50 protein-coding genes, 9 pseudogenes and 2 riboswitches (2 of these 61 only partly in view) are annotated in these 57171 nt (G+C 58.3%); of the genes and pseudogenes, 37 read left to right on the top strand and 22 right to left on the bottom strand.

Annotated elements, in window-relative coordinates:
* Both RZS32_RS05230 and RZS32_RS05235 read left to right on the top strand, forming a co-directional pair.
* Window positions 1-301: the 3' portion of an ATP-binding protein gene (locus tag RZS32_RS05230; RefSeq protein WP_317055972.1), read on the top strand. The gene continues 161 nt to the left of window position 1, outside the view; the window shows 301 of its 462 coding nt (coding positions 162-462); the start codon falls outside the window, past its left edge; it ends in the stop codon at window positions 299-301.
* Window positions 302-525: 224 nt separating this feature from the next.
* A complete protein-coding gene (locus tag RZS32_RS05235) occupies window positions 526-2103 on the top strand; it encodes a gamma-glutamyltransferase family protein (protein ID WP_317057846.1) in 1578 nt (525 codons plus the stop codon).
* Window positions 2104-2109: 6 nt separating this feature from the next.
* Here RZS32_RS05235 and hspQ read toward each other — a convergent pair whose 3' ends face one another.
* Entirely contained in the window at window positions 2110-2436 is a 327-nt protein-coding gene (gene hspQ / locus RZS32_RS05240) for a heat shock protein HspQ (RefSeq protein ID WP_317055973.1), read from the bottom strand.
* Window positions 2437-2626: 190 nt separating this feature from the next.
* On the opposite strand from hspQ, the gene RZS32_RS05245 reads away from it, so the two are divergent.
* Window positions 2627-3220 carry a transglycosylase SLT domain-containing protein gene (locus RZS32_RS05245; protein WP_317055974.1) on the top strand — a complete coding sequence of 198 codons (594 nt, stop codon included), beginning with the start codon at window positions 2627-2629 and terminating at the stop codon, window positions 3218-3220.
* A 12-nt stretch (window positions 3221-3232) separates the two neighbouring features.
* Here the strand turns inward: RZS32_RS05245 and RZS32_RS05250 are convergent, their stop codons facing one another.
* The 5 genes and pseudogenes from RZS32_RS05250 to RZS32_RS05270 all read right to left on the bottom strand — a co-directional run bounded on the left by RZS32_RS05250 (window position 3233) and on the right by RZS32_RS05270 (window position 11042).
* The gene (locus RZS32_RS05250; protein ID WP_317055975.1) at window positions 3233-3829 is read right to left on the bottom strand and encodes a LolA family protein; all 597 of its coding nucleotides are present in this window, start codon (window positions 3827-3829) and stop codon (window positions 3233-3235) included.
* A gap of 185 nt (window positions 3830-4014) precedes the next feature.
* Window positions 4015-6893 (bottom strand): annotated as a pseudogene (locus tag RZS32_RS05255) (DNA translocase FtsK 4TM domain-containing protein).
* Between the two features lie 16 nt (window positions 6894-6909).
* Window positions 6910-8088 carry an aminotransferase class I/II-fold pyridoxal phosphate-dependent enzyme gene (locus RZS32_RS05260; RefSeq protein WP_317055976.1) on the bottom strand — a complete coding sequence of 393 codons (1179 nt, stop codon included), beginning with the start codon at window positions 8086-8088 and terminating at the stop codon, window positions 6910-6912.
* A 120-nt stretch (window positions 8089-8208) separates the two neighbouring features.
* Complete coding sequence (locus RZS32_RS05265) at window positions 8209-9711, bottom strand: HAL/PAL/TAL family ammonia-lyase (protein WP_317055977.1); 1503 nt, start codon at window positions 9709-9711, stop codon at window positions 8209-8211.
* A gap of 3 nt (window positions 9712-9714) precedes the next feature.
* Window positions 9715-11042: pseudogene (locus tag RZS32_RS05270) on the bottom strand (amidase).
* A gap of 95 nt (window positions 11043-11137) precedes the next feature.
* Between RZS32_RS05270 and RZS32_RS05275 the strand changes: the two are divergent.
* Window positions 11138-12364, top strand: a complete 1227-nt coding sequence (locus tag RZS32_RS05275; protein ID WP_317057847.1) for an FAD-dependent monooxygenase — start codon at window positions 11138-11140, stop codon at window positions 12362-12364.
* Between the two features lie 110 nt (window positions 12365-12474).
* On the opposite strand, the pseudogene rsmD reads toward RZS32_RS05275, so the two are convergent.
* Together rsmD and RZS32_RS05285 are read right to left on the bottom strand one after the other, a co-directional pair.
* Window positions 12475-13028 (bottom strand): annotated as a pseudogene (gene rsmD / locus RZS32_RS05280) (16S rRNA (guanine(966)-N(2))-methyltransferase RsmD).
* Complete coding sequence (locus tag RZS32_RS05285; RefSeq protein ID WP_317055979.1) at window positions 13025-14230, bottom strand: NAD(P)/FAD-dependent oxidoreductase; 1206 nt, start codon at window positions 14228-14230, stop codon at window positions 13025-13027. Before RZS32_RS05285 ends, rsmD begins: the two are co-directional and overlap by 4 nt.
* Window positions 14231-14316: 86 nt before the next feature.
* Between RZS32_RS05285 and RZS32_RS05290 the strand changes: the two genes are divergently transcribed.
* Complete coding sequence (locus RZS32_RS05290) at window positions 14317-14805, top strand: peroxiredoxin (RefSeq protein ID WP_317055980.1); 489 nt, start codon at window positions 14317-14319, stop codon at window positions 14803-14805.
* Between the two features lie 36 nt (window positions 14806-14841).
* Here RZS32_RS05290 and RZS32_RS05295 read toward each other — a convergent pair whose 3' ends face one another.
* The 6 genes from RZS32_RS05295 to RZS32_RS05320 form a co-directional block, all read right to left on the bottom strand.
* Complete coding sequence (locus RZS32_RS05295; RefSeq protein WP_317055981.1) at window positions 14842-15141, bottom strand: 4a-hydroxytetrahydrobiopterin dehydratase; 300 nt, start codon at window positions 15139-15141, stop codon at window positions 14842-14844.
* The gene (locus tag RZS32_RS05300) at window positions 15138-16322 is read right to left on the bottom strand and encodes a GNAT family N-acetyltransferase (RefSeq protein WP_339106830.1); all 1185 of its coding nucleotides are present in this window, start codon (window positions 16320-16322) and stop codon (window positions 15138-15140) included. Before RZS32_RS05300 ends, RZS32_RS05295 begins: the two co-directional genes overlap by 4 nt.
* A gap of 50 nt (window positions 16323-16372) precedes the next feature.
* Window positions 16373-17140: a glycerophosphodiester phosphodiesterase family protein gene (locus RZS32_RS05305; RefSeq protein WP_317055982.1), complete on the bottom strand. Its 768-nt coding sequence runs from the start codon at window positions 17138-17140 to the stop codon at window positions 16373-16375.
* A complete protein-coding gene (locus tag RZS32_RS05310) occupies window positions 17137-17598 on the bottom strand; it encodes a RidA family protein (protein WP_317055983.1) in 462 nt (153 codons plus the stop codon). The genes RZS32_RS05305 and RZS32_RS05310 overlap by 4 nt, the downstream gene beginning before the upstream one ends.
* A 120-nt stretch (window positions 17599-17718) precedes the next feature.
* Window positions 17719-19026 carry an HlyD family type I secretion periplasmic adaptor subunit gene (locus RZS32_RS05315; RefSeq protein ID WP_317055984.1) on the bottom strand — a complete coding sequence of 436 codons (1308 nt, stop codon included), beginning with the start codon at window positions 19024-19026 and terminating at the stop codon, window positions 17719-17721.
* A complete protein-coding gene (locus RZS32_RS05320; RefSeq protein ID WP_317055985.1) occupies window positions 19023-20762 on the bottom strand; it encodes a type I secretion system permease/ATPase in 1740 nt (579 codons plus the stop codon). The genes RZS32_RS05315 and RZS32_RS05320 overlap by 4 nt, the downstream gene beginning before the upstream one ends.
* 211 nt (window positions 20763-20973) lie before the next feature.
* Between RZS32_RS05320 and RZS32_RS05325 the strand changes: the two genes are divergently transcribed.
* Entirely contained in the window at window positions 20974-21726 is a 753-nt protein-coding gene (locus tag RZS32_RS05325; protein WP_317055986.1) for an MlaA family lipoprotein, read from the top strand.
* Window positions 21716-22321, top strand: coding sequence for an MlaC/ttg2D family ABC transporter substrate-binding protein (locus RZS32_RS05330; protein ID WP_317055987.1), 606 nt, complete (start codon window positions 21716-21718; stop codon window positions 22319-22321). The genes RZS32_RS05325 and RZS32_RS05330 overlap by 11 nt, the downstream gene beginning before the upstream one ends.
* Before the next feature lie 36 nt (window positions 22322-22357).
* Here the strand turns inward: RZS32_RS05330 and RZS32_RS05335 are convergent, their stop codons facing one another.
* Entirely contained in the window at window positions 22358-24499 is a 2142-nt protein-coding gene (locus RZS32_RS05335; RefSeq protein ID WP_317055988.1) for a transglycosylase domain-containing protein, read from the bottom strand.
* A 252-nt stretch (window positions 24500-24751) separates the two neighbouring features.
* Between RZS32_RS05335 and RZS32_RS05340 the strand changes: the two genes are divergently transcribed.
* The 5 genes from RZS32_RS05340 (at window position 24752) to RZS32_RS05360 (ending at window position 29792) form a co-directional block, all read left to right on the top strand.
* Window positions 24752-25090: a P-II family nitrogen regulator gene (locus tag RZS32_RS05340; protein ID WP_317055989.1), complete on the top strand. Its 339-nt coding sequence runs from the start codon at window positions 24752-24754 to the stop codon at window positions 25088-25090.
* Between the two features lie 19 nt (window positions 25091-25109).
* Entirely contained in the window at window positions 25110-26435 is a 1326-nt protein-coding gene (locus RZS32_RS05345) for an ammonium transporter (RefSeq protein WP_317055990.1), read from the top strand.
* A gap of 168 nt (window positions 26436-26603) precedes the next feature.
* Window positions 26604-27500 (top strand): CPBP family intramembrane glutamic endopeptidase, encoded by an 897-nt coding sequence (locus tag RZS32_RS05350; protein WP_317055991.1) that lies wholly within the window; start codon window positions 26604-26606, stop codon window positions 27498-27500.
* 64 nt (window positions 27501-27564) lie between these two features.
* Entirely contained in the window at window positions 27565-28521 is a 957-nt protein-coding gene (gene accD / locus RZS32_RS05355; RefSeq protein WP_317055992.1) for an acetyl-CoA carboxylase, carboxyltransferase subunit beta, read from the top strand.
* Window positions 28518-29792, top strand: coding sequence for a bifunctional folylpolyglutamate synthase/dihydrofolate synthase (locus tag RZS32_RS05360; protein WP_317055993.1), 1275 nt, complete (start codon window positions 28518-28520; stop codon window positions 29790-29792). The genes accD and RZS32_RS05360 overlap by 4 nt, the downstream gene beginning before the upstream one ends.
* 26 nt (window positions 29793-29818) lie before the next feature.
* Here RZS32_RS05360 and RZS32_RS05365 read toward each other — a convergent pair whose 3' ends face one another.
* The gene (locus RZS32_RS05365; RefSeq protein ID WP_317055994.1) at window positions 29819-30490 is read right to left on the bottom strand and encodes a GntR family transcriptional regulator; all 672 of its coding nucleotides are present in this window, start codon (window positions 30488-30490) and stop codon (window positions 29819-29821) included.
* Between the two features lie 62 nt (window positions 30491-30552).
* Between RZS32_RS05365 and RZS32_RS05370 the strand changes: the two genes are divergently transcribed.
* From RZS32_RS05370 to RZS32_RS05440, 15 genes and pseudogenes are all read left to right on the top strand, one after another.
* On the top strand, window positions 30553-31812 hold the full coding sequence (locus RZS32_RS05370) for a hypothetical protein (RefSeq protein ID WP_339106831.1): 1260 nt from the start codon (window positions 30553-30555) through the stop codon (window positions 31810-31812).
* A 9-nt stretch (window positions 31813-31821) separates the two neighbouring features.
* Window positions 31822-32358 (top strand): hypothetical protein, encoded by a 537-nt coding sequence (locus RZS32_RS05375; protein WP_317055998.1) that lies wholly within the window; start codon window positions 31822-31824, stop codon window positions 32356-32358.
* 212 nt (window positions 32359-32570) lie between these two features.
* Window positions 32571-34084: pseudogene (ffh, locus tag RZS32_RS05380) on the top strand (signal recognition particle protein).
* A gap of 45 nt (window positions 34085-34129) precedes the next feature.
* Window positions 34130-34699 carry a GNAT family N-acetyltransferase gene (locus RZS32_RS05385; RefSeq protein ID WP_317055999.1) on the top strand — a complete coding sequence of 190 codons (570 nt, stop codon included), beginning with the start codon at window positions 34130-34132 and terminating at the stop codon, window positions 34697-34699.
* Window positions 34696-35283, top strand: coding sequence for a GNAT family N-acetyltransferase (locus RZS32_RS05390; protein WP_317056000.1), 588 nt, complete (start codon window positions 34696-34698; stop codon window positions 35281-35283). The genes RZS32_RS05385 and RZS32_RS05390 overlap by 4 nt, the downstream gene beginning before the upstream one ends.
* Window position 35284: 1 nt before the next feature.
* A complete protein-coding gene (locus RZS32_RS05395; protein ID WP_317056001.1) occupies window positions 35285-35890 on the top strand; it encodes a GNAT family N-acetyltransferase in 606 nt (201 codons plus the stop codon).
* Complete coding sequence (locus RZS32_RS05400) at window positions 35883-36179, top strand: chorismate mutase (RefSeq protein WP_317056002.1); 297 nt, start codon at window positions 35883-35885, stop codon at window positions 36177-36179. Before RZS32_RS05395 ends, RZS32_RS05400 begins: the two co-directional genes overlap by 8 nt.
* A 48-nt stretch (window positions 36180-36227) precedes the next feature.
* Window positions 36228-36620 (top strand): annotated as a pseudogene (rpsP, locus tag RZS32_RS05405) (30S ribosomal protein S16); the annotation flags it as partial.
* A 107-nt stretch (window positions 36621-36727) separates the two neighbouring features.
* Window positions 36728-37357, top strand: coding sequence for a 5,6-dimethylbenzimidazole synthase (gene bluB / locus RZS32_RS05410; protein WP_317056004.1), 630 nt, complete (start codon window positions 36728-36730; stop codon window positions 37355-37357).
* A 3-nt stretch (window positions 37358-37360) separates the two neighbouring features.
* A complete protein-coding gene (locus tag RZS32_RS05415; RefSeq protein ID WP_317056005.1) occupies window positions 37361-37510 on the top strand; it encodes a hypothetical protein in 150 nt (49 codons plus the stop codon).
* The gene (locus tag RZS32_RS05420; RefSeq protein ID WP_317056006.1) at window positions 37507-37770 is read left to right on the top strand and encodes a hypothetical protein; all 264 of its coding nucleotides are present in this window, start codon (window positions 37507-37509) and stop codon (window positions 37768-37770) included. The genes RZS32_RS05415 and RZS32_RS05420 overlap by 4 nt, the downstream gene beginning before the upstream one ends.
* Window positions 37767-38273: a ribosome maturation factor RimM gene (gene rimM, locus RZS32_RS05425; protein ID WP_317056007.1), complete on the top strand. Its 507-nt coding sequence runs from the start codon at window positions 37767-37769 to the stop codon at window positions 38271-38273. Before RZS32_RS05420 ends, rimM begins: the two co-directional genes overlap by 4 nt.
* A 3-nt stretch (window positions 38274-38276) precedes the next feature.
* Window positions 38277-39089, top strand: coding sequence for a hypothetical protein (locus RZS32_RS05430; protein WP_317056008.1), 813 nt, complete (start codon window positions 38277-38279; stop codon window positions 39087-39089).
* Complete coding sequence (trmD, locus tag RZS32_RS05435; RefSeq protein WP_317056009.1) at window positions 39086-39874, top strand: tRNA (guanosine(37)-N1)-methyltransferase TrmD; 789 nt, start codon at window positions 39086-39088, stop codon at window positions 39872-39874. Before RZS32_RS05430 ends, trmD begins: the two co-directional genes overlap by 4 nt.
* 189 nt (window positions 39875-40063) lie before the next feature.
* Window positions 40064-41674 (top strand): P-loop ATPase, Sll1717 family, encoded by a 1611-nt coding sequence (locus tag RZS32_RS05440; RefSeq protein ID WP_317056010.1) that lies wholly within the window; start codon window positions 40064-40066, stop codon window positions 41672-41674.
* Window positions 41675-42031: 357 nt separating this feature from the next.
* Here the strand turns inward: RZS32_RS05440 and RZS32_RS05445 are convergent, their stop codons facing one another.
* Together RZS32_RS05445 and RZS32_RS05450 are read right to left on the bottom strand one after the other, a co-directional pair.
* Entirely contained in the window at window positions 42032-43240 is a 1209-nt protein-coding gene (locus tag RZS32_RS05445; RefSeq protein ID WP_317056011.1) for an acyl-CoA dehydrogenase family protein, read from the bottom strand.
* 185 nt (window positions 43241-43425) lie between these two features.
* Window positions 43426-44454, bottom strand: a complete 1029-nt coding sequence (locus RZS32_RS05450) for a helix-turn-helix domain-containing protein (protein ID WP_422395957.1) — start codon at window positions 44452-44454, stop codon at window positions 43426-43428.
* A 308-nt stretch (window positions 44455-44762) separates the two neighbouring features.
* Here RZS32_RS05450 and rplS point away from each other — a divergent pair, with 308 nt between their 5' ends.
* From rplS to RZS32_RS05485, 7 genes and pseudogenes are all read left to right on the top strand, one after another.
* On the top strand, window positions 44763-45146 hold the full coding sequence (gene rplS / locus RZS32_RS05455) for a 50S ribosomal protein L19 (protein ID WP_317056013.1): 384 nt from the start codon (window positions 44763-44765) through the stop codon (window positions 45144-45146).
* A 12-nt stretch (window positions 45147-45158) separates the two neighbouring features.
* Window positions 45159-45380 (top strand): 50S ribosomal protein L31, encoded by a 222-nt coding sequence (gene rpmE / locus RZS32_RS05460; protein WP_317056014.1) that lies wholly within the window; start codon window positions 45159-45161, stop codon window positions 45378-45380.
* Window positions 45381-45543: 163 nt separating this feature from the next.
* The gene (locus RZS32_RS05465; protein ID WP_317056015.1) at window positions 45544-46308 is read left to right on the top strand and encodes an SDR family NAD(P)-dependent oxidoreductase; all 765 of its coding nucleotides are present in this window, start codon (window positions 45544-45546) and stop codon (window positions 46306-46308) included.
* A gap of 201 nt (window positions 46309-46509) precedes the next feature.
* A pseudogene (locus RZS32_RS05470) lies at window positions 46510-47320 on the top strand (division plane positioning ATPase MipZ).
* A gap of 128 nt (window positions 47321-47448) precedes the next feature.
* Window positions 47449-47557: riboswitch (TPP riboswitch) on the top strand.
* Window positions 47558-47591: 34 nt separating this feature from the next.
* Window positions 47592-48571, top strand: a pseudogene (gene thiB / locus RZS32_RS05475) (thiamine ABC transporter substrate binding subunit).
* A complete protein-coding gene (locus RZS32_RS05480) occupies window positions 48547-50103 on the top strand; it encodes a thiamine/thiamine pyrophosphate ABC transporter permease ThiP (protein WP_317056018.1) in 1557 nt (518 codons plus the stop codon). The pseudogene thiB and the gene RZS32_RS05480 overlap by 25 nt, the downstream one beginning before the upstream one ends.
* On the top strand, window positions 50090-50782 hold the full coding sequence (locus RZS32_RS05485; protein WP_317056019.1) for an ATP-binding cassette domain-containing protein: 693 nt from the start codon (window positions 50090-50092) through the stop codon (window positions 50780-50782). Before RZS32_RS05480 ends, RZS32_RS05485 begins: the two co-directional genes overlap by 14 nt.
* 329 nt (window positions 50783-51111) lie before the next feature.
* Here RZS32_RS05485 and RZS32_RS05490 read toward each other — a convergent pair whose 3' ends face one another.
* From RZS32_RS05490 to RZS32_RS05500, 3 genes are all read right to left on the bottom strand, one after another.
* Window positions 51112-51549, bottom strand: coding sequence for a 6,7-dimethyl-8-ribityllumazine synthase (locus RZS32_RS05490; RefSeq protein ID WP_317056020.1), 438 nt, complete (start codon window positions 51547-51549; stop codon window positions 51112-51114).
* Window positions 51550-51627: 78 nt separating this feature from the next.
* A riboswitch (FMN riboswitch) is annotated at window positions 51628-51782 on the bottom strand.
* Window positions 51783-51956: 174 nt separating this feature from the next.
* Window positions 51957-52184 (bottom strand): EF-hand domain-containing protein, encoded by a 228-nt coding sequence (locus RZS32_RS05495; RefSeq protein WP_317056021.1) that lies wholly within the window; start codon window positions 52182-52184, stop codon window positions 51957-51959.
* Window positions 52185-52460: 276 nt separating this feature from the next.
* Window positions 52461-53459: an asparaginase gene (locus RZS32_RS05500; RefSeq protein WP_317056022.1), complete on the bottom strand. Its 999-nt coding sequence runs from the start codon at window positions 53457-53459 to the stop codon at window positions 52461-52463.
* A 203-nt stretch (window positions 53460-53662) separates the two neighbouring features.
* Here RZS32_RS05500 and RZS32_RS05505 point away from each other — a divergent pair, with 203 nt between their 5' ends.
* Window positions 53663-54166 (top strand): invasion associated locus B family protein, encoded by a 504-nt coding sequence (locus RZS32_RS05505; protein ID WP_339106904.1) that lies wholly within the window; start codon window positions 53663-53665, stop codon window positions 54164-54166.
* A 27-nt stretch (window positions 54167-54193) separates the two neighbouring features.
* On the opposite strand, the pseudogene RZS32_RS05510 reads toward RZS32_RS05505, so the two are convergent.
* A pseudogene (locus tag RZS32_RS05510) lies at window positions 54194-55143 on the bottom strand (L-threonylcarbamoyladenylate synthase).
* A 135-nt stretch (window positions 55144-55278) separates the two neighbouring features.
* On the opposite strand from RZS32_RS05510, the pseudogene RZS32_RS05515 reads away from it, so the two are divergent.
* Together RZS32_RS05515 and RZS32_RS05520 are read left to right on the top strand one after the other, a co-directional pair.
* Window positions 55279-56995, top strand: a pseudogene (locus RZS32_RS05515) (acyl-CoA dehydrogenase).
* Window positions 56995-57171 carry the 5' portion of an MBL fold metallo-hydrolase gene (locus tag RZS32_RS05520; RefSeq protein WP_317056025.1) on the top strand. Its footprint extends 867 nt past the window's final position, so 177 of the gene's 1044 nt are visible here — the first part of the coding sequence; the start codon lies at window positions 56995-56997; its stop codon lies off the right edge, out of view. The pseudogene RZS32_RS05515 and the gene RZS32_RS05520 overlap by 1 nt, the downstream one beginning before the upstream one ends.

Raw genomic sequence — 57171 nt, forward strand, 5'->3', positions numbered from 1 at the left:
TGCACTGGCTGAGGTATTGAACAACATCACCGAACATGGCCATGCGGAAGCCGGTATCGACACCGTGAGCCTGTCCGCACGCATTTCCGATCAGGACATAAGTGTTGATATTCGCGACAGCGGCGCAGTCGTGCCAGAGGCCTGTCTGGACTCCGCTCATCTGCCGGATAGCTCCGGACCACTTCACAGCTTACCGGAAGGGGGATTCGGCTGGTTTTTGATCCACAGCATGGTGGATGACCTGCGTTACTCCAAGAAAGACGGCGAAAACCAACTAGAATTGGTGTTTCATCGGTCGTGAGACACCAGACCATGGAAATGGCCACAAATTCGCCTCACTCGCAGCGAAAAACCGCCGAAATGAGTCGCGAAAACTGCTCCTGTAGCTGCATATAGCTTCCCTCGGCGCCGCGTTTTTACAGCCCCCACCCAGTGCGCGGCGTCGAGGACTTACCTTCCCAATGAATTGGCATTTCCGCACAACGGCTCTACTGTCCTTTCGACACTGAAATGACAGGACTACTGATGCGCGACTTCCACCTTCCCGGACGATCGGCCACCTATGCCACCAATGGTATGTGCGCCACCTCACATCCTTTGGCGGCGCGGACAGCCATCGACATTCTGTCGCGTGGCGGCAATGCAATGGACGCGGCCATCGCAGGCGCTGTGCTGCTGGGCATTTGTGAGCCGCAGATGACTGGCATCGGTGGGGACTGTTTTGCGCTTTACACACGCCCAGGCAGCAACGAGATCCATGCGCTTAACGGCTCCGGACGCGCACCAGCCGCCGCAAACGCGGATACCCTTCGCGCAGCGGGCCACAAAGACGTGCCGCTATACAGCGCGCAGGCCGTCACGATACCCGGTGCGGTGGATGCGTTTTGCCATCTGTCCGAAACCGAGGGCAAACTGGGCCTTGATACCTTGCTGGCTCCCAGCATTCACTATGCCGAAACCGGCGTGCCCATTGCGCCACGCGTGGCCGATGATCTGCCTGAGGCAACGACATGCCTTCAGGGCCACGGCATCACGCATTTTTCCAATAACGGGAAACCCTTTGGCATTGGCGATATGTTCCATGCACCCGGGCAAGCCGAGGTTCTGCGCCGCATCGCAAAGGATGGGCGTGATGCGTTCTACACCGGTGAGATCGCCGACGACATGTTGCGCACGCTGACCGAAATGGGCGGTGCGCACAGCGCCGAGGATTTTGCCGCGACCACTTGCATGCCCACCAACCCGATCAACGGTCATTACAAAGGCGTTGACCTCTACGAGCACCCCCCCAACGGTCAGGGCGCAACCGCGATCTTGCTTCTCAATATCCTGTCAAATTTCGATATTGCCGGAATGGACCCTCAGGGCGCGGAACGCGTGCATATCGAAGCAGAGGCAACAAAGCTGGCCTATGACGCGCGCAACCGCTTCATGGCAGACCCGGATCACACCGCGCGTCTGGCGCATATGGTTTCCCCTGAAACAGCGGCCAAATTGGCCGCGTTGATCAATCCCAAGCGTGCCATGCAAAGCGCCACTCAGGTTTCTGAGGCGGTGCATCGCGACACGATTTACATCACCGTGGTGGACAAAGATCACATGGCGGTCTCGCTCATCTATTCGATCTTCCATGGCTTTGGATCCGGCATTGCCTCGGAAAAGTTTGGAATTCTCTTTCAGAACCGCGGCGCCGGCTTCACGCTCGAAGAAGGCCACGCCAACGAATTTGGTGGCGGCAAGCGCCCGATGCATACGATCATCCCTGGCATGCTGGCCGAACATGGTCGCGTGACCCTGCCGTTCGGTGTGATGGGAGGGGCGTATCAGTCCACCGGCCATGCACGGTTTGTCTCAAACCTGCGCGACTTTGACATGGACCTGCAGGTCGCCCTGGATGCGCCCCGCGCCTTTGCGGATGCGGATGAGTTGAAAGTCGAACGCGGCTATGCGCCTGAGGTACACCAAGCTTTGGCGGATATGGGCCACAACGTGATCATTCCTGATACGGCTATCGGCGGCGCTCAAGCGATACGAATCCGCGATGACGGCGTGCTTGAAGGCGCGTCTGATCCGAGAAAAGACGGCTGCGCGCTTGGGTACTAAAGCGTCTTAGTTCAATTGGAAGTGTAGAGGATAGTGACCGTCCTCGAACGGACCAAACATATCCGGAATGTCAGGATGATCGACCGGTTCGCCTGAATAGTCAGCGATCAGGTTCTGCTCGCTGACATAGGCCACGTAATAGGTCTGATCATTCTCTGCCAACAAATGGTAAAACGGCTGATCCTTGACCGGGCGACTTTCCTCCGGAATTGAGTCATACCATTCTTCTGTGTTGGAAAACTCTGGATCCACGTCAAAGACCACGCCACGGAAAGGATGCTTTCTGTGGCGGACGACTTGACCCAGGTAATATTTTGCACGTGTCTTTAACATTTCTACTAGCCCCTACGCCGCTACACTACTTCGTTCAACACCTATTTGTCCAACCCCTGAGGCCTCAAATCCGGGAAACAGTGTGTGAACAGCCGCACCACAATATGACGCATCAAAAACGTATTTTCGGGATTCCCCAGCGAGCTATTTTAGGCTAAAATAAACTAAAAAAATAATGAGGTTGAGGCAGATGAAGCGGTCATTGCAGTCCTTAATGCTATTGGTGTCTTTGGGTATTCTGGTCTCCTGCGGGAGTCGGAGCAGCGGACCACCTCCCAGAAACCTGGACAATGCGTGCACGATTGTTGCGCAGAAGCCGCAATATCTTCGGGCGTTCCGCGCGGCCGAGCGACGTTGGGGCGTCCCGGTGCATGTGCAGATGGCCACGATCTATCAGGAAAGCAAGTTTGTCTCTGATGCGCGCACGCCGTTCCAATGGAGCCTCGGTGTGATCCCGATGGGGCGTCAAAGCTCGGCCTTTGGCTACAGTCAGGCGCTGGATGGCACATGGGAAGAATACCAAAAAGAGACACGCAGCTTTCGTGCGCGTCGCGACGACATTCAGGATGCCGCCGATTTCATGGGCTGGTACATGTCGCAATCCAATCAGCGACTGGGCATCGGTCTGGAAGATACGCGCAACCAGTATCTTGCCTATCACGAAGGGCGCACCGGGTTTAAGCGCGGCTCATACAATGGCAAACCCTGGCTCTTGCGCATTGCCGATGATGTCGCCGTGCGGTCTCAGACCTATCGCGCGCAGCTTAATTCCTGCGGTGCGTGATAGGGCGCAGGCTTACTGACGATCCTGATTGTTCACGCCCTTGCCCGGAATGACAAAGCGCTCGTTGTCGAGTGACACGCCCTTGTTGAGATCACCGAGAACAACGGTGGTGCGGCTTCCCGCGCCATCATTGATCACCCACTGACGCAGTTCAACGGGGCTGGCTGTAAACACAAGCTCAATGCTTCCGTATTCAGGATTGTCAGGGTCCTGTGCGCGCACCGTTGTCGTCTTGCCATCGCTGACATGGCCAGTGACCATTCTGGCCCGGCTTAAATCAACATTCCGCGCCAGAATGATCTTGAGCGGTGTGCGATGCAGCGGATAAGCCTCGGGGCTGGTGTTGGACTTGCCATCGACCACGCCAACGGTGTCGCCATCCGCCACGACAAGGATTTGCTCTGGAGGATTATACTCAAAGCGCACGCGTCCTGGGCGTTTGATGTAGATCTGACCAGTGGAAATGGTGCCGTCATCATTAATTTGAGTGAATTCGCCAGAGGCCGTCTTGAACCCGTTCAGATACTGGGAAATCTCATTCAATGACAGTTTTTCCGCTACGGCGGGCGTGGCCAGCATCAGGCCAAATGCAAAGGCAACAAATCGCATGAAAGCGGACCTCATTTGTAACTGCTCTGTGCAAAGATAAGGATTGCTGCGCTGTTATACGATAGCAAAGCTGCAAGCGCAGGAAAATTTGCGCTTGGTATGCGGTGTTGAGAGCCGAAAAACTCCAGTTGCTCCAGAGCGTTTCTAAGAGAAACGCTCTGGTTTATGATGCCATTTTAAAAAAGTTACTGCGGCTCGGGCACCAGAATCTCGCGTTTGCCAACGTGATTGGCCGCGCTCACGATACCCTCGTCTTCCATCTGCTCAACGAGCCGCGCGGCCTTGTTGTAGCCGATGGCCAGCTTGCGCTGAATGTAGGAGGTCGAACATTTTCGATCCGTGATGGCAATCTGCACCGCAGTGTCATAGAGCGCGTCTTCGCCATCGGTGTTGCCACCCGTGAGGCCCAGAACCGCGTCGATATTGCTGGCCTTTTCCTCTTCCGGGCCATCCTGCACGCCACCTACATATTCTGGCGGGCCGTAGGCCTTGAGGTGGTTCACAACTTCTTCGACCTCTTCGTCACTCACGAACGGCCCATGACAGCGGGTGATCTTTCCGCCGCCCGCCATGTAGAGCATGTCACCCATGCCCAGAAGCTGCTCGGCTCCCATTTCGCCCAGAATGGTGCGGCTATCGACTTTCGACGTCACCTGGAAGCTGATCCGCGTTGGGAAGTTGGCCTTGATCGTGCCGGTGATGACGTCCACCGATGGGCGTTGCGTCGCCATGATCAAGTGAATGCCCGAGGCCCGAGCCATCTGTGCCAGACGCTGAATGCAAGCCTCGATCTCTTTGCCTGCGACCATCATCAGGTCGGCCATCTCGTCCACGATGACGACGATGTAAGGCATCTTTTCGGGGGCAAATTCTTCGGTCTCAAAGACTGGCTCGCCTGTCTCATCGTCAAAGCCGGTTTGCACCGTGCGGCTGAACATCTCGTTCTTGGCCAAGGCATCGGCAACCCGGCCATTGTAGCCGTCAATGTTGCGCACGCCCATCTTGGACATCTTGCGATAGCGATCTTCCATTTCCGCCACGACCCATTTGAGCGCCACAACCGCCTTTTTGGGATCGGTCACAACCGGGGACAGAAGATGCGGGATGCCGTCATAGACGGAAAGTTCCAGCATCTTGGGGTCGATCATGATCAACCGGCATTCATCGGGCGTGAGCTTGTAGAGCAGGCTCAGGATCATGGTGTTGATCGCCACGGATTTACCCGAACCGGTGGTCCCCGCAATCAGCAGGTGGGGCATCTTGGCGAGGTTTGAGACAATCGGATCACCGCCGATATCCTTGCCCAAGGCCAGCGGCAGTTTCTGATTGCCATCACCAAAATCGCGCGTTGAGAGGATCTCGCGGAGCACGACCATTTCGCGATTGTCATTGGGAAGCTCGATACCGATAACCGAGCGGCCCGGCACCGTGCTGACCCGTGCGCTGAGCGCAGACATCGACCGGGCGATGTCATCAGCGAGGCCAATCACACGGCTGGCTTTGAGGCCTGGGGCCGGTTCCAGCTCGTACATGGTCACGACAGGGCCGGGGCGCACACTTACGATATCCCCCTTCACACCATAGTCGTCGAGCACGCTTTCCAGCATGCGCGCGTTTTCTTCCAAGGCTTCATCGCTGAGGTGATGACGTTGAATCTGGCCTGGATTGGAGAGAAGGCCCAAGGGCGGAAGTTCGTATTGGACCTTGGGTTTTTCTTCCAGCTGCAGCGTTGGCTGTGCTTCGGCGCGGGCCTGGCTTGACTGCTGAGGTGCGCGGCGCGGGGGTGCTGCACGACTGTCTTGGGCTCGGCGGCTGGCATCGCTTGTGTTTGTGCCACGGCCGACGCAGGTTCGTAGGCTTGGCTGTAGAGATCCTCGGCCTCCATCTCGTAGTCAGGCATCTCTGGCGCTGTGGGGATCGTCGCGTGGGCTGCGGTGAGTGGAGGCTCCGCAGGAAAACCAGGCGAGCCACCTGAGTTGAGCACCAAGGGTTGTTCGGCTTGGTCAAGATCTTCGGGATATGTCGGTTGCCCCATACTTACGCGGCTCTTAATGACGTCCGTGATCTTGGCCTTGACCCGTTCTGTCGGCGCAATTGAGCCATCCACAATCGGGTCAAACTCTGGAAGCTCTTCGGCCATTTGCCGGTCACCACGGCGCATCAGCGAAGGCATGCGCGACAAGAGACCGCCAGTTTTTTCAGGCGCGGGCGCGGGCATAGGCACAATTTCGGCGCCATGCGTCATAGGCACTTCTGGTGCTGTCATCACAGGCGCACGGCGCACGCGTGGTTCAGGCACGGCCGCTTCCGCTTGACGCAGCTCTTCGGCCTCGGCCCGGTCGACCGCGCGACGCGCCCGCCAATCTGATGTCCTGGATTGCACAGATTTGGCAGCACGCGCGGACAACACAGCCCCACGGCCAAGACCCGCCATGATCATCGCGTAGGTCATGATCACACCGACCAGGAGGAAGCGCAGGATTGTCGTCAGCTCAAACCGTGTGAAGCCAAGCACAAACGCGCCAAGCACCAGCATTCCAGCGCCCAGAACAAGCGAGAGAACCTTGAGACCAAAGCTTGCGCCAACTGGCAAAACGCCCAGCACAGTTCCCAAAACCGTGTCACCAAAGAGACCGCCAAGCCCGAAACTATGCGTCGCGGCCCAAGTTCCGTTTGGAGTCAGAGATGATGCATAAAGCGCCAGAACGGCAATCCAGATCGGCGCAAAGATCAGGCGACCAATGGCGCGGTCTTCTCCACGGTGCAGGGCAAAGCGCGCGCCCCACACGCCAAGCACTATAGCGAGACCCCAGGCACCCCAGCCGACAATCATAAACAGAGGCGCGGCAATCGACGCCCCGATCCGGCCCAGCATGTTCTGCACTGGCGCATCCGTGGCCGACATCCAGCTTGGGTCATCGGGATGGTAAGACCCAATCAACATCGCTGCCATGACCCCAAGACCCAACAAGGCCAGCCCCAAAAGCTCTTTGCCTCGTTTTTCGATGGCTTCTGCCATCGTGCTGTCCAACAGGGGATCGCGTCCGCGTGTCTGAAATGCCATGTTTGCCTCGTCCTCGTTATCTGTAAAGGCAGTCGCGAAGCCGTGTCAGGCCGTGCGCCACCTCGTCTTTTGGGGCCACCATCGCGGCCCGGATATACTGTTTGCCCGGATTGCCACCCGGTGCATCCTGGCTCAGATACGCGCCGGGAAGCACCCGAACGCCGGTTTCTGTCCAGAGTTTCAATGCGGCCTCTTCGCCGTCCTCAACAGGCAGCCAAAGGAAAAACCCTGCCTGCGGAGAGCGGTAGCCCGGAACATCGCCCAGGATGTCATCCGCAACGGTGTACTTCTCTTGGTAAAGCCTGCGGTTTTCCTCAACATGCGCCTCATCGGCCCAAACGCGTACTGCGGCGCGCTGTAGCGGGTTAGGCAGTGGCGCGCCTGCATATGAGCGCAAGAGCCGGATGCGTTTGGTGCTTTCCGGCCCAGTTGCCGCAAACCCGCAGCGCATTCCCGCCAGGTTGGAGCGTTTGGACAGGCTGTTGAAGACAACAACACGTTCAGGGTCCGCACCAGTCCGGTCCGCAACCTCAAGCGCGCCGGTGGGCGGTGTGTCGCGGTAGATTTCGGAATAACACTCATCCGCAAAAATCTTGAAGTCGTATTTTTCCGCCAAAGCCAGAAGGTTACGCCAGTAACCGGCACTGGCCACAGCGCCCTGCGGATTAGACGGCGAACACATATAGGCCACGGCCACACGGTTCAGAACATCTTCCGAAAGGCTGTCAAAATCCGGCAGAAAGCCTGTCTCAGTGGATGTCGGCAGAAACATCGGTTCTGCCCCCACGCTCAGCGCAGCCACCATATAGCATTGGTAAAACGGGTTCGGCAGCAGAATGATCGGCGTCTTGCCACCTTTGGTTTCAGGGCATAGCGCCATCATCGCGTTGTAGAGCCCTTCACGGGTTCCGTTCAGCGCCATGATGTTCTGATCAGGGTTCAGGGTCACGCCAAAACGCCGCGCAATCCAGTCGCACATGGCCCCATTCAACTCCGGCAGGCCCTCATTTTGCGGATATTTGCGAAATTCGCCCGCATGTTCCGCGATCGCGTCGCTGACCCAGTCCGGAAAAGCGTGCTGCGGCTCGCCGATGGTCATATGCACAGCTTCACCGCCTGCTGGATGCGCATCAAGCAAGCTCCGTAGACGCGGAAACGCATATTCCGGAAGGTTCGAAAACCGCTCGGGGAACATCAAGACTGCCTCAGTTTTACGGGATCATTGGCGTCCCGTTTGAGGTGAATCTACAAAAGCGCGTGGACTCCGTCCAGCAAAACTCCGGCTCTACGCGCAAAATTGTGGCATTTTTGGCAGTTACTTCGCTTCCGCGCACGCGAAAGCGTGCAAAGCTTCTGACAGAGTGTCGATCTCGCGCCCCATCGGACGGTCAGCATCAAGCGGTGCAACATGGTGGCGGACACGGGCATGCCAGTCTCGCATCGGACCCCCAAGTTCTTGGGAAGTTTCCCTTAAATCAACACCTTGCGCAGCGATCACCAGTTCAATCGCAGACAGTTTTGCGGCCATTTCAACACCCCGCGACAAGGCGTTGAGCGTGGCAGATCCCGCGCTGAGCGCATCTTCGACACCGCGCGCATTTATGCTGGGCCAAACTGGCACGGGCTGTGCGGCTTGTGTTATTTCTGCCGCCAATGCCTCGACCACTTTCAAGAGCGGCGCAAAACCATTTGACCCGCTGTCTGGCTTGGTAAGGAAAAGCGGCAAACCGGTGAGCTCTGGCTCCATCATGCGCGCGATGCGGGCGACCTGTCCCATGGCAACATGTTGCCAAGCACGGCTCACGCCCTCGACAGCAAGTGCAAGTTCGGTGGTGTGATAGCCCCCGCAGGACAGGATCTCTTCGTCTTCGGCGAGTGTAATGGGATTGTCGCTGGACCCGTTCAGCTCGATCTCGACGACCTGCCGCAGATGCGCCAAGGCTGTTTCCAGGCCGCCGTGAATTTGGGGAATGTTGCGAAAGGACAGCGGATCCTGAAGCCGCCGGGCCGCGCCCGATTGCCAAAGAGAACTGCCTTTCAACAACTCCCGCAGATGCGCCGCAGCCTTGTCCTGTCCTGGCAATGGCTTGACCGCAAGAACGCGTTCCTCAAACGGCCCAAGATTGGCGCGGAACGCTTCCAGCGATAGGGCCGCAGCGGCCTGCGTGGCACTGTATACGCGCGTGGCTTTAGCAAGGGTAATCGCCGCAAGTGCCGCAGAATACCCGCTGTGATTGGCAAGAGCCAAGCCATCGCGTGGCGCCGGATCAAGCGGTGTCAGACCAAAGTCGTTCAGGGCGTCGCGGGAAGGCCGAACACCCCCATTGCCTCGCATCTCACCGTCGCCTAGCAAGACCCGCCCCATCGCGGCATTGATCACCAGATCACCCGCACCAATGGATCCAAGCGACCCAACCTCCGGCGTTAGCCCTGCGTTGATCACCTGCGCCAGAAACTCCGCCACCTCCGGGCGCGCGCCGCTGTGACCCAGAAGCATGGTATTCAGTCGCACGATCAACGTGGCGCGCACTGTCTCGGGCGGCAGCGACGCGCCCATGTCCTGCGCCCTGCCCTCCAACGTCTGGCGCGAGAAGTTGGCCAATGTGCCTGCATCCAGTACTTCTGTGGCCCGCGCGCCCAAGCCGGTTGTCACGCCGTAAACAGGCGTGCCCTCGGCGACGGCGCGGTCCACCAAAACGCGCGCTTTGGCCATGCGCGCAAGGGCCTCATCGCTGATCTCTACTTTGCAAAGACCATGCGCCGCGATCTCTAGCGCCTCGGGCGACAAACCCCGACCAGAAAGACGCAGCGTTTGCATCCTTTAGCCCAGCGCCAGTTCTGTGGCCCGCGCCACGCGCAGCAGACGCTCTTCCTCAAACGGTTTGCCAAAGAGCATAAGCCCGCAGCTTGGTACATCAGTTGGCATGGACACAGCACAGAGCCCCATCAAATTGCCGATGCGTGTGTTGCGCAGGGACAGAAGGTTTTCGGTCACGTAATAGTCTTCATCCGTCATCAATCGCTCGACATTGGGCGGCAGGATCGGAGCGGTGGGCAGGAGGACCGCATCGAACCCTGCAACGCGGCTATTCCATGCATTGCGCAGTGCATCCAGCTTGCGCCAGGCCGCAACATAGTCGGCCGCACGAAACTCTTTGCCCGAGCGGAACCGCTCCAGGATCGGGGCAAACATCTTGTCGGGGGTGGCCTCGATCACATCACCCCAGGTGCCATAGGCCTCTGAGGTGAAGAGCACACCGGAAAGCGGCATGGCCTCCGCCACTTCAGGCGCTTCAATGGGTTCAACACTGGCCCCGGCCTTCCGAAGTCGGTCAACAGCCTCCTCGAACCCTTTAAGCGGAGCCTCGCGCACATCTTCCAACGCGACCGTCTGCAGGGTGGCAAACCGCATCCCTTGCAGGGAAGCTCCCCCAAATCCGCCGCCTTACCACCCTCAAGGGCTGCCAGCATCAGGGCACAATCCTCAACCGAGCGCGACAAAGGTCCAACCGTGTCAAAGCGTGCGCAGAGCGGCACCACACCATTGAGCGACACGCGCCCGGAGGTGGTCTTTAGCCCGACCAGATCATTCCAGGCCGAGGGGATGCGTACCGAGCCGCCCGTATCCGAGCCAATACCACAGACCGCAAGATCAAAGGCGACGCTCGACGCCGCCCCCGACGATGAGCCGCCCGGAACGGCCTCGGGATCATTGATGTTGGGTGACGTGGCCGTCATCGGATTCAAGCCCAGACCGGAAAACGCCAATTCGCTCATATGGGTTTTGCCAAGACACACCAGACCCGCAGCCGTGGCATTGCGCAAAACCTCTGCATCTTTGCCCGGCACGCGCCCTTCCAAAAGCTTGCTGCCCGCCTCTGTTGCCACGCCCGCTGAGTCAAAAAGGTCTTTCCAACTGATCGGCACCCCATCGAGAGGCCCCAGACGCAGCCCTGCCTTGGCACGGTCTTCGGCGGCCTTGGCTTCGGCGCGGGCGCGGTCATGGGTCACCACAGAATAGATGCGCTCACGCTCGGGATGCGCGTCAATCGCCGCCAGATACGTCTCGGTCAGAGCCACCGGGCCGATCTCACCAGCCTCAATCCCACGACCCAAATCCGCAGCGCTCATTTTCAGCCAGTCCTGCATGTTTTCTCCCCGAACCGGTTCAGCCCTAATCAACGCAGATGCGGCAGGTCAACGCAAGGGCGTGTCAACGCATAGACATTCGGTGAAAGGCGCGCATATTGAGGCACATGGCACAGCCGCAGGATATCGTGATTGTCGGAGGAGGTCTTACCGGCCCCGCACTGGCTTTGGCCTTGGCACAGGCCGGGCAAAGCGTGACGATCATAGACAGCCTGCCCCAAACCGTGCGCAAGAATGCCGGGTTCGATGGTCGCTCTTATGCTTTGGCACTGGCGTCTGTTCGGCTCTTGTCTGGCATAGGCATCTGGGACTCCGTGGCCGAAAACGCCCAACCGATGCTTGAAATCAAGGTCACAGATGGGCGCGCGGGCGAAGGGGCGGCACCGTTCTTCCTGCATTTCGATCATGCCGAGATCGAAGAAGGCCCGATGGGGCATATGCTGGAAGACCGCTATTTGCGGCGCGCGTTTCTGGACGCGATGAAGGTACACCCCGCGATCACGCAGGTCACCGACACAGTCGTGGCGCAAGAGGCGGATGCCAAGGGCGTGCGTTTGGCACTTGCCTCAGGCAAAACGCTGGATGCGCGTTTGCTGCTCGGGTCTGACGGGCGCACATCCGGCACGGCACAGCGCGCCGGCATTTCGCGCACCGGCTGGCAGTATGGCCAGACCGCCCTGGTCGCGGCCATCGAACATGAGTTGCCGCACCACGGCATTGCGCATCAGTTCTTCATGCCCCCCGGACCGCTGGCCATTCTGCCGCTTCCCGACAATGTCAGCTCGATTGTGTGGTCCGAAACAGCCGAAACAGCCGCGCGTTTCGCGGCCCTCTCCGATGCCGAATTTATGGAGGTCCTGCGCCCTCGCTTTGGGGATTTCCTCGGTGATATCTCACTGCGCGGCAAACGCTACACTTATCCCCTTGGCCTCAGCCTCGCCAACAGTTTTGTGGCCGAACGTGTGGCCCTCATTGGCGATGCGGCACATGGGTTGCACCCGATTGCCGGTCAGGGGCTGAATGCCGGACTGCGCGATGTGGGCGCCCTGGCGCAGGTTATTTCCGACGCCACCCAGCGTGGTGAGGATTTTGCAGCACCCAATGTTCTGGCCCGGTATCAGCAATGGCGGCGGTTTGACACCACGACGCTTGCGTTGACCACGGACCTGACCAATCGGCTGTTTTCCAACGATAATCCGTTTCTACGCTTTGCGCGTGATCTGGGCATGGGTGCCATCAACAAGGTGCCCACGTTGCGGCGTGGATTCATCCGAGAGGCGGCGGGACTGACCGGCGATCTGCCTGACCTGATGAAGGGCTAAAGCGTTCGGCCCAAAACCTGCATCACAGCTTTGGGTCGAATGCAGCGCAAGATAAGAGTGTTGCTCGCGCCCTGCCTTTATCTGATGTCTCAGGTTAAAGGCCGGACGCTTTAGCTGCGCTCCAGAATACGGATCACCGTGTCGCCATAGCTGCGCTGATCCAGTTGGGTCAAACCTTCGGGCACCACAACGGAACCACCTTCTTCCCAGACAACAAGCGCATCCTCTGACAGCCAACCGCCCGTGATCGCCGCTTTCATGGCCACCTCTCCCAGCCCCTTGCCATAAGGCGGGTCCAGAAAGATCAGGTCAAAGGCACGATCAGACGCACCAAGCTTGCGAGCATCACGCGAGATGAGTTTCGTATCTGCCTCAACCCCGCAGAGCGTGATGTTCTGACGCAAGATGCGTTGTGCCACACGACCGTTTTCGACAAAGGTCACGTTGGCCGCGCCCCGTGACAGCGCCTCCAGCCCCAGCGCCCCTGTCCCGGCAAAGATATCCAGCACCGCTACCCCCCGACCCGGTCCGAAAACCGGGACATCAGCACATTGAACAGACTTTCGCGAACGCGATCCGAGGTCGGGCGCAAACGGGCAACTTCATCCCCCTTGCCAACAGAGGCCAGTTTGCGGCCGCGAAATGCACCGCCAATGATCCTCACGCGCGCAACAGCGCCTTAAGGTCAGCATCGGGATCAGCCACCACATCCGCATCCGCCGTCTTGCCGCTGTCGATCAGACGCTTGCCTACCATATAGGCCCGCGCGTCGTTGGCCGCGTCCACGGCTAACAAAGTGTCCCCTTTGAAATACCAGAAAGACACGCCGTTCTCCGCTTGTCGGGTAATGACGCGATCATAGCCCGTGTTCAGCCCGGCAATCTGCAGTTTCACGTCATATTGATCCGACCAGAACCAGGGTTGCGGCACGTAGGCTTTGCCTGCGCCCAACAGGTTTTCGGCGACGCATTCGGCCATATCAATGGCATTGGGCACACTTTCCAACCGCAAGCGCTCCTGGCCATGCGGGAAAGACGCGCAATCTCCCGCCGCCCAGATGCCCTCAGCACTGGTTTGACCCAAGGCATCGACCTTGATCCCATTGTCAATCTCGACACCCGCCGCCTCAGCCAGTTTGGTGTCCGGGGTGATCCCCACGCCAACAATGACAAAATCGACGTCCAGTTGACGCCCATCGCTCAATCGTGCGCCGCTGACAAGGTCGTCGCCGAGCAGCGTCTCAAGACCGACACCTTCGACAATCTCAACCCCATGCCCCTGATGCAGCGCCCGAAAATAGTCGGATGTCTCAGGCGACGCCACGCGTTGCAAAATGCGATCGGCCATCTCAACCAGAACCACGTTGAGGCCTTTGCTTGCAGCCACAGCCGCCGCCTCAAGCCCGATATATCCGCCACCCACAATCAAAACCCGCGCCCCAGGTTTGAATTCAGGTGCCATGGCATCGACATCCTGCAAATCCCGCACAACGTAAACACCCCCCAGCGCGCCGCCGATGGAGGCTGGCAACCGGCGCGGTGCGGACCCGGTGGTCAGAACAAGCTGATCATAAACTAGCGTCTCGTTCCCCACTGAAATCGTCTTCGCGGCAGGATCTATGCCTGTCACTTCTTCGCCCAATCTCAGAGCGATATAATTCTCGTCATAAAAACTCTCTGGCCGCAGATAGAGCCGCTCTAACTCCATCTCCCCCAGCAGATACTTCTTGGACAAGGGCGGGCGTTGATAGGGCGGGGCAGGTTCGGCACCAATCAGTGTGACAGCACCCTCATGCCCAAGCGCGCGAAGTTTGGCGACAAGCGAACTTCCCGCCTGCCCCGCGCCGATGACAACGATTCCCGACATGCTATCCTCCGATTTAGATGGCCACGGCCAAAGCACAGCCTATAACTACGGTCAATCAACCCGCAAATGATAGACAGGATGCGACAATGACCCTTTCCACTGGCGACAAACTTCCCGAAGCTTCTTTACTGCAACTGGGCGCGGATGGCCCCGAAGCCGTCAGTCTTTCGGAGAAAACCAATGGCCGCAAGGTGGTGATCTTTGCGGTGCCCGGTGCGTATACGCCCACATGCCACTCCGCCCACGTGCCCAGCTTTATCCGCACCAAAGATGCGCTCGCAGCTAAAGGCGTGGATGAAATCATTTGCGTGTCGGTGAATGATCCGTTCACCATGAAAGCCTGGGGTGAGGCCACGGGGGCGACCAAGGCGGGCATCACCATGCTCAGCGATGCGGATTCCAGTTTCACCAAAGCCATTGGTATGAATTTCGACGCGCCCCCGGCTGGCCTATTTGGCCGGTCCTTGCGCTATGCGATGGTTGTTGAAGATGGCGCGGTGACCGTGCTCAACGCCGAAGAAAGTCCCGGTGTATGCGAGACATCCGCGGGCGAGACCATTCTCGACGCGCTTTGATTTGACATTCTTGGGCGGGCCGTAAAAGCGCCCGCCTTATCCTTGGGCCAGATCATCCATCTTACGGGCCAGTTTGATGTCCAAAGCGCTCAAACCGCCAACGTCATGCGTGCTCAATGTGACCTGCACGGTTTTGTAGACATTGAACCACTCCGGGTGGTGGTTCCATTTCTCGGCCCAAAGCGCGGCGCGGGTCATGAAGCCGAACGCATCCACGAAGTTCTTGAACTGAAACTCACGGTGGATCGCATCTCGCCCGTCCACCATAGCCCAGCCATTGGCCAATAGTGGCGATAACTCCGTGTCACGCTCTGCATCGCTCAGCTTCTCGGTCATTCCTGTTCCTCCACCTGTGCTTTCTTGAACGGACCATAGGCCGTTAGAATTTCGATATCCTCGGACACGGCCTGACGCTCAGCATCCAGATACCGCGCAACGGCATCCCCGAAAGACGGATCGCGAAACCAGTGCAAGGAGTGTGTCTCAACCGGAAGATATCCGCGCGCCAGCTTGTGCTCCCCTTGCGCGCCCGCTTCGACACGCTTGAGGCCGTTCGCAATCGCGTAGTCAATCGCCTGATAATAGCACAGCTCAAAATGCATCGCCGGATAGTGCGCCGTGCAGCCCCAGTAGCGTCCGAACAAGGCATCGCGCCCGATCATGTTCAAAGCCCCGGCGACTGGTTCACCGTCACGCAGCGCCAGCACCAACAGGATATCGTCGCGCAGCATGTCATGCGCCATGTCAAAGAACGCGCGCGTCAGATAGGGCATCCCCCATTTCCGCGCGCCGGTATCCTGATAAAAGGTCCAGATATACTCCCAATGCGCGGGCCTGATCTGATCCCCTGTCAACTGCACGATCTCAACGCCGCAGCCTTGGGCCTGCGCACGCTCCTTGCGGATATTCTTGCGCTTGCGCGAACTGAGCGAGCCCAGGAAATCATCAAAGCTTTCGTAGCCCTTGTTGAGCCAGTGAAACTGTTGCGTGGTGCGCGGCAGAAGACCCATTTGAGTGCCATTTTCCCGCTCACCTTCGGTGCAGAACGTGACATGCAAGGATGACAGGCTGTGCCGATCCGCCAACTGCACCGCCGCCTGCACCGACGCCTCTTGTCCAGCTCGCTCATACCCCGGACGCGTCAGGAACCGCCGTCCGGTGACTGGAGTGAACGGCACGGCCAGTTGTAGCTTTGGGAAATACCGCCCCCCGGCGCGCTCATAGGCATGCGCCCAGTTGTGGTCAAAAATGTATTCGCCCTGGCTGTGCGACTTGGCATAAAGCGGTGCGCAGGCGATCACCTGCCCGTCCATTTCCGCTGTCAGATACTGCGCCTGCCATCCGGTGCCGACGCCCACCGACCGGCTGTCTTCCAGGGCTTTGAGAAACCGGTAGGTCGTGAACGGGTCATCTGGCCGACCGGTTGTGGCCTCCGGACAGGCGCAGGTGTCCCAGTCCTCGGCCCGGATTTGGGCGAGGCTGTCGCAGACGCTGACGATGACTGATCCGCCGTCCATGCCAATCCTTTGATTACATGCTCTTCAATCTGGTCTGCGCGGGGCCCGCTTCAAGCAGGGATCTCGGCGAGATAGCCCTCAAAGGTCACATTGTCGGCAACTTGGCGCGCAAGCGCTTCTTGCTGCGCTGTGCGGATGGTCCAGCAAAAAACATCCGCGCCCTTGGTCTTCAATTCGGCCACGCGTGGCCTCAAAAGATCGTCCGCCTGATGGCTAATGAAACTGGCCCCCACTCGGTCAAAATCGGGGATATCGCGCAGCCTTTCGCGAACAGGCTCGTCAAGTTCCGGCCAGTTCTTTTCCCTGTAGGGGCTTGTGACCAGCCCTCGTGGAACATCCGGGACAAGCTCGGCCAAAAGGGCGACCATCTCGGGATTGAACGACATCAGACCCACCGCACCCTCGTAGCCCTGCAACGCACGGGCGGTGGCCTTTTCCAGACGCCCATCGGTCACCCCCATCTGGCCATGCTGATCCTTGAGCTCAATCAGCATCGGCGCACGGCCCGCGACCAGTGTCAGTATCTCTGACAGCGTCGGGATACCGTCTGATCCACCTTTCAGCGGGATCTGCGACAGCCCCGCTGCATCATGCTCCAGAACCAAACCGCATTTGGACGTGAGGCGATCCAGATCATAATCGTGAAACACCATCGCCTCACCATCACGGCTCAGCTGCAGGTCAATCTCAATCCCATAGCCGTGATCCAGCGCAGCCTGAACCGCCGCGCGTGAGTTTTCTGGCCGCCCGCCTGCCACATCGTGCAATGCGCGATGTGCCAGCGGCGCCTCGAAAAAGGACCGGTGCAGCCGGATCATTTGATCTGAAACACGCCTTCGATTTCGACCGCCACACCAAAGGGCAGCGCCGGAGACGACACTGCGGCGCGGGCATGTTTGCCGGTCTCGCCCAGCGCTTCGCCGATAAAGTCGGATGCGCCGTTGATGACTTGGGGCTGATCCTTGAAATCATCGGTAGAATTGACAAAGCCACCCAGTTTGACGACCCGTTGCAGCCGGTCAAGATCACCGCCGCAGGCCGCCTTCACCTGGGCCAGCAAATTGATGGCACAAACCCGCGCTGCCTTGGCGCCCGTGGCGACATCCATGTCATCCCCCAGCTTGCCAATCATGAGCGTGTCACCATCTTTTGGCAGCTGACCTGACACATAGAGCATGTCGCCTACCTGAACATAAGGCACATAATTGGCCGCCGGTGCAGGCGCATCAGGAAGTGTGACCCCCATCTCTGCCAGTTTGCTCTCAAATTTGCCCATCGGCCTCGTCTCCCGGATTCGTTTCGCCTGTGGACGCTAGCCGCAGTGCTCGGCAAAGAAAATCAGGAAAAACTGTTTTTGCAGCGATGATTTGTTCAGATCATATCGGTGCAGGCGGAGTTACTCGCGAAATGCTTTGGAGAAATAGTCGCTGAGCGGTTTGACCAGATAGGCCAGCGGCGTGCGGTCTTGCGTGCGGATAAACGCCTCGACCGGCATTCCGGGGATCAGGGTCACATCTTGCGGCAGACGTGCCTGTTCCCCTTCGCTGAGTTCAATTTCGGCGCGATAGTAGCTCCGATGTGTGCCTTCCTCTTCGAAGGCATCGGCCGAGATTTGCATCACCTGCCCGGTGAGTTCCGGCGTGCGTCTTTGGTCGAGCGCCGAAAAGCGCAGGATGACATCCTGGCCCAGGTAAATCTTGTCGATATGAATGGGCTCGACCCGCGCGTTGATTATGAGCGGGCGATCTTGCGGCACAATATAGAGGATAGGATCTGCAGGCCGAACGACCGACCGCAGGGCAAAAACCTGTAGGTCATACACAATACCGGACACTGGTGCACGGATATCCAGCCGAGAGAGTCTTTCCATAAGCGCGCGACGCTCTTCCAGAAGCTCCAATTCGCGGTACTGCTGATCGCGCAGGGTGGCGATGGCCTCTTCGCGTTGTTGCGTGCCGAGCTTGAGCACTTCAATGTCGATCTCCGTCATGCGCCCTTCGGCCTGTGCCACCTGCGCCGCCAAGTCGCCCATCTGTCCGGAAAGACGCGCTCTTTCGCGTTGCAGTGTCAAAACGCGTGTCGCTTGGGCCAGCCCCTGATCCAGCAGCGCCTGTTGGTTGGCCAATTCAACATCAATCAGCTCAAGCTGTTCTTGCAACGCAGTTGCCTGAGCTGTCAGGCCGGTGATCTGATCCACGATTTGCCGCCTTTGCTTTTCAAGCTGCGTGATCTCCTGTGCGGTCGTTTCCGCGCGCGCAGCCAGCAACCGCGCCTGGCCTTGCAAAAGCCCCGAGACATCCGAATTTGCCAAGGCGACTTGCTGGAGTAGCGGGTCAAAATTGATCCCGGGCGCTTCGTCGCGCTCGGCTTCCAGCCGCCCACGCCGCGCCATCAGCTCAAAAAGCTGGCTCTCGGTGATAGAAAGCTGCGACCGCAGCGCGGTTGGATCAAGCCGCAACAGCACATCACCTGCGACGACGAAATCTCCCTCATCGACCGCCAGTTCCGCCACCACGCCGCCATCAGGGTGCTGCACCACCTGCCGGTTTTGATCGACCTCGATCCGACCTTCCGCGACAATCGCTCCGGAAATCGTGGTGAGCGCCGCCCAGGTGCCAAAACCGCCCAAGAGAACAACCACACTGAAGATGCCGATATAGAGCGGACGTCGCACCGACCAGGCATTGCGCTTGGACACAGTCATTGCACCCCCCGAAGGCCATTGCCGCCAATCACATCGAGATGGTTTTTAACCACATTGCGCAGCACGTCATCTTTAGGGCCAAAGGCGCGCACGCGACCACCGTCCAACATCAGGAGTTTTTCGCATTCCTGAATCGCTGCAGGACGATGCGCCATGATCAAGACCGAACAGCCCTCGGCCTTAAAACTGCGGATGGCGGTGTTCACAGCCTCGCTGCCCTCATTGTCGAGGTTTGAATTGGGCTCATCAAGAACAAGAAGCACAGGATCGTCATACATCGCGCGCGCCAGGCCGATGCGCTGCATCTGTCCACCCGACAATCGCCCGCCACCCGGTGTAACCGGTGTATCGTAGCCGTCGGGCAGCTTGAGGATCATTTTGTGAGCATCCGCTTTTTTGGCAGCGGCAACGGTCTTGTCCGGATCGGGTGTGTCAGCCAAACGCGCGATATTCTCTGCAATTGTGCCTTCAAAAAGCTGCACGCGCTGCGGCAGATATCCGACCAGTCCACCCAGCGTACTTGCCTCGTATTGATCGAGCGTCGCCCCATCCAGCCGAACCTTACCTGCCGCCGGATACCACAAACCCGTCAGCGCACGCGCAAGCGAAGATTTCCCGGCGCCCGAGGGACCAATCACTCCAACGGCTTCTCCGGGGTGCACCACAAAACTGACATTGCGCAGTGCGGCCTGTTTTTCACCTGGCGGAAAAACTGTGAGTTGGCGCACATCCAGATGCGCGTTGGGGCGCGGCAGCGGTATACGTGCACGTTCTGGCGGCACGGTGCCGAGCAAATCGGCAAGCGACGCCCATCCACGAACCGCACGGTGGACGGCAGGCCACTGGCCAACCGCCAATTCCACGGGGGCCAGCGCTCGGCCCAATAGAATAGACCCGGCAATCATTGCCCCGGGGGTCAGGGATCCGGCCAAAACCAAATACGCCCCCAGCCCGAGCATTGCTGATTGTAAAAACAACCGGAACGTTTTTGTCGTCACACTGAACGTGCCCAAAAGATCCGATGACTGAATTTGGGTGCCAAGCGCCACATCTCGCGCCGCCTTCCAGCGATCAAATGTCGCGCTGCGCATACCCATGGCCTGTACCATCTCCGCCTCGTTCCGGATCTGGTTGGCAATCTTTTCCGCTGCCACAGACGCCGCGGTCGACCGCCCTGTGGGATAACGCGTAACACGCTGATTTATAAAGGCGATTGCAATCAACACACCCCCTCCGCCCAAGGCCAGTGACCCCAACCAGGGATGGAAAATCCAAATTCCCGCCAGAAAGAGCGGCGTCCAGGGAATGTCGAAGCCTGCCATCAAAACAGGCGACGCCATCAGCCGCTGAACCGACTCCAGATCACGCAGACCCGTTTCGGTGTTTTCATCGGGCTCCAAGGCCGCTTTGCGCACCACAGCATCAAACACCCGTCGATCCAGCCGGGATTGGAACCGGGCCGCAACCCGGCCCATGATTCGCCCTCTCGCGTAGTCTAGAAGACCCATCATCGCATAAAGAAAAAGAACCAGAGCCGACAAAGCGATCAGTGTTTCGACCGAACGGCTGCCCAGAACACGATCGTAGACCTGCAGCATGTAGATCGGCCCGGTCAGCATCAAAAGATTTACAAAAAAGCTGAAAACGCCAACGGTCCAATACAAAATACGGCTTTGTTGACGCGCCTCACGGAGCTCTTCCAGCCCCACGTCGTAATGTGACCTGCGTGATTGCATACTTTCTGAGCTGCCTGTTGCCTACTGCGCTTGAAATGGTCGGTGTGTCCGGCCTAGAGTGGTGTCACCGAACAGCCACATGGCGCGGGCGACGTGAAGGTTCGTCTGGGCACTGGTGCTCGATGGGTTATGTATGCGCTGAACTGATTTAAAGATTCCTTAAACCGTGAATTACTCTCGTCTCTGTCTACCTAGCCGCGCGTTGCGCTGTATGCTGCCTTTGCTCCTGATTGTGGGCCTTGCGGCCTGTGCAAAAGCACCTGCCGGATTGCCCTCGGATGCTGTTTTCGACCCTTACGAAGACCACAACCGCGAAGTCCACGAGTTCAATCGCTCACTTGACCGCTCAATCGTGCGCCCCGCTGGCGTGGGGTATTCGAACTTTGTGCCTGACGATATCGAAGACGCGATCAGTCGGTTTGCCTTTAACCTGTCGCTGCCTCGCTCAATTGTGAACAGCATTCTGCAAGGCAATATGCTGGCTGCAACAGAAGACAGCTATCGGTTCCTGGTCAACAGCACGATCGGCCTGGGTGGCGTCTTCGATGTTGCGACCGATTTGAACATGCCGGCGGCAAACGATGCCGACTTTGGCCAGACACTGCATGTCTGGGGCGTGCGGGAAGGCGCCTATGTGGAATTGCCTCTGCTCGGGCCTTCGACAGAGCGCGACACAGTCGGTCTTGTGGTCGATATTTTCACCAACCCGCTACTCTATATCCTTGAATCACCAGAAAATTACTACGGAACGGTAGCAGCGGTGTCATCTGGACTGTCCAACCGGGGACGGTTTGCGGATACAATTGATTCGGTGCTTTACGAAAGTGCTGACAGTTACGCGCAGGCGCAGTCGATCTATCTGCAGAACCGCAGATTTAAGCTTGGCAACGGCTCAGACGGCGCGTTTGCTGATCCTTACGATGACCCAGCGCTTGCTCCATTTGAGGTGCCTGATGATGAATGATCTGAACCGCCGCCATGTCGTGTCGTTGCTCGCTGCGAGCGCTGCTGCATCGACGTTACCTGCCTCTGCAGTCGCACTCACCGAAGCGCGTGCCAAATCTTTGGTTGATCAGGTCGTGGCCGACATCAACCGCGTCATCGCCTCGGGTAAATCCGTGAACGCCATGATCCGTGATTTCGAACGTATTTTTGGTCGATATGCGGATGTAAACATCATCGCACGCTCTACACTGGGTCAGGACTCTCGCCGCGCGAGTTCCGGTCAAATGCGCGCCTTCACCAAAACCTTCCAAAGCTACATTGCACGCAAATATGGCAAGCGGTTTCGCGAGTTTATTGGCGGGCGCATCGAGGTCAAAGGCGTGCGCAAGGTTAAATCCTGGCATGAAGTCAAATCGCTTGTGTATCTCAAGGGGTCCTCTCCGTTTAATGTCCTCTTTCTTGTCTCGGACCGTTCCGGTCGGGACCTGTTCTTCGACATGGTGATCGAGGGTGTCAGCCTGCGTTTGACCGAACGCACCGAAATCGGTGCCATTCTCGACCGCAACAAGGGCAATATTGACGGGTTGATCGCGGATCTGAAGAAAGCTGGTTAGGGCTGGTACGCTCCAAGCCTGATCCGGGTTACCTGTTTACCGCCCAAAGAGATCCTTCAGGAAATTCTCGAAATTGGTGTTGCGGCGTCTTTGGCGCTGTACCGGTTGTGGCTTGGGTTTGGGCTGTGGCCGCAGCATAGGTAGTGGCTTGGGATCAATTCCTTCATTCACACGCACCATGGTTTCATGCCAAATCTCTGCGGGTAGACCACCGCCCGTAACCCCGCTCAACGGCGTGTTGTCGTCATAGCCCATCCAGACACCAGCCACATAATCCGCCGTAAAGCCCAGAAACCAGGCATCGCGCGCGGCCTGTGTTGTGCCGGTTTTGCCCGCCGCCTCGCGATCCGGCAGTTTGGCGCGCCCACCTGTGCCGCCATGCACGACATTGTACATCATCCACGTCAGCTCGCGGGCAGCTTCCTCACTGATCACACGTTCCCCGATGCCGCCGCCCGTGCCCATCAATGGCGTGTCATCGCCCATCAGCTTGAGTTCAATCAACCCATAAGGCGTCACAGACGACCCGCCATTCAGGATACCGGCATAGGCGCCTGTCATCTCAAGCAAGGTGCTCTCGGACGCCCCAAGCGCCAAAGCCGGTCCATCAGCCAATTCATTGTCGATTCCGAAATCAGTGGCCACTTGCCGCACAAGGTCCCGCCCCATGGCTTCCGAGACTTTTACAGCAGCGACATTGAGTGAGCGTTTCAAGGCGTCAGTCAGCGTGACCGTTCCGTAGTATTCCCGCGTATAATTCTGCGGACACCAACGGCCTGAGCCGGGAATGTCCATACAATAAGGCTCATCCCTGACAGTCGAGTCATGGTGATGACCAAGTTCCAGAGCCGTTGCATAGACAAACGGCTTGAAGGCCGACCCTGTTTGCCGTTTGGCCATGGTCGCGCGGTTGAACGCACCAACCACCTGCGACTTTCGTCCGCCGACCATGGCGCGCACGGCCCCGTCGGCGCTCATCACAACAATCGCCGCCTGCGCCTCTGACCCTTCGCGCACCTTGTTCTCGAAAACCCAATCCAGCGCCTCTTCCGCCGCGCGCTGCATGCGCTGGTCCAGCGTCGTGCGGATGATCACGTCTTCGGTTGTATCTCGCGTAAAGAACTCCGGCCCGGACTCCATCACCCAGTCGGCAAAATACCCGCCTGCCTGCCGTTGCGCCGCTGCTGACAATGTCGCCGGATTGTCCTGTGCGGCCTTCATCTCAGAGTCGCTCAGATACCCTTGCTCATTCATCAGCCGAAGCACCGTGGCCGCGCGGCCCTGTGAACGCTCCAGATTAGTGGTCGGTGCCAGACGTGTCGGGGCGGTCAAGAGACCTGCCAGCATCGCCGCCTCTTGCGGCGCGACTGTTGCAGCTGGTTTGCCAAAATACCTTTGTGCCGCAGCTTCCGCGCCAAAGGCGCCGCCGCCCATGTAAGCGCGGTTAAGATAGATCGAGAGGATCTCATCCTTGGTGTACTTGAGTTCCATCGCCAACGCATAAACGGCCTCCTTGGCCTTACGCGAGATCGACCCCCTACGGCAGTCGCGGACATATTCGGCCTCGGATTCCCAAGCATCGGCCTCATATTCGACTCCCAGGCACAAAAGCTTGGCTGTCTGCTGCGTGATGGTTGAGCCGCCATGTCCCGAGAGCGGCCCCCGTCCCTCACTGAGGTTAATCTTCACCGCACTGGCAATGCCCCGAGGGCTCAGCCCGAAATGCCGATAGAACCGCTTGTCCTCCGTCGCGACCACCGCGTTGCGCAAATGCGGGCTGACTGTGCTAGCTGTGACCACGCCACCAAACTGATCGCCGCGCCAGGCGAACACTTCCCCATCGCGATCCATCAACGTCACCGATCCCCGTGCGCGGCCATCCAACAAGGCGTTGACGTCCGGCAACGTAGAGTAGACATACCCAACGGCCAAACTCAGCAGGATAAGCACCACGGCCCCAACGCGCCATGTCACCTTCCAGAAGAGGCGCAAAACCCAACGCACCAGGCGTTGCAAAAGCCCGATCAATCCTTTGCGCGGTGGTCTTGATGACTTGCGACGACGTTTTGTAGGTGTCTTACGGGTCGTGGTCGCACGCGTTTTGGCCGGCTTTCCAGCCGGTTTTTTGTATCGCTTCTCAGCAACTAGGCGCGGTGATTTTCGCCCCGATTTCGTCATGCTCAACCTGCCCGGTCATATTTATTTTGACCTAGTTTATCGTGCCCGGATTTGAATGTAGAGACCCTAAGCTCGTCGCAATTCAGATTCTTATTTGTTTAATTTTTAGTCATTTCAAACTTTTTGCGCATATTTTGTGCAATTTTCGCGTTTTCGCCAAAGCTGATCCCTCACAAACCCTTCCCGCACGCCGGTCTTGGCGCATTTTCTGCGCATGCAAACAAACCGCTCATCCATTGGAAAGGGACATCCGTGAAACTCATCATCGCGACCATCAAGCCGTTCAAGCTTGAAGACGTCCGCGAAGCGCTGACCGACATAGGCGTACGCGGCATGATGGTGACCGAGATCAAAGGCTTTGGCTCGCAGTCCGGTCACACCGAAATTTACCGCGGCGCGGAATACGCCGTCAATTTCGTGCCGAAAATCAAACTCGAAATCGCTGTTGCAGCCTCGATGGTCGATCAGGTGGTGGAAACCATCTCGACCACAGCACGGACCGGCAAGATCGGCGACGGCAAGATCTTTGTGCTGGATGTCAGCCAGGCGATGCGCGTGCGCACCGGCGAAACCAACGAAGATGCGCTCTGATCGGCGCGGGGGAAAGGACATGACTATGCAACGCTACACTCAATTCGGTCTTGCCGCGGCGGCAATGATCGCTTTGCCGCAGATGGGCCTGGCCCAGGATGCGGCTCCGGGCTTTGATGAAATCGGCCCCTATATCATGACAACTCTGCTGTTTTGTATGGCGGGTTTCCTGGTCTTCTTCATGGCCGCAGGCTTTGCCATGCTCGAAGGCGGGCTGGTGCGCTCCAAGAACGTCACCATACAAATGACCAAGAATATCGGCCTCTACTCGATTGCGGCCATTATGTATTGGCTGATGGGCTTCAACCTGATGTATCCGGGCGAGTTCAACGGCTATGTCGGAAGCTTCTTTGTTCCAACGACGCTTGATCCTGTGGGCGTTGCGGCGGCTGACGCGGCCTTGGACTATGCCTCAGTTGGCTCAGACTTCTTCTTCCAGCTGGTGTTCGTTGCCGCCACAGCCTCGATCGTATCGGGTGCTCTGGCAGAACGGATCAAACTTTGGCCGTTTCTGATCTTCGTCGTTCTCCTTACCGGTGTCATGTACCCAATCTCAGGCTCCTGGCAGTGGGGCGGCGGCTGGCTCTCTGAAGCAGGTTTCTCTGACTTCGCAGGCTCCACCGTGGTGCACTCCGTGGGTGGCTGGGCTGCTCTGGCCGGTGCTATCATCCTTGGACCGCGCCTTGGCAAATACGGCAAGGACGGCAAAGTGAACCCAATCCCGGGCTCCAACCTCGCCCTGGCCACACTCGGCACATTCATCCTCTGGCTCGGCTGGTTTGGCTTCAACGGCGGCTCGCAGCTTGCCATGGGCACTGTGGGCGATGTCTCTGACGTCAGCCGCATCTTTGCAAACACCAACATGGCCGCAGCAGCCGGTGCAGTGACCGCTCTCATCCTGACGCAGGTGATGTACAAGAAACCTGACCTCACCATGGTGCTCAACGGCGCCTTGGCGGGTCTGGTCTCGATCACCGCTGAACCACTCGCCCCGACACTCTTTGGTGCGCTCTGGATCGGCGCTGTGGGGGGTGTGATCGTGGTGCTGACCGTGCCCATGCTCGACAAGTTCAAGATCGACGACGTGGTCGGCGCCATCCCGGTTCACCTCTTTGCCGGCATCTGGGGCACCATTGCTGTGGTTTTCTACAACAGCGACGCAAACCTGGGCACACAGCTCATGGGCATTGCCGCCTACGGTGTCTTCACCTTCGTGGCCAGCCTTATCGTCTGGGTCATCCTCAAGGCCGTCATGGGCATCCGCGTCGGCGAAGAGGAAGAGATCAACGGTCTCGATGTCTCCGAACTTGGCATGGAAGCCTATCCAGAGTTCTCTAAAGGGTAATCCAAAGCGTTTCGCGATAATCTGAGAGTCAGGTTTATCGCGAAACGCTTTATCTTCTCCTTCCAGATTATCCCTTTGAACCTGACCCGGGCGTGCGCGCCCGGGTTTTTTCATGCGCATCCGTTAAGAAACATTGCAGGTCCCGGCCCGCAGCCCTAGCTTTGCGTCATGCGTCGCGCCTATTCCGCCTTTGAACAGCTTGTCGCTCCCGCACGGCCCAGCGCGACACCTCTGCGTCTGATCCTGGGGCTGGTGCTTTGTGTTGTGCTGGTGTTCACCTTTGTGATGCTCACCTCAGCGGTGCTCAACTCTGCCATGAGCGAGGACGCGCGCGCCGCATTGGACAGCTCTTTGGACAAGGCCAGCGACCCAACCGGGGTTCTGGTGAACCTCTTCATCTTCGTTTTCGTGCTGGCAGCCCTCGAAATCGCGTTACGGCAGGTCCATGGCCGCAGCCTTGGCAGCGTGATTGGCGACTGGAACACGGCAAAGTTCCAGTTCAAAAGAACCTGCGGCTATCTGCTAGGGCTTTATGTCGTGCTGATGGTTTTCATGCCCAGCGATCCCGACATTGCCCCACAGCTCAACCTGGAATTTGGCACCTGGATCCTCTATCTGCCCCTCGCCCTGCCCGCCCTGCTCATTCAGGTCGGTGCCGAAGAGGTCTTGTTTCGCGGGTATATGCAAAGCCAGCTTGCGGCGCGCTATGGTCGCCCGCTTGTCTGGATTGTGCTGCCATCCGTCATATTCGGTCTGTTGCACTATGACGCTGAGCTTAATGGCAACAACGCCTGGCTTGTCGTGCTCTGGGCCACAGCCTTCGGCGTCGTTGCTGCTGATTTGACCGCGCGCTCAGGAACTTTGGGACCCGCCGTTGCCCTGCATTTCTTCAACAATTTCTATGCCATATTCGTCGCTGCGCCGTCTGGCTACTTCGATGGCATGGCGCTTTACACCTATCCTTTTGAAATCAGTGATGATCGCGCCGTCTGGGCTTGGGCCCCTGTGGACCTGATGATGCTCTTTGTCAGCTGGCTGACGATACGGCTGGCCTTGCGCCGCTGATTGCATTTCCCCGCAACCCCCATTATTTCAGGGAAAGCTACGGGATAAAGGGGCAGTCGCACCTATGAACTGGATCACCAACTACGTGCGGCCACGCATCAATTCGATCTTTTCGCGCCGCGAAGTGCCCGAAAACCTTTGGTCGAAATGCGATGAATGCGGCACGATGCTCTTTCACCGCGAGCTAAAAGAAAACCTGAATGTCTGCACGTCTTGCGGACATCATATGCCCATTACACCGCGGGACCGCTTTGAAACACTCTTCGACGGCGGGGCCTTTGCCGAAATAGAGGTTCCCCTGCCCACGGCGGATCCTCTGCAGTTCCGTGACCAAAAGAAATACCCCGATCGTATGAAAACCGCGCAGAAGGACACAGGCGAAAAAGACGCCATGCTCGTGGCCTCTGGCGAAATCGGGCGTACCCCGGTGATCGTTGCGGCCCAGGATTTTTCCTTCATGGCCGGGTCGATGGGCATGTATGTGGGCAACGCCATCATCAAGGCGGCAGAAGAAGCGGTGAAGCACAAACGTCCTCTGATCCTGTTTTCCGCCGCTGGCGGCGCACGAATGCAAGAAGGCATCCTGAGCCTGATGCAAATGCCGCGCACAACCGTGGCCGTGCAGATGCTCAAAGAAGCCAACTTGCCCTATATCGTCGTGCTCACGCACCCCACCACCGGCGGCGTGACCGCGTCCTACGCGATGCTGGGTGATGTGCATATCGCAGAACCCAACGCGCTTATCTGCTTTGCCGGCCCCCGTGTGATCGAACAGACAATCCGTGAAAAACTGCCCGAAGGGTTCCAGCGCGCCGAATACCTGCTCGACCACGGCATGCTCGACCGTGTCACGCCTCGTGGTGACATGCGCGATGAACTGATCACCATCACGCGCATGCTCCTGGGATTGCCACCTGCCGTGAAAGGCGACCTGCCAGCCCCGGAAGCCGACGAGACCCCCGAGGCCGCAAAATCGGACGCCACGGAAGCGCCCGACGCGAAAGACACCCCCAAGACATGAGCCCCACATCCTCGGACGTCATCCTTGAGCGGATGATGTCGCTGCACCCCAAGATCATCGATCTCACTCTGGATCGGGTCTGGCGCCTGCTGGATCGCCTCGGCAACCCGCAAGAGGCACTGCCCCCCGTCATCCATATCGCCGGAACCAATGGCAAAGGCTCCACCCTTGCCATGATCCGCGCCGGGATCGAAGGCGCAGGCCAACGCGCCCATGCCTATACATCACCGCACCTTGCCCGGTTTCACGAGCGCATACGCCTCGCGGGCGACCTGATCTCCGAACCGGATCTCAACGCCGTGCTCGATGAATGCTACGCCGCCAACGGCGACGCGCCCATCACCTATTTCGAAATCACCACCTGTGCCGCTTTGCTTGCCATGTCACGGGTCAAAGCTGACTTCACATTGCTAGAGGTCGGCCTTGGCGGACGACTGGATGCCACCAATGTCATCGCCAAGCCTGCCCTGACGATCATCACACCTGTGTCGATGGATCACGAGCAATTCCTCGGCGACACATTGGCAGCGATTGCAGGCGAAAAGGCGGGCATAATCAAGCGCAGCGTGCCTTGTGTGGTGAGCCCACAAGCCGATGACGCCATGGACGTGATTGAGGCCAAGGCACGCAGTTTGGGTGCGCCTCTGTTGGCATATGGCCAACACTGGCACGTCACCACCGAACGCGGGCGGCTCATCTTTCAGGATGAGCACGGCCTGCGCGATCTGCCCCTGCCCAACCTGCCCGGCGCGCATCAGATCGAGAATGCCGGCGCGGCCATCGCCGCACTGCGCCACTTGAATTTGGGGGATGCCGCCATTGAAGCCGCCGTAACATCCGCCCACTGGCCGGCCCGCATGCAGCGCCTGACGGAGGGCGCACTTGCGCAAACCGCACCCGAGGCCGAACTCTGGCTCGACGGGGGCCACAACCCCGCCGCCGGTCAAGCTCTGGCGAACCACATCGCAACCCTGCCCCAACGCCCCACGCACCTGATCTGCGGGATGCTGAACACCAAGGATATCTCCGGCTACCTGACCCCCCTGGCCACTGTGGCCGATAGCCTGACAGCCGTTTCAATCCCCGGAGAGGCCAACACCCTGCCCGCCGCAGACACAGCCGCCGCAGCCAATTCCGCAGGATTCACCGCAACAGCCGCCGACAGCGTTGAAGACGCCCTGCATCAGATCACGGCACAAACACCTAATGCTCGTATCCTGATCTGTGGCTCACTTTATCTGGCGGGGCATATCTTGCGGGAGAACGGGTAACGACAGCGCCTCGGCGCAATCACGCCTTACTCCGCAAACTGCTCTTCAAACAAGGCCGCTGCGTCGCCAATATGACGTCTCAGACACGCCTCAGCCGCCGCGCTGTCACGCTTGCGACAGGCTTCGATCAGCTCGATATGCTCCGCGTCGGATTTGGCGCGCATTCCGGGCGGGGCTTTCAAAATGCATAGATACCGATCCGCCGCATTGAACAAAATATCGACCTGCGACAAAAGCCGCGGCCGGTTGCAGGGGCGGTAAAGCGTCATGTGAAACGCATGATTGAGTTGACCAAAACTAAGTGGGTCTGCCTCTGCGATATCCTGCTGAATACGTTCAGCCCCATCAATTTGAGCGTTGGTCAGATGCGCCATGGCCGACCGCATCGCCACACATTCAAGCGCCAGCCGCATGTCATAGATGTCGCGAAAATCATTCAGGCTGGTCTCTGCCACGTGGGTGCGCTTGTTGCTTTCGACGTTCACAAAGCCCATGGTTTCCAGATGCCGGATCGCCTCGCGAATGGGCATGCGGCTCACCCCAAATCTTTCTGCCAGCGCCTCCTGCCCCAAAGGCGCCCCCGGCGCGATCACGCCCCTAACAATGTCATTACGAATTTCCGTCACGATATCAGCCACTTGCGCGCTGGATATTTTGACGGGTGCGAATGCATCAGAGGATCGAACCGGAGCTTTCATAAACCAAGCATATCAGAACCAGTTGTTGACAGAAGTTATATTTTGTATCCAAAATTACCTTTATGAATACAATTCTTGTCAAAACTCTCTTTTTCCTCCTCGGCCTCACTGGTCTGGCATGGGCGCAAGAGGCCCCACGTTCGTTTTGTATTTTGGAGCCGCATGATCAGCTTTGCCCGGTCTTCCCCGAAGATCAGCCTGATTTCAGCCGCTTCTTTGAATACCGCGTCGTCAACGCCCCCGCCCAAGCGCCCTTCGATGAATACGCATGGCAAGCCTTTGTCGCTCTGAATTGGGATGCCGTTCGGCCCGGCAGCAATCTGCATGGATGGCGCGATTACGCCCGTGGCACTGAAGTGATGCGCACAGCCGATCCGGCGTGCCAAGCCTCCTCGCCTGAAACCGTGGTTCCCGACATCAGACAATCAGATGGCAACACTCTGATTGATCAAGCGGGCAACTTTATCGTTTACGAAAAGCGAATGAACACCGTTGCGCTCACCTATATCCTTGAAAATGAATTGAATATCCCGGAACAGCGGGCGCAGTTTGACCAAAAGATCAACTTCCCCTTGGGCGTGGATCAAGATCAGCCCGCCTCAGTGCTGATCAAAACAGCCTGGCGGATTCTGGATAGTTCCGGGTCCGAATATGTGGAAGCCTCTGGATTAATCCCGATCCCCAAACGACACACTCTCGAAAACCAAGACGCATGCCTGTCCGTGCGGCTCGGGCTAGTCGGAATGCATGTCGTCGCCAAGGTTCAAAGCGGCAACGGGGACAAATGGATCTGGGCCACGTTCGAGCATGTCGACAATGTTCCAACAGCACAAAACGCACGTGATATCAATTCACTATACGCCCAATCCCTCTTTCCGGACGGGTGTTTGCCTCCGGAAACACACTCCATCTCTGACTACCTTCTGTTTGACGCGACCTGCCCGGATTGCCCCACCAATGAGGCACCACCGGTAAGCTTGTTGTGGTCAGAAACACCCCCTTTGCACGCAATCTGGAAGGCACTCCGGCGCATCCATCACAGGTCGTTCGGTGCTGGGACATCTTTAGCCCCACACAGGAAACCAACACGGTCTGGCAGGCAAAACTGGCCGGGTCCAAACTGGTCAATTATATGCTCGTCTCGTCGCAATGGCGCGGGGCCAATCCCGATCCGATCTTCGAGCACGGAGAACTGCCCAGATACCTCAGCAACACCACGATGGAGACTTACCTTCAGACAGATCCCAGTGGCACGTGCCTGGGCTGTCACGCGGGGGCCGAAACCGCCGAAGGGGCGTTTTCGGATTTCACCTTTCTATTGAGGAACTGAGATGAAGCGCTTTCTGATAGGTCTAGCCGCCACTTTACTTGCTGCAGGGCCCCTGACAGCCCAAGCCGCAGAGTGCCTTGCCACATTTCAGGTAGAGACCGAAGCTGATCACGGCACACTGCCTTCAGGTTCTATATTGCAGGGCGATATTGCCTATTCCGAAGGCCGCGCTCTGCGCATGGGCAATGAAACCGTGTCTTACCTGTCCACCGGTACGATCCGTGTCGTGGCCCCCGATGGCAGTTCCATCAGCGGCGTGGTGCGCGCCGTGCACATGGTCCGCACACCGCATTTTGCCGATTACGCCTCGTTTGACGCCAAGAACGTCGACGGCAACCTTGGCGGAATAAGCGCTTATGAAGACCCGCTATTGATCACGCTCTTTGCGCCACGCGGATCGCTGGAGAGCTTTGACTTGCCCAAGGACACCGAAGGGTGGACCGCGCTCAGCCGACGGCAGGTGTTTCAGGTCCACACACCTGACACGATGTGGACCCTGCCGGGACGCGTGTTCGACTTCGAAGCTACGTGCAAATGACCAGTTTGCGAAACGCAGACAGACTTGACTCCATGCCCCCACAGGCCTAAACGCCCCTCAATATCACGGAAGGCATCTGTTCTTCCGGTCCCTTGGGCATCTGCCCGGGATCGCCCCCCACCAGCGAGTTTCGCCCGTGGGGGCGTTTATCGTTTGAACCGTTGCCCCTATCTTAGAGGTGACATCCCGAAACCGGCAAAGGAGGCCGAGGCATGTTTGAAAATCTTTCCGAACGTCTCTCCGGCGTTTTTGACCGGCTCACCAAACAAGGCGCGCTCTCTGAGGATGACGTCAAGACAGCCCTGCGCGAAGTGCGCGTGGCCTTGCTGGAGGCGGACGTCTCACTGCCCGTCGCACGCGATTTCATCAAACGTGTGCAAGAGGCCGCCACAGGTCAGGCCGTCACCAAATCGGTCACACCCGGCCAACAGGTCGTCAAGATCGTGAACGACGCGCTGGTTGAAACCCTGTCAGGAGACGAAGACCCCGGCGCGCTCAAGATCGACAACCCGCCAGCGCCCATCCTTATGGTCGGCCTGCAGGGCTCAGGCAAAACCACCACCACAGCCAAACTTGCCAAACGCCTCAAGGATCGTGAGGGCAAACGCGTTCTGATGGCCTCGCTCGACGTCAACCGCCCGGCGGCGATGGAACAGCTTGAAATCTTGGGCCGTCAAATCGGCGTCGACACGCTTCCCATCGTGAAAGGCGAAGATCCTGTCGCCATCGCCAAACGCGCCAAAACACAGGCCGGGCTTGGCGGCTATGACGTCTACATGCTCGATACCGCGGGTCGGTTGCATATCGACCAGGAACTCATTGCTCAGGCCGCCGCCGTGCGGGATGTCGCCAATCCGCGTGAAACGCTTCTGGTGGTCGACGGCCTCACCGGTCAGGACGCGGTGAACGTCGCCACTGAGTTTGACGACAAGATCGGTGTCTCCGGCGTGGTCCTCACCCGGATGGACGGCGACGGACGGGGCGGCGCGGCCCTCTCCATGCGCGCCGTCACAGGTAAACCCATCCGCTTTGTCGGTCTTGGCGAAAAGATGGACGCGCTCGAAACCTTCGAGCCTGAGCGCATCGCAGGTCGCATCCTTGGCATGGGCGACATCGTCAGCCTTGTGGAGAAGGCGCAAGAGACCATCGAGGCCGAACAGGCCGAGCGCATGATGAAGCGCTTCCAGAAGGGGCAGTTCAACATGAACGACCTCAAGATGCAGCTTGAGCAAATGCAAAAAATGGGCGGCATGGAAGGCGTCATGTCGATGATGCCCGGCATGGGTAAAATGCAAAAGCAGATGTCTGAGGCCGGTATCGACGACAAGATCATCGCGCGCCAGATCGCCTTGGTGAACTCCATGACCAAGAAAGAACGCGCCAACCCCAAGATCCTGCAAGCCAGCCGCAAGAAACGCATCGCCATCGGCGCAGGCCTTGAGGTCAGCGAGTTGAACAAACTGCTGAAAATGCAGCGCCAGATGTCCGACATGATGAAAAAAATGGGCAAGATGGGCAAAGGCGGCATGCTCAAACAGGCTATGAAAGGCATGTTCGGCAAAGGCGGCCCCTCCCCCGAAGACATGGCGGCAGGCATGGATCCCAAAGCGCTGGAACAAGCCGCCAAGCAAATGGGCAAGGGGCTTCCCGGCGGTGGCCTGCCCGGTCTGGGCGGTGGCGGCTCTCCTCTCCCCCCGGCCTCTCAGGCTTTGGCAAAAAGAAATAGCCTGATGCTTCTTTCTTGTCCTAAATACCCAAATGGCGCGCCCGCATGACCCTGAGCCTCGCCATCCCCACCTTGGAGACGCCGCGCCTTGTGCTGCGCGGCCCCAAACCTGCGGATTTCGATCCGCTGGCCGCGTTCCTGTTGGACAAAGACCGCTCCTGGGGGTTCGGCACGGAAAAGGACCGCCCCAAGGCCTGGCGCTGGTTCGCGCTCTCCATCGGGCACTGGGCGCTCAAGGGCTATGGCTATTTCACCATGGAGTGGAAAGAAACCGGCGAAGCTTGCGGCATCACCGGCATATGGGATCCCGAAGGCTGGCCCGAACCTGAAATCGGCTGGGTCGTCTATGCGGGTTTTGAGGGGCGCGGCATTGCCTTCGAGGGCGCCGAACGCGCGCGGCGGTGGGCCTATGAAGATCTCGGACTGACCACGCTCACCTCCAACATCGTGCCCGGCAATGACCGCTCTGTTGCTCTGGCCGAGCGGCTAGGCGCTCAATTCGAACGCGCCTATGACAATGTCGAAATGGGGGCTGAGCACCTTTATCGCCACCCGGGTCCGGCCGAGCTTGGGCTTGAGACTGACGCCGATGGCAGTCCGGAGGCCTACGCATGACGGACCTAGACATGCTCATGGAAAAACCTTCGACACCTGCGGCCATGGCGCAGGCGCGGGAGTTCTCCGCGCATTTGCCGAGCCTGCAAACCGACCGCCTCACATTGCGCGCGCCTGTGCTCTCAGATTTTGACGCCTATACCCAAATCACCTGTAGCGCGCGTGGCAAAGGGTTGGGCGGGCCGTTCAGCCGCGATGACGCATGGTATGATTTTGCCACAATGGTCGGCACATGGCTGTTGCGCGGGCATGGGATTTGGTCTGTTGAAGAAACCGCAACGGAACAGTTGCTGGGCTTCGTGGTGATCGGCTTTGAACCCGGCGATCAGCATCATGAGCTGGGCTACATGATGCTGGAAGACACGGAAGGCCGGGGCTATGCCACGGAAGCTGCGAAAGCCGCACGCGCCTATGCGCAGAACAGCTTGAACATTCAAGTGCTCGACAGCTACATCTTTCCCGGAAACACCAAGTCCATTGCTCTGGCGGAACGCCTTGGCGCGACATGTGTGGGCGAAATTTCCTATCCCGAGGATGACGCACCATCGCTCGTCTACCGTCACCCCAATCCGGCGGAGGCATAAGATGGGCCATCGCGATATCCCGACATTGGACACCAAAAGGCTGATCCTGCGCGCCCCTGCATCCGAGGATTACCCGGATTTCAAGGCCACCTTCGCCTCTTACCGCTCGCGCTTCATGGGCGGGCCGCTCAATGCCTATGAGGCCTGGATGCTCTATGCCGCCGAGATCGGGCACTGGGAAATTCGCGGCTATGGCATGTGGATGATCCACGACCGTGCCACGGATGAGACCCTGGGGATGGCCGGCGGCTGGTTCCCGGCCAAATGGCCCGAGCGTGAGATTGCGTGGATCATCTGGCCGGACAAGGCCGGTCATGGCTATGCGCTGGAGGCCACACATAAAGTGCGGACCTACCTCTACACCGAATGCAACTGGGACAGCGCGGTCAGCTACATTGACCCCAAGAACCTCGATTCCATCCGGCTGGCAGAGCGTCTTGGCTGTGTGAAGGACCCTGACGCGCCCACGATTGACGGCTCTGACGCGGTCTATCGCCACCCCGGCCCGGACCGTCTCGCCTCGGGCCAGATCCGCGACGGTATCGAGCTTGAGATCGCGCATTACGCCGACCCCCTCTTTAAACCGAAAGGATGGGCTCTTGACTGACGCAACCACCCGCGCCGCAGACCTGCTCAAAGAGCACCGCGAAAGCATCGACCGGCTCGATGCCATTCTCGTCTACACACTGGGCGAGCGGTTCAAACACACCCAGGCCGTGGGCAAGCTCAAGGCCGAACATGACCTTCCCCCGTCCGATCCGACCCGCGAAGCGGCGCAGATCGCACGGCTTGAAGATTTGGCAAACCGGGCCGATCTCGACCCGGAATTCGCCAAGAAGTTTCTGAACTTCATCATCGCTGAGGTTATTCAGCACCACAAACAACACCAAACGTAGGGCGGGGTTCACCCCGCCAAACCACGCCATTCCAAGGAGAACACTAAAATGGCCATGAAAATCCGACTTGCCCGTGGCGGCAGCAAGAAACGCCCCTTCTATCGCATCGTGGCAGCTGACAGCCGCATGCCACGCGATGGTCGCTTCATTGAAAAGCTGGGCACATATAACCCGCTGCTTCCAAAAGACAGCGAAGAGCGCGTGAAAATGAACATGGAACGCATCCAGTACTGGCTTGACCAGGGCGCACAGCCTTCGGACCGCATCGCGCGTTTCCTCGAAGCGGCTGGTCATTCGGAAAAGACAGAACGCAACAACCCCAACAAGGGCGAGCCCGGTCAGAAAGCCAAGGACCGCGCCGAGGAGAAGGCCGAGAAAGCCAAAGCTGCAGAAGAAGCACCAGCTGAGGAAGCACCGGTCGAAGAGGCCGCCGCAGAAGAAGCCCCTGCTGAGGAAGCGCCTGCCGAAGAGGCCGCCGCAGAAGAGGCACCTACAGAGGAAGCGCCCGCCGAGGAAGCCGAGGAAAGCTGATCTTGGCCTGATCTGGAATGTCGACGTTTTCCCAAGACTTCCAGTCCGAGCTATCGGAATTGATGCGGTGGCGGCGTGATGTGCGCCACTTCCGCACCGATCCGGTGGACGCCACGGTTTTGTCCGCCTGTCTTGACGCCTTTCTCTTGGCCCCATCCGTGGGGCTGAGTGAGCCGTGGCGGCTTGTGCGTCTGGACAGTGCGGCCGCCCGGCAGGCGGCGCTGACAAATTTCACCGCGGCCAATGCCGAGGCGCTCGAAGGCTATGCCGGAGACCGCGCACAGCTTTATAGCCGCCTGAAACTCTCGGGCATGCAAGAGGCCCCGGTGCAACTGGCAGTCTTTTGCGACGAGGCCACCGACAAAGGTCAGGGGCTGGGCGCGGGCACCATGCCAGAGATGCGCCGCTACTCGGTCGTGGCCGCCATCACGCAATTCTGGCTTGCCGCGCGCGCGGCGGGCCTTGGCGTGGGGTGGGTGTCGATCCTGGATCCCGAACGGCTTCGGCGCGATCTTGATGTCCCGGAAAGCTGGCGGCTGGTGGCCTATCTCTGTGTGGGTTGGCCCGAAGCCGATCACCAATCCCCCGAGCTGGAACGCGCCGGATGGGAAGACCGCCGCGGCACCCTGCCCATAGAGGAGCGCTAGGACATGTTTCGCCTCATACGCCTTGTGATCTTCACCATGCTCGCCTTCGTCGCAGGCGTGTTCTATGAGCGGAGCAACACAAGCCAAGCCTGTGACGCGCTTGGGGGCGACATGGCGGGTGGGCTTTGTGTGAGCGGGGGCACTTCGCAATGACTTTCGTCATTTTGCTTCTCGGCGGAGCGGCAGCAGTTGTACTAGCTATTCTAGCTTTAGCAATCGTCGCTACGAAAGACCGACCAATAGTGAGCTTTCTAACTATTTTTGCGGTGTTGGTGTTTGCCTTCACGCTCGGTGGGCTTTGGCAAAAAACGACGTTCGTAAACCGCCATCTCGATATGTGCGGCGACGAAACTTCAAGATACTTTGTAAAGTACGGACGCTTTGATCCCTATTGCGAGGTTTTTGCAAAATGACCGACCGCATCTGCATCGCTGCCATCGCAGGCGCCTTTGGCGTCCGGGGTGAGGTACGGCTCAAGGCTTTTACCGCCACGCCCGAGGATGTGGCCGCCTATGGCGCGGTCACGACCGAAGATGCGGCACAAAGCTTTACCATCACTCTCAGCGGCCAGACCACCAAGGGCGCCCTCATCGCCCGGCTGTCTGGCATCGCCACCAAGGAACAGGCCGAGGCGCTCAAAGGCACGCGGCTTTATGTGGACCGCACTCGCCTGCCGAACCTGCCCAATGATGAATATTACCACGCCGATCTCATCGGGCTGGAGGTCTATGATACCGGCGGCACGCTTTTGGGCGCGGTGAAATCCGTGCTCAATCACGGCGCGTCGGACATCCTCGAAGTCCAGGTCCCTGGCCTGCCCGCGCCCGCGCTTCTGCCCTTCACACTCGAAGCGGTGCCCACCGTTGACCTGACCGCTGGCCGCATCATCGCCGACCCGCCTGACGGGGTGTTCTGAGCCATGCACGTGATCCTGCATCCGGGCTTTCACAAGACGGGCACCTCCAGCCTGCAACGCGGTCTGGCCGCACATGACTCAATCATGGCGCCGCGCCTGCGTTATGTTTTGATGACCGAAATGCCGGAAGTGATCCGGGCCGCGCGGAAATACTCGCGCAAACCCAAGCCGATGAACCTCGTGGCCTTTGGCGAGGCCTTCGACGCCTGCCTAGAAGCGCTTGAAGACGACACCTCCCGCCCCCTGCTGATCACGAGCGAAGATCTCTCCGGCCTGATCCCGGGCAAGTTCGGCGTCGAAACCTATGCGGCCTCATCCGCGCTGATGGATCGTGCTGTGGACAGGGTATTGGCGCGATTTGGGCCTGAGACCAAAATCGACATCTGGTACACCACCCGCGCACCTGAGGCGTGGTTGCGCAGCGTCTATTACCAACTTTTGCGCGGCACGCGTCTGACCGAAGACTTCGCCAAGTTTCAAATGAACTGGGCCAATGCCGCCCGGCTTGAGGATGTCGTTGCCGAGACCGCGCGGCTGGTTGAACACAAAGCAACCGTCGATGCCGGACGGCTGGAAGTCTGCGCAAATACGGCACTCGGGCCTCTTGGCATGTTTCTGGACCGGTATCGCATCTCGACCCAAGGCCTGCCGCCCTTGCCGGTGGAGAACGTACAGCCGCACGGCGTTGCAGAAGAGCTTTTGGCCATCAACCGCTCCAAAATGAGCGACAAGGTCGCCACCGAAGCCAAACGCCGCATCCTCAACAAATATCGCAGCGCCGGAGCGACAACCCAAGCGGCAGGAGGATCGGCATGAGCGAGCCCCCCAGCAAGTCGCACGGACGCAAGTCCATCTCCGCCTCGCTCCAGCCACGCAGCCTGATGGAGGGCGAAGACCGGCTCGCCCGGGCCTGGCGTGCGGTGGTGATCACGCTCCTGCCCGAAAGCTTTCCCGGCATTCTGGGGCAAAGCCTGACGGGCAAGGCGCTCAAGGATGGCATCTGGCAACTTGACCCCATCGACCTGCGCCCCTTTGGAGAGGGCAAGCATCGCAACGTGGATGACACACCCGCGGGCGGCGGGGCAGGCATGGTGCTCAGGCCGGATGTGATGGGTCGTGCCATTGAGCACGCCCAAACCCGCGCCGCCCCCGGCGCACCGCTGATCTATCTCAGCCCGCGTGGCAAACCCTTTGATCAGGGTCGCGCGCGCGCCTTGGCCAAAGGACCCGGCGCGACACTGATTTGTGGCCGGTTTGAAGGGCTCGATCAACGGGTGATTGACCACTACGAGATCGAAGAGGTCTCCATCGGCGACTACGTTCTCACCGGCGGCGAACTGGCCGCACAAGTGATGCTCGACGCGGTTGTGCGCCTTCTTCCCGGCGTGTTGGGCAACGAGGCCTCGACCGAAGAAGAAAGCTTTTCCGAAGGTCTTCTGGAACACCCCCAATACACCCGTCCGGCAGACTGGCAGGGCCACGCGATCCCCGATGTCCTGATGTCCGGCCATCACGGCGAGATCGCCAAGTGGCGGCGAGAGATGGCGGAAAAGCTGACCAAGCGGAGGCGGCCGGATTTATGGGAAAAGAAGAAAAGTTGACCTCTTACTAACCACAACTTGCCAAATATGCATAAGTGGCGTGTCCTGAAACTAATGAAAAAAGCAAAGCCACAATTCCAGATTTTGCATTGTGGACACTTAGCAGTCATCAAGTTAACCTAAAAAATGGTAGTAGTGGCAACTCTCAAACTACGTATGATTGAATTTTTACTGTGAGAGAAAGTTAAAGTGGCACCAAGTATCAGTGTTTTAAAAAACTTATCGCATTATCAAAAAGTCCAGCTTCGTCAGTATTTTACCCTGTCCCAGCCTTTCGGCCCTAGAAGCAGCGAAGACATCGGAGAAGATGACCTCGTTCAATCATTGATTTTCAACACAAGAAACTCGGTTTGGAAGTCTTATCAAGGTGATCCAAAGTTCATCGTAGGTCGACGTGGTTCTGGAAAGACAACCATCGTTTCTCGAACAGAACTTAGAGGCCGCTTCAAGTACCTAAACTTCGCCGAGATGTCAGTTTTGGCTGAAAAAGTCGATCAGGCACTTTTTTCGAAAAACCAACTAAAAATGGGGTTAACAGAACGCTGTGCAAAATACTGGGATTTTGTACTTAACATTCAGCTTATGATTGAAGTTGTAAGAAGCAATCCGTCCGCATCTTTATCCCGAATTACATCATTTCTGGAATCTCTCGAAGGCTCTCCATTAGATAATAATAGCTACCTCAAAAAGGCGTTTAAAGCAACCAACAGCGTTGAACTGAACAATAGCATAGGATTCTTACTAACTTCTATTCGTAGCTTCTTGGACGCAATCGCACATGGGTACCATGATGCGCTCTCAGACTTAGATTTTTTTCTGAAAGAAAGCAATCAAAGGTCGGTTGTTGTGCTTGATAACTTGGAAGAATATGATCTAACTGATTATCGCACAGAGCAAATCCTAAAAGGGCTATTAAAGTGTGCGGGCTCGTTCGGCAATTCCTATAGGCAAATCAGGGTCTGTATTCCAGCGGAACACTATTTCGAAGTAAAAGCTATTTCATCCAATGTGACCAAAGACTTCGGCAATGCGATTATTCTGCACTGGAGCCCGCTAGAACTTATGAGGATTGCCGCTTGGCGCTATCTGGTTTTTCTTTCCTGTCACAATCATATGCAACGGTTGAACAGGTTTGACACCGTTGACTTATCAAAGCGTGCAGACGTGAAGTTTGTATTGTCTGACTTCCTACCGATTACAACCAAAAACACTATGAAAAAGGACGAGAACTCACTCGTATACATTTTCAGACATACGCAATTGCTACCCAGACAGTTAATCATGACGCTTAACTCGATCTTCAAGAGCTCCAACGGTGAGACATTTAACTACGATGCAAGCGTTCTGGGTGGGATAAAGCAGATAGAAGGAGATATATGTGGTGATATTTTTAATGCGTTTCAAACCAAGTATCCTTTTTGCGCTGACTTGTGCGACCGTGTGGTCGAGAACTTGCCACGCTTTTTTGACAGCCGCGAACTACGTCAAGTTTTTGAGCAGTTTGGGACGGTCGCGCTGAGCAATCATCCCGACATTGATTATCATCGGTTTAGACAAATACTCTCTGAAATTGGTGCTATCGGAAAGGTGAAAGGAACATATAAGTTATACAAGGATGCCGACTTTGAGTACGGCTTATCTGGTAGGCTGTCCTTTTCGCCTAAAGACGAAATCTGTCTTCATCCAGCATTTTCCGGAACGTTCGAGACAGCACACAACTCAAAGTCAAAAAAAATTGTGTCCCCGCATCACAAATTTATAAATTTAGATAAATACGTGGACAGAACCTTGGAGCTATAAATGTTGCGTTTCAGTAAAAGTGCGCTCCAAGAAGAATAAACCTGCACTTGATCCAAAGACCATCATCACCTGTACCCCGCCTGTTCGGGGCTCACGTGAGTCGTCTGGACCTGTTTGATGTGGCTAGACACCCTTTGTTTTCTTAGGCCCGGGGCGCTTGTCGCAAAGAGCGGTAAAAACCAAGATATGACGACCTGAACTCTGGCGGGCGCATCTGCGGACCCGGACGAAGACCAAGAGCTCTGAGGCCGCGCATCACTTTGCGGGACCAACCGCAAGCATATAGGAGTTGAAGCGATGGGCATTGTCGCTCAGATCGGGGCGGAACAGTTCCCGCCCCTGAAGGCAAACCCTTTTTCAGGTCCCGTAGCGCAAGTCCGTGTCAGCGCTGTCGCCCTCTCCGTACCCTTTGGGCACTGGCAGGTCCGGCAGGCCCGCCGCCCGCTTTTGCAAGGCCCGACCAATCACAACGCGGCTGATTTCTGTTGTGCCATCCACGATCCGCAGCATCTGTGCCAGACGCGACAGACGGTCCAGGCCGTAGGGTTGCAACAGCCCCATACCGCCTAGCACCTGGGTGCATGTGTTCGCAGCCTTCACCGCCGCATCAGGCACAAACCGCTTGGCATGCGCGGCCATCAACGGCCCCTCGGGCGTGCCCAGCGCCTCTGCTGCCTTGCGGTACAGGAGCTTTGACGCCTCAAGGTCAGTCGCAACTTCGCCAAGCATCCACTGGATGCCATCCAGATCGAGGTTTTTGCCCCCAAACATCTTGCGGTTCTTGGCATAGGACAAGGCCGTATCAAGCGCTGATTGCATCAGGCCACAGCACCCGGACGCAATCGAGACACGCGCAATATCAATCGCCATAAGGGAACCCTGAAGGCCCTGACCAATTGGAAGGATGATGTTGTCTTCGCTCACCACCACATTGTCGAGATACATCTCGGACATGGGCAGGAAAGTGTAGGATGGCGTGTCATACAGCGGGCCAAAGCTGATCCCCGGAGCATCTGCCGGAATGGCAATCATCGCCATATCCTTGTGCCCGGGCGCATCACTGGTTTTGACAACCGTGAAATAGATGTCGGCCTCCGTGGCCAGGCTCACCCAGGCTTTCGCGCCGCTGATGGTCCAGGTGCCATCGTCGTTGATCGTGGCGCGCGTGTACATCTTCATCGGGTCCGAGCCCGATTGCGGTTCGGTCAGCGCAAAGTTGGCCAGCTTGCGCCCAGACGTGAGATCGCGCGCCCATTTGGCCTTGAACGCGTCCGTGCCATAGCCGCATCCCGCGAAAGTGCAGATGTTGTGCATCGAAAGCGCAAAGGCATAGGCTCCATCGCCAAGGCCCAGCTGTTCGTAGACCTGAATGCCTTCGGACAAGGGCAGGCCCTGACCGCCAAACTCTTCGGGGGCGTAAAGCCCGGTCAGCCCCGCAGCCCCGGCTTTGTCTGACGCCTCACGTGGCCATGTCTTCGCGCGGTTCCACGCATCAACATTCGGCAAAATGACCTGCATAGCGTGGTCGCGCGCGGCCTCTAGGATCGGGGCAAGTTTGTCTGACATGGAGATGTCCTTTCACACGGGTTTTTTCGGATAACGCCAAGGCACACCCAATTTCGGCCATGCCCCTGCATCAGATCAATTTGTGAAAAAGCTCTTTTGAACTATTATCTAAAGGCATTCTAGGCGATACAGACCTCACATCGCCATCTCATGCATTGACAGGTTATTGTCCAAAAGTGACAAATTTACTCTGCTTCCGCCTGACTTCGCCGATATGCGCTCGGGGTACTGCCGGTCCACCTTTGAAACGCCCGGTGGAAATTTGCAGCCGAGGAAAACCCCACATCAAGCGCGATGGCCTCAATGCTTTTGCGCCCCGACTGCAAATCGCGGATGGCCATATCGCGGCGCAAGGCATCCTTGATCGCCTGAAAAGAGGTGCCATCCGTCGCCAGCCGGCGGATCAGCGTCCGGGGCGTCATATGCATCGCACGCGCCGCATCATTCAGCGTCGCGTCATGCCACGCGGTCTGGCTCAGATAGGTTCGCACCCGCAGGGATTGGGTATGTTCCCGCGAGCTGGTGAAAATCCAGTCGCGCGGTGCGTTTTGTAAAAACCGGTCAAGATCAGAGCTGTTTCGCGCCTCCACCGGCCCCAGCTTTGCCGCATCAAACGCAATAGAGGTCTCCGACTGACCAAACCGCAAAGGGGCGGGAAAGATGACGGCGTAATCGTGATCAAATTCGGGACGCGCAAAAGCAAACCCCACCGCCTTGACCGGAACCTCATATCCCGCAAGCCACGACATCAACCCATGCGCCAGCTTGAGGATGAGCATATGCCCAAACCTTTGCACAGGTTCCTCCCCGAGCGGCTGCAGGCGCAGCACCAGCTGATGCTCAGACGGGTCCAGCGCAAATTGGTAGTCATCCAGCAGTAGGTTCCAGAATGTCGAAAACCTGTAAAGCGCCGATGCCAGTGACGTGGCTTCTTTCACCGTCGTCAGCAGGTGTTGCAAAGCCCGGGGCCGGATCGGCCGGCTCCAGAGACCCATCATCTCATCGCCTGTTTCCACCGCAGCAAGCTGATAGAGGCACACAATCTGATCCAGCGTCACCCGGCGGTTGGGATGATGCGTCTCGGAACTCAGGCCTGAGCGGCTGAGCAATGAGGCCATCTGCGCCTTGGGGCAAAGGGCGCGCAACGCCACCAGCCAGTCGTCTACAAATGCGCTCGACACAGTGGACAGGATCGTAGGAGAGGCGTGGGTCATGGCAGGGTCATAGAGCGTCATCAGGAGGGCGAAGTAAACCTTCGCTACGACCCTTCCTGCCTATTGATCTGCACGTCCTTTCCCCCTATACCCCGCCTGTCCGGGGCTCGCTTGAGTCGTCTGGACATGTTTGATGTGGCATACCCCTTGTTTTCTTCGGTTTGGGGCCCGCCGCAAAGGACAGCACAGAACAAGATATGACGACCTGATCTCTGGCGGGCGCATCTGCGGACCCGGAAGAAGACCAAGAGCTCTGAGGCCGCGCATCACTTTGCGGGACCAACCGCAAGCATATAGGAGTTGAAGCGATGGACATTATCGCTCAGATCGAGGCGGAACAGATTGCCGCCCTCGGGAAGGACATTCCCGATTTCAAAGCCGGCGACACTGTGCGCGTTGGCTTTAAGGTGACCGAAGGCACCCGCAGCCGTGTTCAGAACTTTGAAGGCGTCTGCATCAGCCGCAAAAACGGCGACGGCATTGCCGGATCCTTCACCGTTCGCAAGATTTCCTTTGGCGAAGGCGTGGAACGTGTGTTCCCGCTCTTTTCGACCAATATCGACAGCATCACCGTTGTCCGCCGCGGCCGCGTGCGCCGCGCCAAGCTCTACTACCTGCGTCAGCGTCGCGGCAAATCCGCCCGTATCGCAGAAGATTCCAACTATAAGCCAAAATCTGGCGCTCAGGCATAAGGAGCGGATAACATGAAAAAAGATCTGCACCCCGATTATCACATCATTGATGTCAAAATGACCGATGGCACCATCGTGCAAATGCGCTCGACCTACGGCAATGAAGGCGACACGCTCTCGCTCGACGTGGATCCCTCGGTGCATCCCGCCTGGACCGGCGGCGGCGCGCGCCTCACAGACGCAGGCGGTCGTGTGTCGAAGTTCAAAAACAAATACGCAGGGCTGGGCTTCTAAGCAGAGCGCTCTGACAGATTTGAAACGCCGCTCCCTCGGGGCGGCGTTTTTTGTTGAGGTGTCTCGGATCAGAGAGTGTCAATGGATAGGTCGCAAGTTGAACAAGCAAAACTGTTCCGATCTGTTACGGTGTCCGGGATTGAGCAGATGAAGGAATAAGACGATGGAACGGTTGCTTGGCAGAACAGCATTCATAACAGGTGCGGGTTCCGGGTTTGGCGCTGGAATAGCCAAGGCATTTTGCCAAGAGGGTGCAAGCGTTGTCGTCGCAGATTTGGACGCGGCCGCAGCTCATAAAATGGCTGACGCGTTGTGCGCCGATGGCGGCACTGCTTTTGGGGTCGGGGTTGACATCACAAACCGCGACAGCCTCGACGCTGGTATTGCATTCTGCCGGGAAAATTTGGGCTCGCTGAATACACTTGTGGCCAACGCAGGCATCGGCCAACGTCCGGTGTCTATATCAGATACCACCGCTAACGAACTTACGCGTCAGTTCGAAACCAATTCCATAGGCGTTGTTCAAAGTTGCCAGGCCGCCCTCGCCGCTCTGAGAGACGCACAGGACCCCTCTATCGTCATCACAGTGTCAGGCATTGCTCTCGTACCAAGACCGCAGCTCTACGGGTATGGAATGGCAAAGGCAGCCGCCGCGTATTTCATGAAATCATTGGCGCTTGAACTCGCTCCGGAACGGATTCGAGTTAACGGACTCTTTCCCGCAGTTGGTCAAACTCCAATGTTGGCGGAGTTCGCGGGCGGTAAACTGGACGAAGGAGATGCCGCCACATTTGCCGACGCCTTACCTCTTGGACGATTGATCACACCTGAGGATGTAGGACATGCCGCCGTGTACCTCGCCTCTCCGAAGGAAGCCGCGACTGTGACAGGGTGCGCCCTGCCTGTGGATTCTGGCCGATGCATCTAAAGTCGCCGCCGCAAGCTCTACGTTTGATCGCTATGAGTTTGAAGTGGCATTCAGTTCCCAAAGCCAACGGCCTAAGGCCTGCCATGGCGCAAATGCAATAACTTGTGCACAAATCCCATATCCTGCTTCACGGAGGGGATTGCGCAACCTATAGTCTTGCCAAAACCTGCAGAGCAGCATGGCAGGATATGAGGGACAGGCATGGCGCATATTATCGTCGTCGGGAATGAAAAAGGCGGGGCGGGCAAGTCGACCGTGTCGATGCATGTGGCCACGGCCCTGGCCCGCATGGGCCACAAGGTCAGCGCACTTGATCTTGATCTGCGGCAGAAAACCTTTGGGCGTTATGCGCTCAATCGGGCAAAATTCTTGAAGGCTGAGGGCCTGTCACTGCCAAGCCCACGCTACAAGGACCTGCCCGAAATTGACCCCGCGCAGCTGCGCGCAGGCGAGAACGTCTATGACCGGCGTCTCTCGGTGGCGGTGGCCGAGATGGAAGCGGACAATGATTTCATCATGATCGACTGTCCCGGCTCGCATACCCGCCTGAGCCAGGTGGCGCATTCGCTGGCCGATACGCTGGTCACACCCCTGAACGACAGCTTCATCGACTTTGATCTGCTCGCGCATGTAGACACCGACGGGCAGAAAATTCTTGGACCGTCCGTTTATTCCGAGATGGTCTGGAATGCACTGGCAGCTTCGCGCGCAAGCCGGACTGAAACCCATCGACTGGATCGTTTTGCGCAACCGGCTGGGCGCGCAACAGATGGTCAACAAGGAAAAGATGGGCGCAGCGCTCGACAATCTGGCCAAACGCATCGGGTTCCGCACAGCACCAGGCTTCAACGAGCGCGTCATCTTCCGCGAGCTCTTTCCAAGGGGGCTGACACTTCTGGACCTCAAGGATATTGGCGTCAAACAGCTCAACATTTCCAACGTCGCAGCCCGGCAGGAATTGCGCGACCTGATGAAGGCATTGAACCTCCCCGGTGTGACAGTCGACTTCTGATTTGAACTCTGACCGGAACTGGAGTTTTGCAAAACTCCAGTCTGAAAAATTCTAATTTTTCATGCCGCCTGAGGTGCAGTGTCGCAACTCGATTGGCCTTGCCATCTTTGTCACATCCCCCTACGTTCCGCCCTACCTCGGGGTGTCTTGGGCCGTTCCCAAGACTGAGATGCACGTTGCGGACCCGTTGAACCTGAACCGGCTAGAACCGGCGGAGGGAAGGTTTTGGACATGGCTCCACCCTGCCCCTCTCGCCGCAAAGGAGGATGCCATGAAACATCTGTTTTTTGCTGCGGGATTTTTGAGCGCTGCCACGGTTGCCGTGGCCGAGACGCCTGAATTGACCGTTTATACCTATGACAGTTTCGTCTCCGACTGGGGCCCCGGCCCACAGGTCGAAGAGGCGTTTGAGGCTCAGTGCAACTGCGATCTCAAACTTGTGGGGATCGAGGATGGCGCCGCCCTTCTGGCGCGCATGAAGCTCGAAGGCGCCAGCAGCGATGCCGACGTGGTGCTGGGACTCGACACCAACCTGATCGTTGCAGCCAAGGAAACCGGGCTTTTTGCCGAACATGGGCAGACCCCCGAGCTTGATCTGCCTATTGGATGGAGTGATCCGGTCTTCCTGCCCTATGACTGGGGGTATTTCGCCTTTGTGCACAATGCCGACGCCGAGGCGCCCACCAACTTCAAGGCCCTGGCCGAGAGCGACAAGAAGATCGTCATTCAGGACCCGCGCTCCTCCACACCCGGTCTGGGCCTGCTGATGTGGGTCAAAACCGCCTATGGCGATGAGGCTCCTGCGATCTGGGACGGGTTGGCCGATAACGTTGTCACCGTGACCAAAGGCTGGTCCGAGGCCTACGGTCTCTTCCTCGAAGGCGAGGCCGACATGGTGCTGAGCTATACCACCTCACCCGCCTATCACCTCATTGCCGAGGAGGACCCGAGCAAGGCCGCCGCCGCCTTTGACGAAGGTCACTACATGCAGGTTGAAGTTGCCGCCAAGCTGGCCGGCACGGATCAGCCGGAGCTTGCGGATCAATTCCTCGCTTTCATGCTGTCGGACACGTTCCAGGGCATCATCCCGACCACCAACTGGATGTATCCCGCAGTCACACCCGAGGGGGATTGCCCGAGGGATTTGAGACATTGGTCACACCAGAAAAATCGCTTCTGCTGAGCCCCGAAGAGGCCGCAGCGGCGCGTGATGCGGCGCTGGATGAATGGCTGACCGCGCTCAGCCAGTAAGCGCCACACCCGGCAAGATCGTCGCGGCAGGGGTCGCGGCGATCATCTTTGGTGCCTTGGTGGCTGTGGCCCTGCGCGCCGAGACCGGACGGGGGCTAGGCGCACCTGATTGGGCGGCGCTGCGCTTCACCGTCCTGCAGGCCACGTTATCTGCTTTGTTCAGCGTTGCCCTTGCCATTCCGGTCGCGCGCGCTTTGGCGCGACGGCGGTTCAAGGGCAGACGTGTCCTCATCGCTCTCCTGGGTGCACCCTTCATTCTCCCTGTTATTGTCGCCGTTCTAGGCCTCATTGCCGTCTTCGGCCGCGCAGGATGGGTAAGCAGCATTCTAGGTCTCTTCGGCCTGCCCCCTGTGCAGATTTACGGGCTACACGGTGTGGTCCTGGCCCATGTCTTCTTCAACCTGCCTCTGGCCACACGCCTCATCCTGCAAGGTTGGCAGGAAATTCCCGGCGAACGGTTTCGTCTGGCGGCACAGCTTGGCGTGGATGGCTGGGCCATGGTGCGGCTGATTGAACTGCCCATGCTGATGCGCGTGGTGCCCAGCATTCTGGCGGTGATCTTTGCCATTTGCCTCACCAGCTTTGCGGTGGCCCTGACCTTGGGCGGCGGGCCAAAGGCCACGACAATTGAACTGGCCATCTATCAGGCCTTCCGGTTTGACTTTGACCTAGGCCGGGCGGCGATGCTCTCGGGCGTTCAGCTTTTGTTAACCGTATTGGCTGGCGCGCTGGCCCTGTGGCTGGCCAAGGGCGAAGGTTTTGGCACAGGGTTGGACCGTCATGTCCGGCGGTGGGACGGGCAAACGGCTCTGGCGCGCTATGGAGACAGCACCGTAATCCTTCTGGCGGCGGGCTTTCTGTTGTTGCCCATGCTGGCCATGGCGCTCAATGGTTTGCCCACGCTTCTCAACCTTCCATCGCAAGTTTTCAGCGCCGCATTGACCTCTGTGTTGGTGGCCTCCATCAGCACACTACTCCTGCTCCTCATGGCCCTGCCCATGACCGCCGCAATAGCCCGCGGCCGGGGCGGCGCGCTGGAACTTGCGGGCATTCTTGGGCTCGCCGCCTCGCCTTTGGTGATCGGCACCGGACTCTTCATCCTCATCCGGCCCTGGGGCAACCCACTCGCCTGGGCCTTGCCAGTCACGGCCTTGGTCAATGCCATCACCGTGCTGCCCTTTGCCCTGCGCGTTCTGGTGCCCCGCGCGCGGGATGTGGTGGCGCGGCAAGGGCGTCTTGCCCTGTCGCTTGATATGCAAGGCTGGCCCTTTCTGCGCCATGTGCTCTTGCCGCGACTGAAGCCCCAAATCGGCTTTGCCGCCGGGCTGGCCGCCGCATTGTCTATGGGAGACCTCGGCGTCATCACGCTTTTTGCCGACCCAGATGTGGCCACCCTGCCCTTGCAGGTGTATCGCCTGATGGGCGCTTACCAAATGGACACAGCCGCAGGTGCTGCGCTTTTGCTGCTGCTGCTTTCCTTTGGGGCGTTCTGGATTTTGGACAGGGGCGGGCGTGCACATGTTGAAGCTTGAGGACTGCATCATCCGCAATGGCGCGTTCGAGCTGCACGCGAACCTGTCCGTGGCCGAGCGCGCGCGCGTGGCGGTCATAGGCCCTTCTGGCGCGGGCAAATCCACGCTGATCGAAGCCATCGCAGGTTTCCTTCCCGTCGCAACCGGGCGCATCACGTGGAAGGGGCAGGACATCACGGATATGCCTCCCGGCGCGCGGCCTCTGACAATGCTGTTTCAGGAAGACAACCTCTTTCCGCATCTGAGTGTGGCGCAGAATGTGGGGCTTGGGATCCAGCCCAACCTGCGTCTGTCGCCCACGGATCATGCGGCAGTCCGTCAGGCTCTGAACAGAGTTGGTCTCAGCGGCATGCACACGCGCAAACCCTTGGAACTCTCTGGCGGTCAACGCAGCCGCGCAGCTTTGGCACGGGTGCTTGTGCAGCGGCGGGATCTCTTGCTCTTGGATGAGCCTTTTGCGGCGCTTGGCCCCGCGCTGCGCGCCGAAATGCTCGATCTGGTGCAGGAGTTATGCGAAGAGACTGGCGCCACGCTTTTGATGATCAGCCACGCCCCCGAAGATGCGCGGCGGATTGCGGGGGAATGCATTCTGGTGGCGGATGGGGCGGCACACCCGCCGCAGGAGACAACGGCGCTTTTGGACAATCCGCCGAAGGTTTTGCGGGACTATTTGGGGTGAGCGCAACGGATCGGTCATCGCTCCAAATGTTTCGCGCGCGAAACAAGTTAATGCATTGTTAAAAAGCGGTTTTTAGGATTCAACGGCGCGCCATAGGTAAGGTATTTGCGGTAGGGCGGGGTTTCACCCCGCCACATGTTCACCGAATGGGTAGGCGGGGTGAAACCCCGCCCTACGGCAACCTCAAATGCTTCGCACAAAAAACATCATAAGATATTGTTAATATTCATTAATATTACGTAAATTTCGGGCAAAATGTTTCGCATGCGAAACGTTTTGAGCCCTTGATCGGGATAAGGTGGGCAAAACTGCCCACCCTACGGCTTTTCTCAGGCCGCTTGCAGGGATTTGCGCGCCTGTGTGATCTGCAATGCGGCCCGCGCGGCCTCGCGGCCTTTCTCGACAAAATGCGCGCCGAAGACCGCATTATGATGCGCGCTGTCCTGATACTGATGCGGGGTCAGGGACACCGACAGCACCGGCACGCCGCTATCAAGGCCCGCGCGCATCAGACCATCGACCACGGCTTGCGCGACAAACTCATGCCGGTAAATACCGCCATCGACCACAAACGCCGCCGCCACAATCGCGGTATAGCGCCCTGTTCCCGCCAGATCACGGGCCAGAAGCGGCAGTTCAAATGCGCCGGGAACGTCGAACACATCGACGTTCTCGCGCGGGATAACTTCACAAAACCCCTCTAGGGCACGATCCACAATATCGGCGTGCCAGTTGGCTTTGACAAAGGCGTAACGGGTGTGTGTCATGGCATTCTCCTTTCACTGTCGCGACACGTTCACCCAAGGCGCAGCACGACAGGACAGGACGCTTGACGCGGCCAGACCTGGCGTTCTCTTCCATCCGGACTGTGACCGTCGGCTCTGGAGTTGCACCAGATCTGCTGACCAAGGGTTTCGGGAAGAAACCCGTTGCGCTCGCGGGCTTCGGGCCATGGCCCGTTACCGCCGGTGGGGAATTTCACCCCGCCCTGAGAACATGTGGGAGAATGCAGGAAAGTCGCGGTATGGGCAAGCCGGGGAGGTCTTAGGTCTGCGAAACCATTCTGGGGAAGAGGTTGGTTTAGCAACAGGCCTCGGCCGCCATACCGCGACGATCGTAACAAGGCGCGCATCAGGTTTTGGGATTGGATAGATGCGCGCCTTGGAGTGGTGGGTTATGCTGGCAGGATGCCTGCCTCTTTGCCCGCTTGAACTTCGGCTTCGCTCAGAAGGCCATCGCCATCTGCGTCAAGCGTTTCAAACGTGCCCTCAGGCGCATCCGGCATAACTGCCTGGAATTCGTCAGGTGAAACCATACCATCGCCATCGGCATCCATGGCCAGCGCAATGGCAGGCACGCTCATGACAAGTGCAAACAGTGTGACTTTCAGTTCCTTAGTCATTTCGACTTTCCCTTTGTTGGGTTCAGGTGTCCGGGGCGTCATGCCCTCGGACCCTCAACATGGAGATGCGTTTTGCGGTTGGTTAGAGGGTCGCGGCAATGGCCAGGTTTTTCGCAAAAAAAGGCTCAGGGCGCGGGACAGAATCAGCAGGGGATTGCCGGGTGAAGGCAGGTCTATGCCCACGCGCGGAAAGCAGCGCAGGGTACTCAGGGGGATCGGCGAAAAGCTGTAGAAACGGTGGTGAACTTGGTGTGAGCAAAGCTCTGCCGAAAAGGCTCAGGACAGCAAGGCATCGACCGGTTTGATCTGGCCTGTCTCGACTTTTCGACGATTGCGGATGGGCGCGTTCATAAAACGCCCGGCAGATGGATGCTCGGGGTCGAGCACCCCAATACGCACCAAAAGCGCAGCAATCGTGCAGTTGGCTGCGCGGGTAGACCCATCCGTGATTTTCAATGCAATCCCTCGCTTACGGGTCGGCGCAATGGCGACAAAATAGCCCTCTGCCCCGGTTTTGAGCGCCACAGGCTCTGAACAGGCGCGCATCAATTCGGTGCAGGCGCGTTTTTCGCCGGCAACCAGAAGCGGATGCTCAATCATCGCCTGCACAAGCCGCACCGCCGCTGTGTGGCGCGCGTCTTTGCCCTCAACCGCACTTGCAAACCACCCCATGGCCCGGCCCATGCCGCGCATTGTGGTGATCGAATTGGGCGCAGAACAGCCATCGGGTGCAAATCCCGGGCTTGGTTCGCCCGTGACCTCTTCGAACGCTGCGAAACACGCTTGCTGCGCCGGGTGGTTCGGGTCGATGTAGTCTGCCCCGCCGCCCAGATGCTTGGATACGGTCATGAACCCTGCATGCTTGCCAGAGCAGTTGTTATGGACCTGACAGGGGGATCCATCGGTTTTGATCAATTCGTTAAACGCCGCACGATCCTGCGGCATCTGGGGGCCACAGCGGAAATCATTGTCCGTGTAGCCCAACCCCGTGATCCAGTCGCTTACGCGGTCCGTGTGAACCGCCGCACCCTGATGCGAGGCACAGGACAGCGCAAGGTGTTCTGTTGTCAGGTGAAAGGCCTCCGCCGCGCCGCTTTCGATGAGCGGCAAGGCCTGGATCATCTTGGCCGAGCTGCGCGGATAGACCACCGCATCGGGGTCACCCCAGCACTCGACGATCTCACCTTTTTCGTCACAAATCAGAGCATGTCCGTAGTGCAGGCTTTCAATAATCTGTCCGCGCCAGATTTCTGTCAGGGGAACTGGGGTACTCATCGTCTGTCTCAGGCTCTGTTGCTCACGCGAAATTTTGCCAATTGGTCCTTTTATGTCTCGCGTGTTTCAGGCTATTATTGCAATGTCGAGACTGAATTGGCCAATTTTATAAGATTTCCGACAAGGAATGCAGTTGGCTTGGGAAAATTGAGGCTAGGAACAGCTTGGAGGCTGCTCAAATGGGATTACTGAAAGCAATCGGTATGGTCGGAGTGTTTGCTGCGCTCACGGCGACGGGTGTTTCAGCACAAGAAGAAAGCACAAATCAGGTGGCGGCCAAGACCGCGTGGAGCGTTTTTGAGGATGCGGATCCGAAAGAATGCTGGGCGGTGTCGTCGCCGACCGAAACCGTGAACACCAAGGATGGCCGCGTGGTGGCTGTGCGGCGCGGTGATATTCTGTTCATGACCTTTTTCCGCCCCGGCGCGGGTGTGAAGGGTCAGGTGACATTCACCGGGGGGTATCCTTTTGCGGGTGGCTCGACCGTGAACGTCAATATCGGCGGACAGGAATTTGAGATGTTCACCGAAGGCGAATGGGCTTGGCCGGCGAGCACCTCGGATGATGCCAAGATCATTGCGGCGATGCAGCGCGGGACCAACGCGGTTCTAACGGCGCGCTCAGGGCGTGGCACCATCACCAAGGATACGTTCTCACTTTTGGGCTTCACCGCTGCTCTCGACGAAGCCGAGAAGCGCTGTCAGTAGCGCCATAGATAGGCTATTAACAAAGGTTTAAACGTCGCGTGGGGCTGCTGCGCGGCGTAATCTGTCGTTTATGGCGCGTCCCAATCCCATGTCGGGGATAGGCGATACAGCGATCACCTCGGCCCCCAAGTCATCAAGGCTGTGAAGGTGCCCAAAGAGGTTTGCCGCGGCTTCGATGAGGTCGCCCGCCTCAGACAGGTTGAGATCGCACTCCACCTTACCAAACCCCAGCAGGTGCTCGCCGGACCGCCTTGTCTCGGCGTTCAGGCGCACAGTGGCACCCGGCGCATAGTGCGAGGCAAGCTGCCCGGGGGCGTTGATCGCATCTGTGTCGCCATGCTGTTCAAGAGGCTGGCCCAGCGCGGCTTCAACGGCCTCATGGGGAAGCCCCCGGGACGTAACAGTGTGGGCGCATCGGTGACGCCCAGAATGGTGGATTCCAGCCCGACATCACAGGTGCCGCCATCTACCACTGCGTCGATCTTGCCCTCCAACCCGGCCATCACGTGATCGGCACTGGTTGGGCTGATCCGACCGGAGGGGTTGGCCGATGGCGCCGCAACCGGACCGTTGAAAGCGCGCAGCAACGCTTGCCCCACCGGGTGCGCGGGCACACGAATGGCCAGTGTGGGCAACTCGGCCGTGACCAGCGGCGACAGGCCGGTCCCTGCGCGCAACGGCAAGACCAAAGTCATCGGTCCGGGCCAGAACGCCGAGGCGAGGCGGTCCGCCGTATCAGACCATTCAACGTACAATTTGGCCATCTCGGCATCATGCACATGCACAATCAGTGGATTGAACCGCGGCCTGCCTTTGGCGTCAAAAATACGCGCTACAGCATGGTCATTGCGCGCGTCCGCGCCGAGGCCATAAACCGTCTCGGTTGGAAAGGCGACAAGCCCACCTTCGTGCAGGATATCTGCAGCGCGCGACAGGCCCTGATCATCGCCAGGCAAAATTTGAAGAGACGAAGGCATAACAGGTTTGACGCCGCGTTTTTGTTGCTGGTCCAGATGCTTGCAATACTGTGGCAGCAGATTGAGACTCACACAGATACAGAAGCGGCCCCGCAATTCCAAGCCGCTCAGCTGTAATTAACCCAGGAGACAGACATGCCGTATCGCGCCCCTGTCACAGATTTTCAGTTCCTGTTTGATCACGTTGTCGGTTTGAAAGACATCACTGAAACCGAGCGGTTTTCTGATGCGTCCCCGGACCTCGTTCAGGCGATTTTGTCTGAGGCGGCCAAGCTCAGCGAAGAGGTGCTGGCCCCGCTGCAGCGGGCGGGCGATTTGCATCCTGCGCATTTGGAGAACGATATTGTGCGCACCAGCCCCGGTTTTGCCGAGGGGTATCAGGCGATTGCCGACGGGGGTGGGTCTCTATTGCGGCCAACCCCGAGCATGGGGGTATGGGGTTGCCCATGACCGTGACCTCGGCAGTGAACGAGATGATGGGCAGCGCGTGCCTCAGCCTTCAGGTCAGCCCGTTGATGACCCAAGGTCAGATCGAGGCGCTGGAACATCACGCCAGCGATGAAATCAAGGCGATTTACCTGCCCAAACTGGTCAGCGGCGCGTGGTCGGGGACGATGAACCTGACCGAGGCGCATGCGGGGAGTGATGTAGGATCCCTGCGCAGCAAGGCAGAGCCCAACGGTGACGGGACGTATGCGATCACGGGTCAGAAGATTTTCATCAGCTGGGGCGACAATGATTTTACCGAAAATGTCTGTCACCTTGTCTTGGCGCGTCTGCCCGATGCAGGGCCGGGGACCAAAGGGATCAGTCTCTTTCTGGTGCCGAAATTCATTCCCGATGCGGAGGGCACTCCGGGCAAGGCAAACGATCTGAAAGTGGTCAGCCTTGAGCACAAGCTGGGCCTGCACGGCAGCCCCACAGCCGTGATGCAGTATGACGGCGCCACCGGATGGCTTGTGGGCGAGGAACATGACGGGATGCGCGCCATGTTCACAATGATGAACAATGCACGTCTTGGCGTGAGCCTACAAGGGATCGCCGCCGCAGAGGGCGCGATGCAGCATGCAATTGCGTATGCCACAGATCGTGCCCAAGGCCGCAGCTTTGCGCCCAATCCCACCGGCACGATTTTCGATCATGCCGATGTGCGCCGGATGCTGACCACCATGAAGGCCGAAATTTTCGCGGCGCGCGCGATTTCCTTGTCGCTGGCCGCGGCGATTGACATGGAAACGGCGACGGGTGCCGATGAATGGCGGGCGCGGGCCGCATTTCTGACGCCCATTGCCAAGGCGTTTGGCACGGAAACAGGCATCTCAATGTGCAATATCGGCGTGCAAGTGCATGGCGGGATGGGCTATGTCGAGGAAACCGGTGCGGCGCAGTATTTGCGAGATGTGCGGGTCACGGCGATTTACGAAGGCACGAATGGAATACAGGCGATGGATCTGACAGGCCGCAAACTGGCTGATGGGGGCGAGGCGGCTTATGCGATCCTTGATGAAATCGAGGAACGTGCTGAGGCCGCGCGTCACAGTTTGCCCGATCTGGCCGAGCCGGTGTGGCAGGCCACAGAGAGCCTGCGGGAAGCCACCGAATGGATGGTGGCACAGACGGATATGAACGCGCGCTTTGCCGGCGCTCTGCCCTTCTTGCGCGCCTTTGGTCGTGTGCTTGGGGGGATTTCCACCTGACAGCGGCGATGGCGACAGAGGGCAAAGGGCCGCGGGCAAGTCTGGCGCAGTTTTACATCGCTCAGCTTTTGCCTGAGACACATGGCCTTCTGGCGCAGGCGACGGCGGGGGCGGATACGCTTTATGCCCTCAGCCAAGAAGATTTTGCCGCCTGATGGCAGAGACCAGCGGCAAAATCCAAACCCCTTGGGACAGCCCACCGGAACATGGTGAGGCGATTGAAGTCGCGCCTGGCGTGCTCTGGATTCGCCTGCCGCTTCCCATGGCGCTGGATCATGTGAATATCTACGCGTTTGACGAGGGTGAGAGCTGGACCATTGTGGATACCGGC

Source organism: Roseovarius sp. W115, assembly GCF_032842945.2.
GTDB lineage: Bacteria > Pseudomonadota > Alphaproteobacteria > Rhodobacterales > Rhodobacteraceae > Roseovarius > Roseovarius rhodophyticola.

Coding starts and splice junctions, on each gene's coding strand:
- RZS32_RS05235 (WP_317057846.1), top strand. CDS start 526: ATGCGCGACTTCCACCTTCCCGGACGATCGGCCACCTATGCCACCAAT.
- hspQ (WP_317055973.1), bottom strand. CDS start 2,436: ATGTTAAAGACACGTGCAAAATATTACCTGGGTCAAGTCGTCCGCCAC.
- RZS32_RS05245 (WP_317055974.1), top strand. CDS start 2,627: ATGAAGCGGTCATTGCAGTCCTTAATGCTATTGGTGTCTTTGGGTATT.
- RZS32_RS05250 (WP_317055975.1), bottom strand. CDS start 3,829: ATGCGATTTGTTGCCTTTGCATTTGGCCTGATGCTGGCCACGCCCGCC.
- RZS32_RS05260 (WP_317055976.1), bottom strand. CDS start 8,088: ATGTTCCCCGAGCGGTTTTCGAACCTTCCGGAATATGCGTTTCCGCGT.
- RZS32_RS05265 (WP_317055977.1), bottom strand. CDS start 9,711: ATGCAAACGCTGCGTCTTTCTGGTCGGGGTTTGTCGCCCGAGGCGCTA.
- RZS32_RS05285 (WP_317055979.1), bottom strand. CDS start 14,230: ATGTCGGGAATCGTTGTCATCGGCGCGGGGCAGGCGGGAAGTTCGCTT.
- RZS32_RS05290 (WP_317055980.1), top strand. CDS start 14,317: ATGACCCTTTCCACTGGCGACAAACTTCCCGAAGCTTCTTTACTGCAA.
- RZS32_RS05295 (WP_317055981.1), bottom strand. CDS start 15,141: ATGACCGAGAAGCTGAGCGATGCAGAGCGTGACACGGAGTTATCGCCA.
- RZS32_RS05300 (WP_339106830.1), bottom strand. CDS start 16,322: ATGGACGGCGGATCAGTCATCGTCAGCGTCTGCGACAGCCTCGCCCAA.
- RZS32_RS05305 (WP_317055982.1), bottom strand. CDS start 17,140: ATGATCCGGCTGCACCGGTCCTTTTTCGAGGCGCCGCTGGCACATCGC.
- RZS32_RS05310 (WP_317055983.1), bottom strand. CDS start 17,598: ATGGGCAAATTTGAGAGCAAACTGGCAGAGATGGGGGTCACACTTCCT.
- RZS32_RS05315 (WP_317055984.1), bottom strand. CDS start 19,026: ATGACTGTGTCCAAGCGCAATGCCTGGTCGGTGCGACGTCCGCTCTAT.
- RZS32_RS05320 (WP_317055985.1), bottom strand. CDS start 20,762: ATGCAATCACGCAGGTCACATTACGACGTGGGGCTGGAAGAGCTCCGT.
- RZS32_RS05325 (WP_317055986.1), top strand. CDS start 20,974: ATGCTGCCTTTGCTCCTGATTGTGGGCCTTGCGGCCTGTGCAAAAGCA.
- RZS32_RS05330 (WP_317055987.1), top strand. CDS start 21,716: ATGATGAATGATCTGAACCGCCGCCATGTCGTGTCGTTGCTCGCTGCG.
- RZS32_RS05335 (WP_317055988.1), bottom strand. CDS start 24,499: ATGACGAAATCGGGGCGAAAATCACCGCGCCTAGTTGCTGAGAAGCGA.
- RZS32_RS05345 (WP_317055990.1), top strand. CDS start 25,110: ATGACTATGCAACGCTACACTCAATTCGGTCTTGCCGCGGCGGCAATG.
- RZS32_RS05350 (WP_317055991.1), top strand. CDS start 26,604: ATGCGTCGCGCCTATTCCGCCTTTGAACAGCTTGTCGCTCCCGCACGG.
- accD (WP_317055992.1), top strand. CDS start 27,565: ATGAACTGGATCACCAACTACGTGCGGCCACGCATCAATTCGATCTTT.
- RZS32_RS05360 (WP_317055993.1), top strand. CDS start 28,518: ATGAGCCCCACATCCTCGGACGTCATCCTTGAGCGGATGATGTCGCTG.
- RZS32_RS05365 (WP_317055994.1), bottom strand. CDS start 30,490: ATGAAAGCTCCGGTTCGATCCTCTGATGCATTCGCACCCGTCAAAATA.
- RZS32_RS05370 (WP_339106831.1), top strand. CDS start 30,553: ATGAATACAATTCTTGTCAAAACTCTCTTTTTCCTCCTCGGCCTCACT.
- RZS32_RS05375 (WP_317055998.1), top strand. CDS start 31,822: ATGAAGCGCTTTCTGATAGGTCTAGCCGCCACTTTACTTGCTGCAGGG.
- RZS32_RS05385 (WP_317055999.1), top strand. CDS start 34,130: ATGACCCTGAGCCTCGCCATCCCCACCTTGGAGACGCCGCGCCTTGTG.
- RZS32_RS05390 (WP_317056000.1), top strand. CDS start 34,696: ATGACGGACCTAGACATGCTCATGGAAAAACCTTCGACACCTGCGGCC.
- RZS32_RS05395 (WP_317056001.1), top strand. CDS start 35,285: ATGGGCCATCGCGATATCCCGACATTGGACACCAAAAGGCTGATCCTG.
- bluB (WP_317056004.1), top strand. CDS start 36,728: ATGTCGACGTTTTCCCAAGACTTCCAGTCCGAGCTATCGGAATTGATG.
- RZS32_RS05415 (WP_317056005.1), top strand. CDS start 37,361: ATGTTTCGCCTCATACGCCTTGTGATCTTCACCATGCTCGCCTTCGTC.
- RZS32_RS05420 (WP_317056006.1), top strand. CDS start 37,507: ATGACTTTCGTCATTTTGCTTCTCGGCGGAGCGGCAGCAGTTGTACTA.
- rimM (WP_317056007.1), top strand. CDS start 37,767: ATGACCGACCGCATCTGCATCGCTGCCATCGCAGGCGCCTTTGGCGTC.
- RZS32_RS05430 (WP_317056008.1), top strand. CDS start 38,277: ATGCACGTGATCCTGCATCCGGGCTTTCACAAGACGGGCACCTCCAGC.
- trmD (WP_317056009.1), top strand. CDS start 39,086: ATGAGCGAGCCCCCCAGCAAGTCGCACGGACGCAAGTCCATCTCCGCC.
- RZS32_RS05445 (WP_317056011.1), bottom strand. CDS start 43,240: ATGTCAGACAAACTTGCCCCGATCCTAGAGGCCGCGCGCGACCACGCT.
- RZS32_RS05450 (WP_422395957.1), bottom strand. CDS start 44,454: ATGACCCACGCCTCTCCTACGATCCTGTCCACTGTGTCGAGCGCATTT.
- rplS (WP_317056013.1), top strand. CDS start 44,763: ATGGACATTATCGCTCAGATCGAGGCGGAACAGATTGCCGCCCTCGGG.
- rpmE (WP_317056014.1), top strand. CDS start 45,159: ATGAAAAAAGATCTGCACCCCGATTATCACATCATTGATGTCAAAATG.
- RZS32_RS05465 (WP_317056015.1), top strand. CDS start 45,544: ATGGAACGGTTGCTTGGCAGAACAGCATTCATAACAGGTGCGGGTTCC.
- RZS32_RS05480 (WP_317056018.1), top strand. CDS start 48,547: ATGGCTGACCGCGCTCAGCCAGTAAGCGCCACACCCGGCAAGATCGTC.
- RZS32_RS05485 (WP_317056019.1), top strand. CDS start 50,090: ATGTTGAAGCTTGAGGACTGCATCATCCGCAATGGCGCGTTCGAGCTG.
- RZS32_RS05490 (WP_317056020.1), bottom strand. CDS start 51,549: ATGACACACACCCGTTACGCCTTTGTCAAAGCCAACTGGCACGCCGAT.
- RZS32_RS05495 (WP_317056021.1), bottom strand. CDS start 52,184: ATGACTAAGGAACTGAAAGTCACACTGTTTGCACTTGTCATGAGCGTG.
- RZS32_RS05500 (WP_317056022.1), bottom strand. CDS start 53,459: ATGAGTACCCCAGTTCCCCTGACAGAAATCTGGCGCGGACAGATTATT.
- RZS32_RS05505 (WP_339106904.1), top strand. CDS start 53,663: ATGGTCGGAGTGTTTGCTGCGCTCACGGCGACGGGTGTTTCAGCACAA.